The following is a 54,610-nucleotide window of genomic DNA, read 5'->3' on the forward strand; positions in this document are numbered from 1 at the left end:
ACCTAGCCAGTGGCCCGAGCGGCTCCGACATATTGCGATAATCAACCTCATGATCGAGGCGCGGCGGCTCCACATCCTCCGTGCGGTGGCCGACCACCGCACGGTGACGGCGGCTGCCGCCGCGCTGTATCTGACCCCCTCGGCCGTCTCCCAACAGCTGACAGCCCTTGAGCAGGAGACCGGCCACCGCCTGGTCGAGCGCAGCGCCAAGGGCGTACGGCTGACCCCGGCCGGCGAGATCCTGCTCGCCCACACCAACGCGGTCCTCGCCCAGCTGGAGCGGGCCGAGGCAGAGCTGGCCGCGTACGGTTCCGGCGAGGCCGGCACGGTCACCGTCGCCGCCTTCGCCACCGGCATCGCGCAGGTGGTCGCCCCGGCCGTGGCCCAGCTCGCCCGCACCGCCCCCGGCATCCGCATCCGCGTCCAGGACGCCGAGGGCGACGCCAGCCTCCCGATGGTCCTGGACCGGCAGGTCGACGTCGCGGTCGCGGTCGAGTACCGAGGGGCCCCGCCCGCCGACGACCCCCGGCTCACCCACGTATCCCTGTACGCCGAGCCGTTCGACGCAGTCGTCCCGCTCCACCACCGGCTGGCCGAGACCCCCGAGGTCCCCCTCGCCGAACTGGCCAAGGACACCTGGATCGGCCCGTACCCCGGCAACCCCTGCCACGACGTGGTCGTCCTGGCCTGCGAGAGCGCCGGGTTCCAGCCCCGCCTGGAGCACTCCTCCGACGACTTCCGCGCCGTGGTGGCCCTGGCCTCGGCCGACGCGGGCGTGGCCCTCGTCCCGCGCTCGGCGCTGCGCGGCATGGACCTGACCGGCGTGGTCGTACGCCCCGTCGACGGCGTCGCCCCGACCCGCCGCGTCTTCGCGGCCGTACGACGTGGAGCCGAGGGACATCCGCTGATCCGCCCGGTGCTGACGGCCCTGGGCGAGGCGGCACGGATGTGAGGCGTCCTTAACGCCGGCGTTTCACATCGGGGATATCGTCCCGGATGTGAAACGCGAGGAGACGGCCGTCCCGGACCCCGTCGCCCCCGACCCCGTCGACGCCCGCCTCGGCAGCCGCCTCGCCGAACTGCGGGCCGAACACGGCTGGTCCCTGGGCGAGTTGGCGGAGCGCAGCGGAGTGAGCAGGTCCACCCTGTCCCGGGCCGAACGGGCCGAGACCAGCCCCACGGCAGCCCTCCTCAACCGCCTCTGCAACGTCTACGGCCGGACCATGTCCCAGCTGCTCAGCGAGGTCGAGGCGGAACCCGCGCCCGTACTGCGCGCCGCCGAACAGCAGGTGTGGGAGGACCGCGCCGCCGGTTTCGTACGACGCTCCGTGTCGCCGCCGCACGGCGGACTGCGCGGCGAACTCGTCGAGGGCCGGCTCTCCGTAGGGGCGGACATCGCCTACGACCGTCCGCCGGTGCCCGGTCTGGAGCAGCACATCTGGGTGCTCGACGGGAGCCTCGCCGTGACGGCGGAGGGCACCGAGCAGCTCCTGGACGCCGGAGACTGCCTGCGGCTGCGGGTGTGGGGGCCGACGCGGTTCCGGTGCGCCGGATCCGGCGAGACGCGGTACGTGCTGGCGGTGGTGCGGCCGTGAGGACACTGCGCCTCGGGGCGGAGCAACTGCCGCAACGGGTCGGGGAGCTGGCCGAACTCCTTGCCGACACCGTGAACGGCGGGGCGTCCGTCGGCTTCCTCGCCCCCTTGGCGCGGGAGCCGGCCGTCGCCTGGTGGCGGGGGCGGGCGGCCGCCGTTGCCGCCGGGCAGCTCGCCGTCTGGGTCGCGCTGGACGACGGCGGCCGGGCCGTCGGCACGGTCGGCCTGGCCTTCCCCCACCCCGACAAGCCCAACAGCCCGCACCGCGCCGAGTTGGTGAAGCTCATGGTCCACCGCGACGCCCGCGGCCGGGGCGTCGGACGCGGGCTGCTGGCCGTCGCCGAGGAGGCCGCGGTCGCCGCCGGGATCACCCTGCTCCATCTGGACACCGAGACGGACAGCCCCGCCGAGCACCTCTACCGCTCGGCCGGCTGGACCCGCGCCGGGGTCATCCCCGACTACGCCCTCGACCCCCACGGGGTGCTGCGCCCGACGACCCTCTACTACAAGCACGTGGGCGCTCCGGCCGGATGACTGTCAGTGGCAGCGGCTACGGTTCGGGGCATGCCGGAAGCCGAAGACGTACGCCGCGTCGCCCTGTCCCTGCCGGACACCAGCGAGAAGATCGCCTGGAGCATGCCCACGTTCCGGGTCGCCGGGAAGATGTTCGCCACGCTGCCCGAGGACGAGACCTCCATCGCCGTGCGCTGTCCCAAGGAGGAGCGCGACGAACTGGTGCTCGCCGAGCCGGCCAAGTTCTGGATCGCCGACCACGAGGCCCAGTTCGCCTGGGTCCGGGTCCGGCTCGCCGCGCTGGAGGGCGAGGGCGAACTGCGCGACATCCTCGCCGACTCCTGGAGGCAGGCGGCCCCGACCCGACTCCTGGACTCCTACCCGGAGTTGGGGCTGCCGGGCGGGAGCTGAACACCCGCGCCGCACCGTCACGGCCGGCCGGGGCAAAAGGCGTGCGCGATCACCGAGCCGAGTGCGGTATTGTTTCCTTGCGCGTTTCGACCGGGGAAACCCCAGGTCAAACGGCACCGGGACGTGGCGCAGCTTGGTAGCGCACTTGACTGGGGGTCAAGGGGTCGCAGGTTCAAATCCTGTCGTCCCGACTTGCGAATGAGCAGGTCAGGGTGTGTGTCGGAGTCTTTGACTCCTGATGCACACCCTTGATTGTTTTCCGGCATCCGCGTGCGGCAGGCGCGCGGTGCGTCGTGGGCGACGGACCAAGTGGGTGTGATGCCGCACTGGTTGACGTCGGTGCCCCGGCTGCTTATGCCCTGCGGACATCCGGCCGGAGTACTCTGGCGACCGAAGGTTTGAATTCTCAAACAGTCGCTCATCGGAGAACGTCATGCGCGTCGCGATCACCGGGTCCACCGGACTCATCGGTTCCGCCCTCACCCGTTCCCTCCTCGCCGACGGCCACCGCGTGCTGCGGCTGACCCGCGGCCGGACCGCGGCCCGGGCGGCCGACGGGAGCGAATCCGCGCCCTGGGAGCCCGGCACCCGGCTGGACCCGGCCGTCCTGGACGGTGTGGACGCCGTGGTGCACCTGGCCGGAGCGGGAGTCGGCGACCGGCGCTGGAGCGCGGCGTACAAGCAGGAGATCGAGCTCAGCCGCCGCCAGGGGACGCGGACCGTCGCCGAGGCCTGTGCCGAGGCCGCCGAGCCGCCCCGGGTACTGATCTCGGCCTCGGCCACCGGCTACTACGGCGACACCGGCGACCGTGTCGTCACGGAGACCGACCCGGCCGGCAGCGACTTCCTGGCCTCCGTCTGCGTCGGCTGGGAGTCCGCCGCCGCGCCGGCCGAGCAGGCCGGCGTCCGGGTCGTGCACCCGCGAACAGGTCTCGTGGTCTCCGCGGAGGGCGGCGCCTGGGGCAGACTTTTCCCGCTCTTCCGGTTCGGCCTCGGCGGCCGGCTCGGCTCGGGCGACCAGTACTGGCCGTTCATCTCGCTGCCCGACCACATCGCCGCCCTGCGCCACGCGATCGACCACGACGACCTCGCCGGGCCGGTCAACTTCACGGCCCCCGAACCGCTGACCAACCGCGAGATCACCCGCGCGATGGGCCGGATCCTGCACCGGCCCACCCTCGCCGCCGTGCCCGCCTTCGCGCTGAGGATCGTCCTCGGCGAGTTCTCCGAGGGCATCACGGGCAGCTGCCGAGCCGTTCCGGCCGGTCTGCTGAAGACGGGTTTCACCTTCCGGCAGCCCGGCATCGACGACGCGCTGCGCGCCGCGCTGTCCCAGGGGTGACCGACCGGGTCCGCCGGCCCCGGTGGTCGCTCCGACCTGCCGCGTTAACCTGTCGTTATGTGCCCGAACCGTCCGGAAGGGGCCGAACCCGAGTCGTCCCCGGCCGCGGGGGCGCGGGCGAGGGCACTGGCGCTGGCCCTCCGGCAGGCGACGACGGGTGTCGGGGGACGGGGCGCCCTCCTGCACCGATGGGACCCCGGCACGGGCCGGCTGACCCTGGTGGCGGTGGACGGTGTCGACGCCGAGGCGGCGCGGCCCTGGGCGGAGCTGCGCGAGGAACAGGACGCGCCGCCGTCCTGTGCACTGCGCCGCGGCGTCCTCGTCCAGGCGGCCGGGGACGGCCTCGGGACCGGCGCGGCCGGTACGGTGGCGGTCCCCCTGATCGGGGCCGCCGGGCCCGTCGGCGCGCTCTCGGTACTGCTGGTGCCCGGAACCGGCGAGCCCGACGACATACAGCTGTCCTTCCTGCACGCGGTGGCGGCCTGGACCGCCGAGTGCCTGGACTTCGCCGCCGGGAAGCCGCCGCACCGGGAACCCCTGCCCGGGCACGGGCGCACGGCCCGGACGATGGCGCTGACCGCGACGCTCGCCGAGGCCGTGACCGTCCAGGACGTCGTACGGGCCGTGGCGCAGCACGTCCTGTCGCCGTTCGGCGCCGACGGGATGATCGTCTCCGTGTTCGAGGACGGCAGGCTGACCAGGGTCGGCGAGGTCGGCTACCCGGCGGACTACCTGCGGCGGTTCGAGGGCCCGCTCAACGCCGGCATGCCCGTCACCGACGTGCTGCGCACCCGCAGGGCGCAGTTCATGGAGTCGCCCGCCCAGATGTACGAGCGCTATCCCGCCGTCACGGACAAGATCCTGATGGGGACCTCGCCCAAGATGGCCTGGGCGTTCCTGCCGCTGATCGCCTCCGGGCGGGCCGTCGGGGTCTCGGTCCTGTCCTACAACCAGCCGCGCCTCTTCAGTGAGGAGGACCGCGCCCACCTGACCACGTTCAGCGCCCTGGTCGGCCAGGCGCTGGAGCGGGCCCGCCTGTACGACCTGGAGCACGCCCGCGCCCAGGAACTGCAGAGCGCCCTGCTGCCCCGGACACTGCCGCGGCTGCCCGGCGCCGTCGCGGCCGCGCGCTACCTGCCGGCGGGCCGGGGCGAACAGGTGGGCGGCGACTGGTTCGACGTGATCCCGCTCTCCGCCGACCGGGTCGCCCTGGTGGTCGGCGACGTGATGGGCCACGGCATCGCCGAGGCCGCCACCATGGGCCGGCTGCGCACCGCCGTACGCACCCTCGCCGACCTCGACATGGCCCCGGACGACCTGCTGGGCCACCTCAACGACCTGGTCAGCGAGCTGGGCGAGGACTTCTACGCCACCTGCCTGTACGCCGTCTACGACCCGGTCGGCCGCACCTGCTGCTACTCCCTCGCCGGGCATCCGCCGCCGGTGTTCGTGCATCCCGACGGCACCGTGCAGAGCCCCGTCGTGAGCCCCGATCCGCCGCTCGGCGCCGCCACCCCGCCGTTCGCCGTGCACGAACTCCCGCTCCCGGACGGGAGCCTGGTCGTGCTGTGCACCGACGGGCTCATCGAATCCGGGGCACGGGATGCCGAGGAGGGTCTGGCTGAGCTGCTGCGCGTGCTGGGCCGGGCCGCGGTCCGGCCGGCCCGTTTCACCGGCGCCGACCAGGAGGAGGACTTCCGGGGCGTGGCGGAGCTGTGCGACACGGTCGTCGCGGAGCTGCTGCCGGACCGGGAGCGGACCACCGACGACGCGGCCCTGCTCATCGCCCACACCCGGGCCCTGCCCCCCGGCGACATCGCCTCCTTCGGCCTGCCCGACGACCCCCGGGCGGCCGGCCGGGCCCGTGAACTCGTCCGCGACCAGCTCTCCCGGTGGGGCCTGGACGACCTGTCGACGACCACCGAACTCCTGGTCAGCGAGCTGGTCGGCAACGTGATCCGGCACGGCAAGGGCCCCATGCGGCTACGGCTGCTGCGCAGCCGCAACCTGACCTGCGAGGTCTACGACGGCAGTCTCAGCACCCCGCGCATCCGTCACGCCACCTACACCGACGAGGGCGGCCGCGGCCTGCAGCTGGTCGCCGCCCTGTCCCGGCGCTGGGGCGCCCGCTACCTCAGCGACGCCAAGTGCATCTGGACCGAGCAGGACATCCCGAACGGCTCCCGCTGCCGAGAGCCCAGAACCTGACATTCCAGTATCGACAGGTCGAAGCCAAGATGTCTTGCCGAATCTGTCACTACTGGATTTACGATGGAATCATGAGCCTTCGCCACGCACTCCTCGGACTCCTCGTCGACCGGCCCGCCAGCGGCTACGACCTGCTGAAGCTGTTCGACACCTCGCTGGCCCACGTCTGGCCGGCCACCCAGAGCCAGGTCTACGGGGAACTGAACCGGCTGGCGGAGGCCGGGCTGGTCGACGTGTCCGCCGAGGGCCCGCGCCGGCGCAAGGAGTACCGGGTCACGGACGAGGGGGTCAAGGAGCTGCGGGAGTGGCTGGTCGCCCCGACGCAGCAGCAGCCGCGCCGCAGCGAACTGCTGCTCAAGGTGTTCTTCTTCAACCTGGGGTCCGACGAGCAGGCCCGCGCGGTCCTCGCCGAGCGGGCGGAGCTGGCCACGGCCTACCATGAGCGGCTCGCGGAGCTGAGAACCGAACTGGAGCAGGACGAGGGGCCGTTGACCGCCAACGGCCGGATCGCCCTCGAATACGGCCTGCGCTGGGCCGAGATGGAGCGCGACTGGGCCCGCTGGGCCGCCGAACAGCTCGGCTGAACGCCGTCGGCGGCACACCGGCCGGGTGCCCGGGAGCGGCTCCCTAGCTCACGAACCCCACATGGGCCAGGGCCTGCTTCAGCAGCACCCCGTGGCCGCCGGGCATCTCGCTCTGCAAGGCCTCGGACACCGCCTCCTGCGGGCTGAACCACACCAGGTCCAGGGCGTCCTGCCGGGGCCGGCAGTCACCGGTGACCGGCACGATGTAGGCCAGCGACACCGCGTGCTGACGCGGGTCGTGATACGGGGTGACGCCCAGCGTCGGGAAGTACTCGGCCACCGTGAACGGCTGCAGCGAGGTCGGCACCCGGGGCAGGGCGACCGGGCCGAGGTCCTTCTCCAGATGGCGCAGCAGGGCGTCGCGGACCCGCTCGTGGTGCAGGACACGGCCGGAGACGAGGGTCCGGCTGACGGTTCCGTCCGGGCCGATACGGAGCAGCAGTCCGATGCTGGTGACTTCGCCGCTGTCGTCGACGCGTACCGGCACGGCCTCCACGTACAGGATCGGCATACGGGCGCGAGCCATCTCCAGCTCGTCGGAGGACAGCCAACCGGGCGTGGTTTCGGTCATGTCAGACATTGCTTGATCATACTTTCCGGGCGGGGCGCGCGGTCAGTCGCGGCCGGGGTCGGATGCGGGGAGTCCGTAGAGGCGACGGGCGTTGTCGCGTCCTGTCCAGGCGGCGATCCGCACCGCGTCGGTCGGGCTCAGTTCATCGGCGTCCACCCGGTCCTGGAGCATTCCGGCCAGCCCCTGCCGGAAGGACAGCGCGCCGAGGTGGTGGAACTCGGCCACACCATAGGCGTCCGAGCTGTACAGCAGTTTGCGGAACGGGGTGATCTCCATCGCCTCCGCCAGCACCGCCCCGGCCCGGGCCGGGCCCACGTGGTGCAGCGTGAGCCCGACGTCGAGGTGCACATGTTCGAACACCGCGGCCAGGTAGGCGGCTTGACGCTGGTAGGGCCAGCAGTGCAGCAGGAGCACCGGGACGGTGCCCACGGTCAGCCGCAGCCAGTCGGTGAGCAGGGCCGGGTCCGCCTGGTGCAGCCGCAGGTCCGAGTCCCCGAAACCGGCGTGGAGCTGGAGCGGCAGTCCGAGTCCGACGGCGGTCCACAGCAGATGACGTATCAGCACCGGGTCCGTGAGCCTGCCGCCCCGGGCGAACCACAGCGCGGCCGCGCGGGTCACCTCGGCGTACGTCGGCCGCGCCGGGTCCAGGGCGAAGCCGGTGCGGTAGGCGGCCACCGACTTGACCGCGACCACACCCGGCCGCCGTGCCGCCTCCTCGGCCGCCGCCCGGAAGGCGGCCGCGTACCCGGCCGCCTCGATGCCCTGTGCGGCCACCGCCTCGGCGATGCTCTCCAGGCGTACGACCTCGTAGGCACGCGCGCCGGCCGCCGCGGCGAGTTCGGCGGGGGAGGTGACCGGGTGCGGGGCGAAGCCGGTGTCCACGCAGAATGCCTCGGTGTGCGCGGCCGTCAGGAACCGGCGGTTGACCTCCTGCCAGCCCAGTTCGGCCCGGCGCGCCAGGTAGTCGGCGGCGGGCGCGTGCCGGTCCAGCCCGAGCAGGGGTGCGCAGTGCCGTCGTACGGCGATGCCCGCCGGGCTGTCGAACGGCGAGACGCCCGGCCAGGCCTCGCCCTCGGTCAGCAGCGACTCGAACTCCGGCCCGGTGAGGTCGGCGGTGACCGCGCCGTGGCAGTGGTGGTCGACGAGGGGGAGCGCGTCCAGGGCTTCCCGGATCGGTCCCGGCATCAGTACTTCCAGCGGTAGGCCGCCGCCACCCCGGCGTCGTCGAGTCCGGCGACGGCCCCCGTCTCGCCTTCGCGCACGGCGATCACCGCGTCGGCGAGGACCGGGCCGAGCGCGGTGCGCAGCACCTCGTCCGCGCGGAACTCCTCGACGGCCTGGGGGAGCGAGGTCGGCAGCCTGCGCACCCCCCGGGCCACCGCCTCGTCCGGGATCAGGCGGGCCGGGTCGTCGGTGACCTCCTCGGGCAGCGATGCGCCCGAGGCGAGCCCGTCGAGTCCGGCGGCGATGGCGCAGCCGAGGGCCAGATACGGGTTGGCGGCCAGGTCGACGGGCTTGAGCTCCAGGTTGGCGTCCTGGCTCTGGTGGCCGGCCGTGCCGGTGATGACCCGGACCCCGGTCTCGCGGGTCTCCCGGCCCCAGGCCGTGAACACGCCCGCCCACTGGGCGGGCTTCAGCCGCAGATAGCTGGCCGGGCTCGGCGCGATCACCGCCGTCAGCGCGGGCAGGTGCGTCAGCAGCCCGGCGATGAACGACTCCGCCGCGGCCGTCATGCCGTACCGGCGGTCGCCCCCGGCGTGCAGGTTGACGCCGTGGCGCCAGAGCGAGAGATGGAGATGGCCGCCGTTGCCGACGCCCCGCTCGGCGACGGCCGGGGCGAAGGAGGCACGCAGGCCGTGCTTCTGCGAGACGGCGCGGATGGTCTGCCGTACCAGCACGCTCTGGTCGGCCGCCGCCACCGGGTCCAGGGCGCCGGTGGAGAGCTCGAACTGGCCGGGCGCGTACTCGGGGTGGAACTGGGCGACCGGCACCTCCTGCTTCTCCAGGGCCCCGAGCAGGTCGGCGGCATAGTCGCTCAGCTCGATCTGCCGGGCGGCGCCGTACGCCGGGCCCGACGTGGCCGGTGCGAACTCGTCGGCCGGTGCCGCGGCCCGGCCGAGCGTCCACTCGATCTCGATGCCCGCCCTGAAGGTGATGCCGTGCCGGTCCTCGGCGTCGGTGACGATCCTGCGCAGGAAGGTGCGGCTGCACCCGGGGTGCGGCTCACCCTCCTGGGTGAGCCGGTCGACGGGGGCCCAGGCCCAGCCGGGCTGCCCGGCCAGCACCACCAGCCGGTCCAGGTCCGGGTAGAGGCGCAGGTCGCCGTCGGGCGAGCCGAGGACGTCGGTGCGCACGATCGCGTCGTTCGCCAGGAAGGTGTCGAACACCGGGGACATGCCGACACCCCAGGCCACCGCCGGCTGCAGCCTCTGCCAGGGAACGGTCTTCACCCTGCAGATCCCGGCGGTGTCCACATAGGCCAGCACGATCCCGCGCACACCCTGCGCGGACAGCTCGTGGGCGAGGGCGTGGGCCCGGGCGAGATCGCCGGGGCTCCCACCGGGTACCGGATCGACCAGGGGTGGCATACGACGTCCTCCTCGACGGGCTCGGATGCACGCGTCCCGGTCAGGGTTTCACGGCGACCGCGCCGAACTGCGCTACCGGCGCCGGGGAGTCGGCCCCGTCGGCCCGCCGCCGCTCACGGTGTGACGAGACGGTCCTGCTCCACCGGCGGCGTGCCCTCGTGCCAGGGCAGCGGCCTGCCGAAGCGGATCAGCTCGCCGTAGAGACCGGGGTCGACCTGTTCGGCGAAGACCAGGTCGAGCACCGCGCGGGCGGCCTCGGCGGGGGACTGGGCCCCGCTGTAGTCGCTGAACCAGGGGCGGGACGTGGCGGTGTCGACCATGCCGGGGCAGACGGAGGCGACCAGGGTGCCGGCGGCCAGGTCCTGCTCCCGGCGCTCGGCGGCGACCGCGCGGACGGCGGCGACCTGGGCCACCTTCGAGGGCACGTTCAGCCAGACCGGCCAGCCCGCCTCCGCGGCGGTGCGGTTGTGGATGGCGCTGCGCCAGGACTCGACGGCGTACTCGACCTGGTCGAGGCTCGCGCCGTCGAACAGGTGGTGCAGCCGCGGGTCGAGGTGGCCGAGGGTGCCCAGCGAACTGGCCACCACCAGCAGCCGGCCGCGCGGGCGCAGCACGGCGCCGAAGGAGCGCAGGACCGCCTGGGTGGCGGTGTTCGAGACGTCGATGAACTCGTCGGCCCGTTCGGACTGCGAGTCACCGGGCAGCACCCGGGCGACCGCGTTGGAGACGACGATGTCCACCCCGCCGTACCGGGCCCGGAGTTCTTCGGCGAGCCGGGCGATCGCGTCGGTGTCGGTGACGTCCAGGACCCGGCCCTCGACGCGGGCGCGGGTCCCGGGCCGCCGGGGGACCTCGACGGCGGCGTCCGTCACGCGCCCGGGGTCGCGTCCGGTGAGCAGGACCAGGTCGTCCGGGCCCAGCCGGGCGGCGAGTCCTTCGGCGAGGGCGCGGCCGAGACCTTGGTTCGCGCCGGTGACCAGGGCGATGCGGGAAGTGTTCATACATCCCACGCTAGGAACGACCGGCCCATGAGTCCAACGAAAGATAGGCACGGCTAGTATGCGCAAACATCATGGACTTCAATGATGTGTCACTGACCGCGCTGCGGGTCTTCCGCGCGGTCGCCGAACAGGGAACCTTCACCGCGGCCGCGGCCTCGCTGGGCTACACCCAGTCGGCGGTGTCCCGGCAGATCGCCGCGATCGAGCGGGCGGCGGGTGCGGAGCTGCTGGAGCGGCGCCGCGACGGAGTACGGCTCACCGCGGCCGGCCGCGTGGTCATGCGGCGCGCGACGACCGTGCTCGACGAGATCGAGGCGACCGCGAGGGAACTGTCCGGGCTGCCCGGAGAGGCCGGGACGGTCCGGCTCGGCTGGTTCCCCACCGCGGGCGCCGCACTGGTCCCCCGAGCCTTGACCGCGCTCCGCCGGACGGATCCCGGGCTCCGGGTCGTCGGCCGCGAGGGCACCACCCCCGCACTGGTGCGTGCCCTGCGCGCGGGCAGCATCGACCTGGCCCTGCTCGCCTCGGCGCCCCCGTTCCGGGCACCGGACGCCGAATCGCCCCCGCTGGTGCTCCAGACCCTCACCGAACGCGCCCTGTGTCTCGCACTGCCGGCCGGCCACCCGCTGGCCCGGGGCGACTACGTCGACGTGGCCGACCTGCGCGGGCAGCGCTGGATCGTCGGCTCCGCCTCCGGGGAGGACCGGCTGATGGGGGTGTGGCCCGGCCTGGACGAGCGGCCGGAGATCGCCCACATCGCGCGGGACTGGCTGGCCAAGCTCTATCTCGTCGCCGCCGGCTGCGGGCTGACCACCGTTCCGGCCGCCCTCGCCTCCGCCGTGCCGCCGGGTGTCCGGATCCTGCCCGTGCGCGGCGGACCTCAGGAGCAGCGCCGCCAGCTCCTGGCCCGGCTGCCGCACCCGCCGGCCGAGGCGGTCACCCGGGTGGCGGCCGCCCTGCGGGCGGCGGCGCTGGACACGGACGTACCGGACGGGCCCAAGTAAGTCCTCCGCGGGCTAGGTTGCTCCCGGCCGCGAAGGCGGTCGTCCGGCGGCACGGCCGGGACGGCGCCCGGCCCGGCGCCCGACTCGGCGTCCGGCCCGATGCCGGGACCGACCAGCGAGACGGTACTTACCCATCGGGTTGTCCGGACATAGCATCGGTCCCCGCATGAACACGATGACGCTCTGGCACATATCCGGCTGGGAGTTCGCCGCCCTGGCACTCGCCGCGCTGCTCGTCGGCTTCTCCAAGACCGCCGTCAGCGGGGCCAACACCGTAAGCCTCGCCATCTTCGCCGCGGTCCTCCCGGCCCGCGCCTCCACCGGTGTCCTGCTCCCGCTGCTCATCGCGGGCGACGTGCTGGCCGTGGCGACCTACCGCAGGCACGCCCACTGGCCCACGCTGTGGCGGCTGTTCCCGGCGGTCGCGGCCGGCGTGGTGATCGGCACGCTGTTCCTGGTCTGGGCCGACGACGGCGTCGTACGGACCTCGATCGGCGCGATCCTGCTGCTGATGGCCGGGGTCACGCTGTGGCGGCGCCGCACGGCCGACCGCCCCGACGACCCGGACGCGGTCACCACCCGGGCGGGCCGGGCGAAGGCCGGTTCGTACGGCGTGCTCGGCGGCTTCACCACGATGGTCGCCAACGCGGGCGGCCCGGTGATGTCGATGTACCTGCTGTCGGCCGGCTTCCGGAAACTCGGCTTCCTGGGCACCTCGGCGTTCTTCTTCCTGATCGTGAACCTCTCCAAGGTCCCCTTCAGCGCAGGACTCGGCCTGATCGACGCCCACTCGCTGCTCCTCGACGCCGCGCTCGTCGCGTTCGTCGTCCCCGGCGCGCTCATCGGCAAGTGGGCCGTGCACCGGATCAACCAGCGGCTGTTCGAGCAGCTGGTCATCGCGGCGACGATCGTCGGCGGCCTCCAGCTCCTCCTGCGCTGACCGGTCCGGCGACCCGGTCCGGCGACCCGGGAATGCGACGGCGGGGAGCGTTGTTGGACCGGTCGTGAATGACATGCTCGGATCAAAGATCCCGGGTGTGGGCGAAAGGAGGACCTCATGGCACGCAGCACCGCGCGTCCCGTCGTCAGGCTGAAGTCGACGGCCGGGACCGGTGTCACCTACGTGACCCGCAAGAACCGCCGGAACAACCCCGACCGGCTGGTCCTGCGCAAGTACGACCCGGTGGCCGGCTCGCACGTCGACTTCCGCGAAGAGCGCTGAAGCCGAACGCACCGCCGACCCAGAGAGGAAACCCCATGAAGGCCCGCATTCATCCCGCGTCCCGGCTCGTGGTCTTCCGGGACCGCGCCGCGGACACGGCGTTCCTGACCCGCTCGACCGCCGACTCGTCCCGGACGATCGAGTGGGAGGACGGCAACACCTACCCGCTGATCGACGTGGAGATCTCGTCCGCGTCGCACCCCTTCTACACCGGCAAGGCGCGGGTCCTGGACAGCGCCGGCCGAGTGGAGCGTTTCGAGCGCCGTTACGGCCGCACCGCCGCCGCCCGCGGCTGACCCGGCCCGGTGACCGACCCGAGGAGAACAGAACCATGAAGGTGCGCAAGTCCCTGCGCTCGCTCAAGGCCAAGCCCGGCGCCCAGGTGGTCCGCCGGCGCGGCGTGGTCTACGTGATCAACAAGAAGGACCCCCGCTTCAAGGCCCGCCAGGGCTGACGGAGGTCGCGTCCCACGACGGCCGCCCGGCGATCCAGCCGGGCGGCCGTCGCGCGTCACGGCATTCCTTGCGGCCGGTCCCGGTCTTCCGGTCGGTCCCGGCCTTGCGGTCGGTCCCGGTCCTGCGGTCGGTCCCGGCCGGTCCGATGGGCTTGGCGACTCCGATCCGGCGAGCCGGCGGCCACGACGAAACCTGGCCCTGCCTGTGCCGCCCGCGCCGCGTGTGCCGCCTGTGTCGGCCGGTCGCCGGGGCCCTTCGCCCCAGGCGCTGCCCCCTTGCTGCGGACCCCGTACGCTCGCCCCATGTCCCCGCACGTCCTGATCCTCGGCGGTACCGCCGAGGCCCGCCGTCTCGCCACCGAGTTGTCGGGGCGCCCCGGAGTCCGTGTCACGACCTCGCTCGCGGGCCGGGTCGCACGGCCGGGCTCGTTGGCCGGCGAGGTGCGGATCGGCGGGTTCGGCGGGGCGGCCGGCCTCGGCGACTGGCTTCGCGAACACCGCGTGGACGCGCTGGTGGACGCCACCCACCCCTTCGCCGAGACGATCACCGCCAACGCGGCGGGCGCCGCCCGGGCCACCGGAATCCCCTCCGTCGTCCTGCGCCGCCCCGGCTGGCAGCCGGGACCCGGCGACGACTGGCACCCGGTCCCGTCCCTGCCCGCGGCGGCCGCCGCCCTGCCCCGCTTCGGCCCCCGTGTCTTCCTCACCACCGGCCGCCTGGGTCTGTCCGCCTTCGCCCACCTGACCGACCGGCACTTCGTCGTACGGTCCGTGGAGCCCCCCGAACCCCCCATGCCCCGGCACACCGAAGTGCTGCTGGCGCGCGGGCCGTTCACCGTCGCCGACGAGACCGCGCTGCTGCACGGGAACCTGATCGACGTCCTGGTCACGAAGGACAGCGGGGGAGCGGCCACGGCCGCCAAACTCACGGCCGCACGGGAGCTGGCGCTGCCCGTGGTCGTCGTACGGCGGCCCCCGCTGCCGGACGGCGTGACGGCGGTACTGGATGTCGCCGGTGTACTGGAGTGGCTGGGGCCCGGCCCCGCGTGACCGCCTCGGGCGTCAGACCGTCCTGGCGGCAGGCGTCAGGTCGGCCGTCTGTTCGGACAGCCCGTCCGTCAGGTCCTCGACCAGCAGCCGTTTGCCGATGGTGTCGACGGCGGCCCGCAGGTCGGCGCCCGAGGGGCGGCCCAGGTCCTGCTGGACGCGGTCCTTCAGCGAGTCCGGCCCGTGCGGCGAGGCGAACTCCTCGCCCATGTCGGTGGAGCCGAGCCGGGCGCTGTCCCGCAGCTGGACCTGCTTGAGGAACAGGGCCACCACGAACCCGACGGCCGCGACCGGCACGGTCCACAGGAACACGGTGTGGATGGTGTCGGCGTACGCCTGGATGATCGGCTCGGCGGCGGCCGCGGGCAGCCGATGGACATGTTGGTGGCCAGACCGCACAGGAACGAGCCGGTGATGAAGACGATCGCCGAGACCTGGAAGACCCCCCTGCGGCCGAACAGATCGCCGAACTTGCCGACCAGGACGGTCGCCACGGTCTCCGCGAGGAGGTACGAGGTGACCACCCACGACATGTGCGCGGCGCCGCCCAGGTCCGACACGATCGTCGGCAGCGCGGTGCCCACGATCGTCTGGTCCAGGGCCGCGAGCAGCATCCCCAGCATGATCGTCACGAAGACGACGTTGCGCCGGCCGGTGTCCGGCACGGGCGGCTGGGACGCGTCGGGCAGGACGGTTTCCTCGGTCGCTGTCACGATGTCACCTTCACACCGGTGGGCTACCGTCGCATGCCCGATGGGTCCACCCGGGTACCGCTCAGCCCTCCTTCGGAGCCTCCGGGTGGCGGCGCAGCAGATACGTGTCCATGATCCAGCCCTTGCGCTCCCGCGCCTCGGCCCGCAGCCGCTCGATGCGCGGACCGGCCTCGGCGATCGGACCGGAGACCAGGATCTCGTCCGGGGTGCCCAGGTAGGCGCCCCAGTAGATGTCGATGTCCTGGTCCGCGTACCGGCGGAAGGCCTGGTGCGCGTCGAGCATCACCACCACGTCGTCCACCCCGTCCGGCAGTCCCTCGGCGAGCCGTCGGCCGGTGGTGATCTGCACCGGCCGGGCCACCCGGTTCAGCCCCGTGCGGTGCCGGGCCGCCAGCGCCGAGACACTGCTGATCCCGGGCACCACGTCGTACTCGAAGCGCACCGTGCCCCGGGCCAGCACCTCCTCCAGGATCGCCAACGTGCTGTCGTACAAGGACGGATCGCCCCACACCAGAAAGGCGCCGGTCTGCCCCTCGCCCAGCTCCTCGCGGATCAGCCGCTCGTAGATCTCCGCGCGGGCGCTGCGCCAGTCCCCGACGGCCGGCGAGTACGCCCCGCCGCCCGCGCCCCGGTCCCGCTCCGGGTCCCGCGCCTCGACCAGCCGGTAACCGCCGTCCGGTATGTGGGTGTCGAGCATGTCCCGGCGCAGCTGGGTCAGGTCGCTCTTGACCTCGCCCTTGTCGAGGAGGAAGAACACATGGGTGCTCCTCAGCGCCCGGACCGCCTGGAGGGTGAGCTGGTCGGGGTCGCCCGCGCCGATACCGATGACATGAATCTTTCGCACGCCCCCGAGTCTGCCGCATGCCACTGACAGCGGGGCGTCCCGGTTCTACGGGGCGCCCCGCAGCCGGGGCGCCTCGGCTCCCGCGTCGACGCTTTCGGCACCGCTCTCCACCCGCCCGGCCAGCTCCCGCGCCCACAGCACGAGCCCGTCGACATCGATCCCGTGCGCCTGCCGGCCCGCACCCCCGGCCGCCCACTCCTCGACCGCGCCCGCGCCGCGCCGCAGCAGCCGCGCCCCGCCGGTCACGTTCCCGCGGGCCGCGTGCGTGAGCCCCACCGCCAGCTGGGCCAGCCCCCGCCACAGCGTCCGCTCCGCCTCGGGCCCCGACTTCCAGGCGTCCTCGAACACCTCGTGCGCGTGGAACGGCTTCCCGGCGTCCAGCAGCGCCTGTGCCTCGGCGACCGTCTCCTGCGGAGTCCGTACGACGCCCTCGGGCTGCCGCTCGACGCCCGGTGCGCCGTACGGCAGCGGCCGCCCCAGCCCGTCGCGCGGCCGGGCGCTGCGCGCCCGCCCCTCGGCGTCCCGGTCCCGTGTCTCTGTCCACGCGTCTCGCATACGACCGATTGTCCTCCCTCGTCCGCCGCCTGCTTTCGGCCCGGCCAGGTACGTGGGGTAAGGTGCTGTTCGCGCGATCACGCGGGTCACCGCGCGACAGTGCACCGGGACGTGGCGCAGCTTGGTAGCGCACTTGACTGGGGGTCAAGGGGTCGCAGGTTCAAATCCTGTCGTCCCGACGGTGTTCACCAGCGGGTTTGCCGGAAACGGCAGGCCCGCTGGATGCGTTCGGGTGACACGTGATGGCGACGTGATGGCAGTGTGTGTCAGGGCCCTGTCGATGGCGGTGTCTCGGGCTGCGTAGGACCCCAGGTGGCCGTAGAGGTTGACGGTGGCGGACAGCGCCGAGTGCCGCAGCGTCTTGGAGACCACGGCCGACCCGGGCGAGGGCGGCCTGGCGCTCGAGTGCAGCGGCGACGCGCGGGGACAGGCTCACCCAATTGCGGCTGGCTTTCGTTTTGGGGTGGGCGAGGTAGAGCCGGTTGTTGTTGACGGCCGTGAGGTTCCACCGCACCAGCACCTGCCCGGTCATCGTTCCGGAGTTCGTGACGCCAGTGTTGAAACCAGCAGGCGTACGGCAGTTGAGGGCTGGCCGGAAGCAGGGGTGTATCTCCGGTTCGTTCTCGTACGGCTGGACGGGCCACTGGGAATCACCCGCGTAGACGACGCCGCCGCCCCGGCGCACTCCGAGGAACCCGATGCCGTACAGCGCTTCGATGACACCTCGGGCAGTGAGAGTGTCTCGACGAACGTGAGCCCTCCCCATCCGCCCGGCCCTTCATCTCCCCTTCACCTCAAAGGCGTTGCCGCGTCACGGCCACTCCTTTAGCTTCGGCCGGATCGTCCCGCTGACCTGGAGAGCAATGAGCCGTTCCCTCCCGAGCCGTCGTCTGTCCGGGCTCGGCGCCGTCGCGATCGGCATCACTGCGCTCGTGGTCTTCGTCCGGCTCTGGGCGGACGGGGCCGACAGCGCGGATGCCCAGCCGGGCCGAGGATGCGTCTCCTCCGTTCCGTACGTCTCGGGCGTGGGAGGCTATGCCAGTTACCGCATACCCGCCGTCGTCCGCACCCGCGGCGGGACCTTGCTCGCCTTCGCCGAAGGCCGGGTCGGTGGCAGGGCGGACCACGGCGACATCGACGTCGTGCTCAGGAGGTCGTGGGACGGCGGATGCACATGGGGGCGGTTACAGGTCGTCGCAGAGGGCGGGGGGAACACCCGGAGCAACCCGTCCCCGGTCGTCGATCCCCGGACCGGGAACATCGTGCTCGTCACCTCATACCACAGCGGTGACGTCACCGAAGCGCAGATTCTGCGCGGTGAGGCCACGGGCGCGCTGGGCCGGCGGGTCTTCGTGCAGACGAGCGAGGACGACGGACGCTCCTTCTCCGCCCCGCGGGAGATCACGTCGGCGGTGAAGCGGCCGGACTGGCGCTGGTACGCCACGGGGCCGGGGCACGCCGTCGCGCTGACCCGGGGTGACCACGCGGGGCGGCTGGTGGTCCCGGCGAACCACTCTTCCGGGCCGCCTCCGGGGGCGCCGGACACCGGTCAGGAGCCCAGGTACTACGGGGCGCACGCGATCTACAGCGACGACGGGGGGACGTCCTGGCACCTGGGCTTCGTCGATGACTCCTACGAGGGCGTGTACAACGCCAACGAGTCGACGGCGGCTCAACTGCCGCACGGACGGCTGTACTTCAATGCCCGGAACCAGAAGGGCACGAGCTCGGGGAAGCGTCTGGACGCCTACTCCAGTGACGGGGGTGCCAGCCTGGACCGCGGCTATACGGAGCAGCGTTCGCTGAACGACGTGCCCTTGGTGGAGGGGAGCGTGCTGCAACTGGCCGGGGAGAGAGGGAACCTGCTGTTCTCGGGGCCCTCTGTACCGACCGACCGTGCGGCGATGGCGTTGTGGAGCAGTACGGACGGGGGGCGGTCCTTCAGCAAGGCGCTGACCCTGTCCGCGCGGAAGGCCGGGTACTCGGACCTCGTTCAGGCCGACGGCGAGAGTGTGGGCATCCTGTACGAGACGGGTGTGCGGACGGCGTATGAATCGATCGAGTTCCGGCGGGTTCCCCTGAGCGAGTTGCCGGCCGACGGCCAATAGAAAGGTCTTCTCGTCCGCGCTGATCACGTACTCGTACCCCGCAGCCTGCCCTGCCCGTCACCGCCCCAGCCCCCGCAATGACCGGTGCAAGAGGCCACGTGGACAGGGAAAACGCAACTTCGACATGGCCCGCAGAGGCAGCTACCTTCACCTGGTCTTCGGCGATCGCCCACGGTCGCACAGGAGTTCCTTCAGGCTGAGCCACCCGCGACGGGATGAGTCGGTCACGCCCCACGAACGCTCGCCCCCATGCGTAGGCCACCGAACCGGGTCCGCACCAGGCACCCCCAACCAGGGAGAGACGCATGCCCCGTCTTGCGCTGTACACATTCGGCGTCCTGAAGTCACCTCTCGCCGATCCGGCACCTCTCACGCGCGAGTTCTACGACACTGGTGAGGCCGTCTACCGGAAGATCAGCCAGCACCCCGGGTACCTCGCGCGTGCTGAAGCGGCAGACGGTGACCGGGGCATGCTCTTCGAGGCGGACTGGGGTGCATGGGGAGAGTTCGCCGTACCGACCTGGTACGGCAAGGGCCGTACGGTGGAAACCACCGCCCTGGCCGCGACCCTCTCACTCTGGACCGACCTGCGCCCCGCCCTCGACGCCGTCTACACCGGTCTGCACCGTGAGGCGCTGAACAGGCGTTACGACTGGTTCGAGAGGACAGGACACCCGAATTACGTGCTCTGGTGGGTCTCCGACGGCGTGATACCCACCTGGCAGGACGGGGTTTCCAGGCTGGAACACCTCCACGACCACGGCTCCGCGCCGCACGCCTTCACCTTCCACCACTCGTACGCCCCCGAGGGAACTCCGACCAGGATCAAAGGCATCGGGCCGAAGAGCGACCAGGTTCCCTGACCGGGAAGCCTGGAGCACCAAGACGCCATCCTGCCCACCAGCACGCGTCGCGTGCTTGGCGCGGGGGGCGCCGGTCGCCGGGCAGACCGTGCAGGCCGGCGCGCTGCGTCAGCAACTCCACGGCGCCGCGGCTGACATGGATGCCCCAGGCCCAGACGGGGCTCGGCGTGCACCCGGCGGGAACCGTAGGTGCCGCGGGAGGCGGCGTGGATGCCCACGATGGCCTCGGTCAGCCAGGCGTTGCCTGGACCAGGCGCTTCGACGGCGGACGGTCCCTACGGGTGCAATACCCGGACTCTGAACATTGTTCAGGTGTCCGCCGAGTCCGGGGAGGGGTGGGCGGCCTGTGCGTCGTCCGTACCCGGGCCGCCCGACGCGGTCAGCTGAAGAACGGGTCGTCCACGAGGTGAACCCAGCCGCCGTCAGGCTGGCGGCGGAGGATCTCGGTGGTGGTGGAGACCACCGGCTCCGGTCCGACCCCGGTGAGGGTGGCGATGTTCGACACCAGGGCTACGTCGTCGGCCTGTCGGATCTCGCGCGGTTCGAGCCTGAGGCGGGCACCGCTGTCGACCATCTGCTGCATGGCTGTGCGGATGGCGTCCGTGCCCACCAGGTGGGTTCCGGGAGTGGGGACGAAGTGGGCGTTCGGCTCGTAGAGCGACACCAGACCCTCGACGTCACCGGCCTCCAGGTACTCCATGAACAAGGTCCCCACCTGCTGGGGCGTCTCGGCACGGCGCCGGGCGGTGACGCCGACCGGCTTGTCGCCCCAGCCGGCCGCGTCGATCAGGTCGTACCAGGTGGGGTAGGCGCCGTAGGGCAGGTGGCGGCGCAGCAGGTCGCCGATGAAGGTCGTCGGGGATGCCTTGTGGGGCTTGGCCACGGCCTGGGTGATGATGAGGTCACTGAACCCGTGGGCCAGGTTCTGACGCGGCAGCAGGGCGTGCACTTCGTCGGCGAGGCCGGCCGGAAGGCTCTCGCGCTGGATTCCGAGGATGTCGGTGGCGATACCCAAGTGGGCCAGCGCCACCTCCGTGCCCTTGCGCGGGGCGATGCCTTCCGTGGTGTGCAGAGCGATGGCGTCCCAGGCGACGGCGATACGGTCTTCCTCGACACCGTGCTCGCGCAGGAATGCCGCTGCGATGTCGGCGCCTTCGACTTCGAAACGCTCATCGCCGTTGCTGCCCTCCTCGCTCAGTCCCAGGTCGTGCAGGACGCAGCTGACGAACAGCAGTTCGTCGTCGTAGTCGGTACCGGCGCGCAGACCCTTGTTCTGGGCGTGGGCGCGGGCGAAGACGTAGCTGCGGACGCAGTGATCGTGAATGAAGGCAGGCGTGGCCTGTGCCGCGAAGGCGAATGTCTCCCGGGTGAGGCTCGTGTCGGGAAGGTCGAGCTGCTCGAAGACGGACAGGTGTGCGTCGGTGGTCATGATGTGTCTCCTTCTTTTGGGCCCCGGTCCGGGGCGGATCGGCACAGGGATGTGCGGTTGGAGTGCTGCGCTGACAGCTGGGCGAGGAACGCGTTGATGTGCGCGGCCACCTGGTCGGGCACCTTGAGGGGCGAGAGGTGGCCGGTGTCCTTGAGGACGGTCAGCGTGGCGGTCGGGATCAGCGGCAGCAGGTGGTCGGCGAGCACGGGAGCGGCCCACCACGTTCTGCGAAGTCATTGCCGGCTCCTCGTCCGCGGCCGGGGCTCTCGGACCACTCCACCGGTGTGTGGAGGCGGCTGCTCCGCGCTCGCTCTTCGATCCTGCTCCGGAACATCCCTTCCAGGCCACGGCTCATCTGCCAGCATCCGCATCTTTTGGGCCAGGCCGTGCAGATGAGCCCTTGCTTTCCGGTCACGCGACCAGCAGCCTGATCAGGGAATTTACCCAGAGAACATTCCTGGGTCGGGCCACAGAGGTTCCCTGGCCCTCCCCGCGACATTGGTATCGGACGTAATATTGCGGCCATGAAGAAGCACCGCGTCATGGTCCTGGCGGTCGACGGCGTGCTGCCCATGGATCTGGGGATCCCCACGCAGATCTTCAACGCCCGTCCGAACACGCCCTACGAGCTCACCGTGTGCGGCGACACCGAGGAGACCGTGACCACGAGCGCCGGCTTCACCCTCGGACTGACCGCGGGTCTCGAGGCGCTCGCCGAAGCGGACACGATCATCGTCCCGGGCTTCGAGGACTTCCGGCGCCCTCCGCGCCCACGGGTGAGGGCCGCTCTCAAGCTCGCCGGCCGTGCCGGGATACGCATCGCTTCCATCTGCACCGGCGCCTTCGCCGTCGCCTCGGCCGGACTGCTCGACGGCCGCATCGTCACCACCCACTGGGCCAAGGCGGATGACCTCGAAGAGCTCTACCCCCGGCTGCGCGTCGACCGCAACGTCCTCTACATCGACAACGACACCATCCTGACCTCCGCGGGCTTCACGGCCGGCATCGACCTGTGTCTGCACCTGGTCCGCAAAGACCTCGGCGCAGCCGTCGCGAACGACATCGCCAGGGACATCGTCGCCGCGCCACACCGTGACGGCGGACAGGCCCAGTACATCAACAGGACCCTCCCCACCCCCCAGGCCACCACGCTCGCCGACACCCGTGAATGGGCCCTGCTCCACCTCGAAGAAGATCTCACCATCCCCCACCTCGCCGACCATGCCGGCGTCTCCCCGCGCACCCTGACCCGCCTGTGGCGCCAGGAAACCGGCGTCAGCCCCCACCAATGGCTCCTGACCGCCCGCATCAACCGTGCGCGAGAACTCCTGGAGGCCACCGACCTCCAGGTGGAGCAGATCGCCGTCCGGTGCGGCCTCGGCAGCGGCGCCAACATGCGCGCCCGCTTCCGTGACACCGTCGGCAATACCCCCACGGCCTATCGCCGCACCTTCCAGCACCAGGCCGCTTGACGGCGAAGGCCGGACTACGCGCTCACGCAGTCCGTCGACCCAGGCGCGCGTCCGCCCCGGCAGTGTCCAGGGCAGGAAGACCGCCCCACGGCAGGGCGTCGAGAAAGCATCAGGCGGCGAAGGTGCGGCGGTAGTTCGATGGGCTGGTCCTGGTCATCGCGGTGAAGTGGATGCGCAGTGACTCCGCGGAGCCGAAGCCGCAACGGTGGGCGATGTCGTCGATGCCGAGGCGGGTGGTCTCGAGGAGTTCGCGGGCGCGGGCTACACGTTGCACGGCCACCCAGTTCATGACGCTCGTTCCGGTCACGGCCCGGAATCTGCGGCGCAGGGTTCGTGTGCTCATGTGGCTGTACCGGCTGACCGACTCCAGGGAGAGCGGCTCGTCGAGGTGTTCCAGGATCCAGGTGGTCACGTCGGTGATCTCCGAGTCGCCGCCGGGCGGGACGTGCTCGATGAACTGGGCCTGTCCTCCTTCGCGGTGGGGCGGACTGACCAGGAAGCGGGCCATCGTGTTCGCGGCGGCCTGACCATGGTCGAGCCGCAGGAGATGCAGGCACAGGTCGGTTCCGGCGAGGACACCCGCGGAGGTGAAGACGCCGGTGTCCTCGACGTAGAGCTCCGCTTCGCGGACCTGGACCGACGGGTGGCGGTCTCGCAGCAGGCCGGCCCAGCGCCAGTGGGTGGTGGCGCTGCGGCCGTCGAGAATCCCGGCCGCCGCCAGGGCGAAGGCGCCCGTGCAGATCGACACCATCCGGCTGCCCCGGTCGTACGCGTCACGCAGCCGTTCGACCAGCTCGGCGTCCGGGGACCCGGTGGGGTCCTGCACTCCGGCGACGATCACGGTGTCCGCCGTGTCCAGCCGGTCGAGCGGCTCGACCTCGCGGGGCACCAGCGAGTCTTCCGCGGGAACCGCACTCACCAGGGTCAGCTCGTAGGGGGCGCCGCCGGGCCAGCAGGCGGTCACCCAGTCCGGCCAGCGGCCGAACACCTGCTGGGGAACGGCCACGTCCAACAGGACGTAGCCCGGCTGCACCACCACTGCCACCTTGGCCGGATCCTTGGGATTAATGTCCATCTGGCCATCGTATCGGTGACCTCGGTCTTCCTAGGCTGGTCGCATCACGCCGATCGCGATTAGTGAGGAGATGTGCGACATGTACGTAGTCGTCGAGACGTGGACACCGAAGCCCGCGTTCTTCGCCGCCGACGAGAAGGCGCGCAACGACCTGTTCACGGGGATTCAGGAAGCCATGAAGCAGCTCGCGGACATCGGATTCGTGACGCTCGGCTGGGGCAGGGTGGAACCGGCCGCGCATTCCGCGTCCTATGAGTGGTTCGCGGTCTGGCAGGCCCCTTCGAGGGAAGTGGCCGACGTGTTCCTGAACGGTGTCCAGAGCTCCGGCTGGTACACCTACTTCGAGCAGACCAACGTCGTGGGCGAGCTGCGGCCGGCCGATGCGGTCATTGCCGAGCACCTGGCACTGGAGGCCGAGGCCAAGTGAACTCGCTCAAGCCGCTCGACAATCTGCCGGACGCCATCGGAGGGTGGCCGCGTACGGCGGCCACGGAGGCCGCCGTCGCCCTCGCCGCCGAGCACTCCCCGCAGTGGCTGCTCAACCACACTGTCCGCAGCTACTTCTACGCTCGCAGTATCGCCACCGCCAGGAACCTCGTCGCCGGGGCGGACTACGACGACGAGACACTCTTTCTCGCCACAGTGCTGCACGACATCGGTCTGACCGACGAGGGGCAGGGCCCGAACCGGTTCGAGGTGGACGGTGCGTTCCGGGCCGCTCGATTCGCCCGGGAGCACGGACTGTCCGATGCCGCCGCCGACCAGATCTGGGACGCGGTGGCGCTGCACACCTCGCCGGGGATCGCGCCCCACAAACATGTGGTCGGCGCGCTCGCGCATTTCGGCATCGGTGCCGACATGTTCGCCTTCGGTGTCGAGGAAGTGGACCGGGCGGTACTGGACGCGGCACACGAGGCGTTTCCCTATCTGGATCTGCGGAACAACATCCACGCGCAGCTGGTCCACCAGATCGACGAACAGCCGTCGAAGTGGGCACCCGTGTCGTTCGTCGACATCGTGTACCGCAAGCACCGGCCGGACAACCCGTTCCCCGGACTGGACGACCTGATCGCCGCCCCGGTACGCCCGGAGTAACGACATCTCGCGGTGGCTGCGGTCGCGGATACCGTGGCCGTTTACCGGCGGGCAGCTGTGACGAAGAAGATGCGGAGCCGGGCACCCCGTGTGCCCGGCTCCGCGCCTGTGTCGACATGGCATCGCGTCCCGGGCCATTGAGAGTTGGCATCCCGGCCTCAAGGCGCAGGAAGCTCGTCGCCGGTGTGGTCAGCCGCAACTGCGATCATTGGCGGATGGCTGGTATGGGAAGCCCGGATGTTGTCGACGTCAGCTATGACAACCCGGATCAGCCCCGGCTGGGGCTGGAGGTTCTGTCCTTCGCGACGCTGCGTGAGCGGCTGCTGCCGTCTGTCGCGGCGGCGCCCAGTCGTCCGGACTTCCATCAGCTGACCCTGGTCACCCGCGGCGAGGGTACCGCGTTGATCGACTTTGTGGACTACCCGTGCGCTCCGGGGACTCTGCTGCATTTGCGGCCTGGTCAGGTGCAGCGTTTCCCCGCGGATCCTCAGGGGAGCATGGCGGATCTCGATGCGACCTTGGTGGTGTTCACGCCTGCCTTTCCGCCGCCGGTGCCTGCCACCTCGGCCGTCATCGACGAGGGGCTCAGTCCTGCCGCTTTCTCACTGTCCGCGGTGGAGTACCGGGCCGTGTCGGTGGCGGTGGCCGAGATAGCGGCGGAATACGCCACGCTGGCCGGGCAGGACGCCTCGCAGGCGGAACTCACTGTGGAGCTGCTGCGGCAGCTTCTTGCTGCGCTGCTGGTACGCATGGCCCGGCTGCCGCATCCGGGTGAATGGAGTCCTGCGGCGGGGGGCGAGGTGTTCCGGGTCTTCCGTGGCGAGCTGGAACGCGCGTTCACTACGAGGCGCCGTGCTGCCGAGTATGCCGCGCACCTCGGTTACTCGCCGCGGACGCTTACGCGGGCCTGTCTGGCCGCTACGGGCCGTACCGCGAAGGATCTCATCGACGACCGTGTGGCCCTGGAGGCCAAGCGGCTGCTGGTGCATACCGGCCTTCCTGTCGCGTCCGTCGGGCGCATGCTGGGCTTCACGGAGCCCACCAACTTCGGGAAGTTCTTCGAGCGGACGGTGGGTGCCACTCCCGGGGCGTTCCGCGCCACGCAGCGCTGACAGCCCCGGCCGCTCGGACAGCCAGAGACAGCTGGACCGTGGAGCGGAGACTGCGCCGAGCCCGGGCTCTTTGAGGCGCACGCCTTGAGCGGATCGGCGAGTCCATTTCCGACCATGGCACGTCGCTTGCACACCTCGCCTGCGCAGCGCGCATCGCGCATTGTTTAAGCACGCAGTCAGCGCGTTATCCGCTTCCGGTCGAGTCTCTGACTGCCTGGTGAGGCCGGGAGGAAGGGAGAAAACAACCATGCCGTACGCAGACGTCAACGGGGCCCGCCTCTACTTCGAGGACAGTGGTGGTGAGGGTCCGGTCGTGGTCTTCAGCCACGGCAACCTCATGGACCGTGACATGTGGGTGCATCAGGTCGGGGTGCTGGCCGGGGACTTTCGGGTGGTCGTGTGGGACGAGCGGCTGCACGGCCGGACCGAGGACGACGGTAAGACCTACACCTACTGGGACTCGGCCGCCGACTTGATCGGGCTGCTGGATCACCTGGGCGTGCAACAGGCGGCGCTGGTGGGGCATTCGCAGGGCGGTTTCCTGTCGATGCGGGCCGCTTTGCTGGCACCTGAGCGGGTCAAGGCCCTGGTGCTGATCGACACGACGTCGGTCTCCTGGCCGTCTGAGGCGCTGGCGCAGATGCGTGGTGTGTCGGAGGGATTCCGCGGTGCGGGTCCGCAGGCGGTGGCCCCGGTATTGCTGGGGATGCTGCTGGGACAGCCCGCGATCCACGATCGGTGGCTGGCGAAGTGGAGGGCGCAGCCGCGTGAGCGGCTCGCCGACGCGGTGCAGGTGTTGATGGGGGCGGATGACATCACCGGCCGGCTCGGTGAGATCACGGTGCCCGCTCTGGTCGTCCATGGCGACGCGGACCAGCCGATCCCATACCCGTTGGGCCAGAAACTGGCCGGGGAGATCCCCGGTGCCCAGGAGCTGGTCACCGTGACCGGGGCCGGACACACGCCGAACCTCACTCATCCCGACCAGGTCAACCCGGCGTTGGCCGGCTTCCTTCGCCGGTACGCCTGACGGCCCCACACCCCCGTGCGTGGCACCTGCGGCAGCCGTCAGCACGGCGCTGCTGCCCGCGGAGCGTCCTGGCGGACCTACGCACGCGGGTCCCAGCACCCGCCGTTTCAACGATCTTGCGCAACATCCCATTCTGAAAGGAACGACCATGTCGACTCCCATCACCGACCCGGCGCAGCTCCCCCCGGCCTTCGAGAAGGCCATGAACTCCGGGAATCTCGACGAGGTCCTGAGCCTGCTCGCGCCCGGTGCCGTCATGCGTACCGTCACCGGTGAGACCGTCACCGGTCAGGCGCTGCGCGACTACACGGCCGGGTCGATCGCCGGCAAGGCCCAGCTGTCCAACGGCCCGTCGCGCATCATCGCCGGCGACGACATCGCGTTCATCAGCGAGGAGTGGACCCTCGAGATCACCGGTCCCGACGGCAACCGGAAGAAGGCCACCGGCACCACGGCCAATGTCGCCCGCCGTGGTCAGGACGGCACCTGGCGCATGGCCATCCTCAACCCCCTCGGCACCGCCGCCTAAGCGTCCGTGGAGGGCCGGGCTCCCCGGCCGCCCGGCCACCCCCTTGGTCTTCCTCCACCACCGGGGTGGCTCGGTGACACGGGTGTGACCCGTGCGCGACGGCCTTGCGGGCGGCAAGGTCCCGCCCTTCGTGTGTGCGGGCCCGGCTTGTGGTGGGCGGAGGCGGCAGGCGCCGGGTTCCGGGCCGGAGGGCGTTCGGGACGCGGGCGGCTCAGGGTCGTATCTGCGGCGGGTGGGTGCCTCCCACCACGGCCAGGTCCTCGAAGCGGATCTCCTCGCCGCAGGCCGCGCAGTCCGCTCGGGTGTGCAGGACGGCACCGCATCGGTGCTGGAACTCCGCTGTGGCGATGCCGTCCCGGCAGTACGTGTCGCCCCACTCCTTGAGGGCGGCGAGTACGGGCAGCAGGGCCCGGCCCGCCTCCGTGAGGACGTATTCGTCGCGCGGCGGATGCTCGCTGTAGCGCCGCCGTTCCAAGACGCCGGCCGTCTCCAGCCGACGCAGCCGTGTGGACAGCAGCGTCCGGGAGAGCCCGACGGCGTCGGCGATCTCGGAGAAGCGCCGGTTGCCGTACAGCAGCTCGCGCACGATCAGCAGCGAGTGGCGTTCACCGACGACGGCTACCGCGTCGGCCACGGAACAGACACGGGGTGTCGGTGCAGATTCAGTACTCACTGTGCTAGGTTAACGTCACCAGTGAGTACATTTTCTGTACCCACTCCTGTGTGACAGCCAAGCCCCGCTTATGAACGACAAGAGGCGAACGCCATGAGCAACGAAGCCAACAAGCAGGTCGTCCGCGCGGCCATCGACGACACCACCGGCCGCAAGAACCAGGTGCACCGGGTGCTGGCACAGGGCGACTTCGTCGTGACGCACGCCACGACCACGTTCCCCGACGGCGGCCAGGCCGCAGCCTTCGACCTCTGGCAGATCACGGAAGGGCAGATCACCGGCCACTGGGGTGGCCAGGAGCCGCTCGTGGAACGGACGGCCAACGGTCACACCCAGGTCGACGGCGTCGCCGTCATCGACACGGCGGCCGACACGGACGCCACACGCAGGGTGACGGAAGAGACGGTGCGCACGATTCTGGTCGACAACGACTTCTCCGACCTGGACCACTACCTGGCGGGCGAGTCCTACACCCAGCACAATCCCCGCTTCGCCGACGGCATCAGCGGACTGGCGGCCGCACTGGGGGAGTTGGCGAAGTCCGGCCAGTCCCTCAAGTACTCCGACGTCCTGGACGTCGTCGCGGAGGGGAACTTCGCCTACGTCCGTTCGGTGGGCGTCTTCGCGGGCGCCGACTTCTTGTTCCACGACCTGTTCCGGGTGGCGGACGGGCGAGCCGTCGAGCACTGGGACGTCATTGCCCCGAGGTGAGAGGGGCGGCCGGGCTGTCCGGCCCGATCAAGGTGCCACCAGGCAACCACCACACGGAAAAGAGCGTGGCAGAGATGGTCTCCCAGACCGATCTGGCGTACGAAGTCTTCATCTCCGACCCGATCCCCACCAGCGTCACGGATCCCATCCCCAACGGAGAGCTGTTCTCCTGGTCGCCGATGTCGACCACACTGATCTACGGGGAGAAGAACGCGGTGCTGGTCGATCCGCCGCTGACGATCGAGCAGGCCCGGAGGGTGGGTGACTGGGTCGAACAGTCGGGCAAGCACCTTGAACACATCTTCATCACGCACGGCCACGGTGACCATTGGTTCGGCTCCGGCCCTCTGGTCGAGCGCTTCCCCGGCGCCGTGGTACTCGCCGGCGAGGACAGCATCCGTCTCATGCGGCAGCAGAGCTCGGCGGAATTCAGAAAGGCCCAGTGGGACAACCTGTTCCCCGGTCAGATCCCGCCGACTCCCGTGCTCGCACAGCCCGTACCACCGCAAGGATTTCTTCTGGAGGGCAACGTTCTGCGCTCCGTCGAAGTCGGGCACAGCGATACCGACGGCACCACCGTGCTGCACGTTCCCTCGATCGGGCTCGTCGTCGCCGGCGATGTCGTTTACAACGGCGTGCACGCGTACCTCTCCGAATCTGCGGACGGCGGGCGTGCACAGTGGCTTCAGGCGCTCGACGCGGTCGGGCGTCTCGCGCCGCGCCACGTCGTCTGCGGGCACAAGAACAAGGCACTTCCGGACAGTCCGGCCACCATCGAGGAAACCCGGCAGTACATCCGTGACGCGGACCGGCTCCTGAAGGAGGCAACGAGCCGGATCGAATTCTTCGATGCCCTGTGCTCCCTCCATCCCGAACGCCTCAACCAGGCGGTCGTGTGGCTCACGGCCACCGCGCTCATGGACGCCCAGAGCTGAACCTGGGACCAGCTTCGGCCGCAGCGCGATGAGGGGTGCCCCGTAGCTGTGTTGCGCCACTGCCGTCAGTACGCCGACGCCAGGCGTCGGGCCTGAGACGTCGGGTGCTGAAGGGGATCTTCAGGACGTTCAGCGGATCTTCAGCGGGCAGGGTCGAGGGTTGCCTCGTTCTCGATCCCGGGGGGAACGGGGCCGGACATGTGCTGCCGGTATCCCTGCCTCCCCTCATCTGTGTAGGAGTTGATCGCATGAAGGTGCGTAGCAACAGCATCTTGCGTCGTCGGGGTGCCGTGATGGCCGGCGCACTGGCCGTACTGCTCGCCTCGGGCGGGGTTGCCGCTGCGGCCTCGACCGGCAGCGGTACCGCCGAGCATGACGGCGTCACGGTGTCCGAGGCGCCCGGCAACCCGCACCCGCACCACATCAAGCCGGGCACGGCCAAGAAGGTGCGCGACCTCACGGTCGTCGAGGGTGGCCCCGTCACGGGCGAGGAGCCGTCCCTCGTCGAGGTGCCCGGCGCGCAGCCGAAGGGCTGGGATCTCGGCGAGGCCACGCCGGTGAAGGACGCCCCGGTCGTCGTCGGCGGCGAAGGCAACACCACACTGCGCTAGGGCCTGTCTGACAATTCCCGTCGTCGCCCGGAGGGCGGCCTCGCGGCGTCAGGTGCGTGCTCTCGGCGTGCCGGGCGTAGGCCCTCGTACTGGACGTACTTGGGTCTGCGCCCGGTGCGGCGAGAGTGCGTGCATGGCGTCGCGAGGCAGACGGGCATTGTCAGACAGGCCCTAGCCGCACAGCGACGGGGCAGAGGTGGGGCTGCCGCGCCGCAACCACAAAACGCCCGGCCGGAGACGTCCGGCCGGGCGTTCGACGTGTCGCGACTCCGCTCGAAGGCCCCTCCTTCTCCCCGGAGTGGATCGCCGGGAAGTCGGATTCTGACCATGGAGAGTCGTCTGCGTACCCGGCAACGACGGGCTTCTGAACATAGTTTTGACGGCATCGGCCCGGCCGATGCAGGGGGCCGGGTGACGGATTTCGGAAAGGACGAAGCGCGATGAGTTCTGTGGAGCGCATTCGGCTGACCTATGCCTTCGACGCCTACTGCGGCTGGTGCTACGGCTTCGGACCCGCCTTGCACGAGTTCGCCACCGCCAACGCGGACCGGATCGAGCTGCGAGTGCTGTCCGGCGGTCTGTTCACCGGCTCGCGCGCACTTCCGGTGTCGTCCTACCCGCACATCCCCGGCGCCAACGAGCGCATCACGCAGCTGACCGGTGTCACTTTCGGCGACGGTTACCTGGCCGCGCTGGCGGACGGAAACGTGGTGATGGACTCCGCCGATGCCGCCGCCGGCCTGGTCGCGCTGCGCAGCCGGCCAGGTGTGAACGCCCTGGACGCGGCGGCCGCGATGCAGCGTGCTTGGTACCGTGACGGCCGCAGCCTGTCCGCTGCCGGAGTGTACCGGGAGCTCGCGGCCGAGCTGGGTGTGGACGCCGAGGCGGTGGCGGCCGCGTTCGCTTCGCCCGCCGCCCGTGCCGAGGCGGAGGCCGACTTCCTCAAGGTGCGCCGTCTGGGCGTCGATGCCTACCCGACGCTGCTGCTGCACACCGCCCACGGCATCGACCGTCTGGGCGGCCCGGTCGCCTCGGCCGGCGCGCTCACCCATGCCCTGGACCAGCACGTGGACGCCACCACGGCCGTCTGAAGCCACCTTCACACAACCCCTCGAAGGGCGTGCACCCATGTCCAGCCTGACGTATTGCGTTCACACGGCCGGCGACACCGGCCTGAACAAGTCGTCCGTCCTCGTCACGGGCGAGCGCGAAGCACTCCTGGTCGACGGCCAGTTCACGCTCGCCGAGCAGCACCGGGTCCTGGCGGACGTCATCGACAGCGGCAAGGAGCTGACCACCGTCGTGGTCACCACCGCCGACCCCGACTACTACTTCGGCCTCGAAGTGATCCGCCAGGCGTTCCCGCAGGTGCGGATCGTCGCCACCGCCACCACCGCGGCGCGGATCAGGAGCAGTTGGCAGGGCAAGCTCAAGACCTGGGCACACCTGGGCAGGAACCTGCCCACCGAGGTGATCGTCCCGGAGGTGCTGCAAGGAGACCACGTCAGCATCGAGGGCCACGACTTCGAACTGCGCGGCGGCCACCCCGACCTGGTCTGGCGCACCCAGTACCTGTGGCAGCCCGAGGACCGCGCGGTGGTGGGCGGGGTCCTGCTCTTCGCCGGTCTGCATGTGTGGACCGCCGACACCCCCACACCGCGTGAGCGGCACGCCTGGGCCGGGACGCTCGCCGAGATGGAGCTGCTCGCCCCGCGGCTCGTGGTCGCCGGCCACCGTTGCGCCGACTCCGCCACCGACGCTTCGGTGATCGGCTTCACCCGCAGCTACCTCGCCGGGTTCGAGGAGGAACTGGCCAAGCACCCCAACGACTCCGAGGCTCTGAAGTCCGCGATGCTCCGGCGTCACCCAGACCTGGGCCTGGCGGTGGCTCTGGACCTGGGCACCAAGGTCGCCACCGGCGAGATGAGCTGGGGCTGACCCGTACTCACGACGGGCCCGTGCGCCCGGTGGTGGGCCACCGTGACCACCACCCGGCGCACGACCGCCGCGGAGTCCGTCCTGACCGGCGTTTTCCCCAACCGCCGACGGCGTACATAGCCCGGATCTCTGTCTCTTGGTCACGCTCGCGGGAGCGGCGCTCATCGCCCAGGTCGCCTGACGTCGGGCGTTTCGCTTCCGGCGTCCTGCGAGGAGCGGCCGCGGACGGTCGCGCGGAAGGCGATCGGAGACTGGCCGGTGCGCTGGTGGAAGAACTTGCTGAAGTTGGTGGCGCTGCTGAAGCCCAGCTGCGCCGCGACACGGGCGGCCGATTGATCGCCGTGCGCCAGGAGGCGCTTGGCTTCCAGGACGACCCGCTGGTCGATGAACTCCTTCGCCCCCACTCCGGCTCCGGTCAGCGCGGCCCTGGACAGGGTGCGGGGTGAGTAGCCCAGGGCTCGGGCGTAGTCCTCCAGGCGGCGGGTGCGGGTGAAGTCGCGTTCGACCGCGTCACGGAAGTGCAGGAATGTCTCCCCCGGGTCCGGTGCCGGGCTGCCGACGGGCGCGGTGCGCTGCGAAAGGCGCAGCACGAGGACTGCCAGCAGGTGGCGCAACACCGCCACGTGCGCTTCCAGGGAGATGCCGCGCAACGCCTGGAACTCCAGCGCCAGATGGTCCACGGCCGTCTCCAGTGCGTGACGGTCCTCGGGCCCGGGGACCTGGAGCGCGGGGGCGTACGGATCGTCCATCCGCGCTGCGGCCACGGTGGCCGGATCCAGGAAGTCGCCCTCGAAGAGGACCAGTGTGCCCTCGGCGTCGTCCAGATCACCCCACTGCTGCACCTGACCGGGCCGGGTCCAGAGCCAGGAGCCCGGTTCGAGGGCGTAGCCGGTGAAATCCACCGTGTGCCACAACGAGCCGCTGGAGAGGGTGATCAGGTGGTGGAACGTGGGCCGCTGCGGTGCCTGCAGCCGTCCTTGGCCCATGTGGACGGAGGCCCGCTCCCGCAGGTCGGCCAGAGAGATGATTTCGATGCCGGCAGGTGTGCCGACGGCGGGAGCGAAGCTGATGTCCGTGATCTCCCGCGATGTGCCCTGTCGTTTTCTCACCGTCACCAGTAGCCACCATCACGCAGGGAACCTGGCCGACGCCAGCGTAACCGGAGTGGCCGCCACACCCAAGTGTCGGATTTTCACCATGATCTGTCAGCCTCCCACCCGGTTCACCTGCGAGGACGCCAATAAGTTGAATCTCGAAGCTTTCGTTTTCGAGCGTAGGAGGTACTTGTGACTTCGCCCATCGTGTCCATCGCCTATCACTCCGGCTACGGCCACACCGCCGTCATTGCCGAGGCCGTCCAGCGTGGCGCCAAGGAAGCCGGCGCCGTCGTGAACCTGATCGCCGTCGGTGAGATCACCGACGCCCAGTGGAGGCAGCTGGACGCCTCGGACGCGATCATCTTCGGTTCCCCCACCTACATGGGAACCGCTGCCACCGCCTTCCACGGCTTCGCGGAGGCCAGTTCCGAGCGTTGGTTCGGGCAGGCCTGGAAGGACAAGCTGGCGGCCGGATTCACCAACTCGGCCTCCAAGGCGGGCGACAAGCAGTCGACTCTCCAGTACTTCGCGACGCTGGCGTCGCAGCACGGTATGCACTGGATCGCGCTCGGTCTGCCGGGTGGCTGGAACTCGTCCAAGGGGAGCGAGAACGATCTCAACAGGCTGGGCTTCTTCCTCGGTGCCGCCGCTCAGTCCAACGCGGATCAGGGGACCGAGGGAGTGACGGCCAGCGACATCGCCACCGCCGAGGCGCTGGGGCGTCGCGTCGCGGATGCCGCCGCCACATGGGTGGCCGGCCGCGCCGCACGCGCCGCCTGATCGCGGGCCCTCGCCCCGGTTGCCGGGCGGGTTTCCGCACGGCGCCGGGGCGGGCGGCAGATCCTTGGCCGGGTTGCCGACCATGCGAGTCGAGGGGGTCTCCTGCAAAGCGGAGCCGACGGGCGGGGGCAGGTCATTTCCGGCCCCGCACCACGAGGAGCCCACACCTGAGACGCTTCCCTACCGGTGCGCTGACGACCGGAGCGTCGTTCGCCGCCGCTCTGCCCGTCACCGTCCCGCGTGCCTGGGCAGACGACCTACCGCGGCACGGTCCGCCGCTCTGACCCGCTGAACTCGCAAGACACCGGCTCTCCGCGACCCTCGCACTCTGTGGTTTCTTTCTCCGATGCCCCTCACCGGGGACTCAGCGCACGGCGTGGTCTGGGCCCGGCGTTCACGCCCGAGGCGATCGACACGAACATCGGGCTGTTCGCACGGCTCCAGGCAGAGTACGAGTTCGCCGCGCCGAGGATCCAGCGGGACATCGCCCACGGTCCCGCCCCCCGCCACCGTCTCGACGCCCACCGTGGATCCGACGGCACGACCGGCGCCCCCGTCCTGGTCTTCGTCCACGGCGGCGGCCTCACCGGCGGCGACAAGAAGCTCGACGGCATGCCGTTCCACGACAACGTGGGCGGCTGGGCGGCCCGCAGCCTCCCAGTACATCGACGCCGCGGTGGCGTGGGTGCGCGAGAACATCGAGTCGTACGGCGGTGACCCCGCCGGGATCGTCGTCATGAGCCAGTCCGCGGGCGCGGCACACGTCGGGTCGTACCTCGCCGGGCACGGCGGCACCCGTACCGACGGGCGGCCGGGGCGGTCCTGTTGTCCGGCATCTTCGAGCCGGCGAGCGCCGAGCAGAACCCGCTGCTGTTCGCCGACTGCACCGACATGGACGACGCGGCCTTCCGGGAGATGCTGGCGAGGTTCGTCGGCAGCTTGGACCCGGCGAGCTGACCAGGCCTCCGGCGCCGTTCAGGAGTAGGCGTCCTCGACGGCGACTCGTCGCACCGTACGCAACGTCGACCGGAGACTGTCCGGATCGGTGGAGCCCAGGGCGAGGCGGATCGCCTGCGGTGTGTGGATCGAGGTGCTGAAGGGTTCGGCCGTGGTGACCGAGATGCGCTGACGCGCGAGGGCGGCGGTCAGGCGATCGGCGCGTGCGTCGTCGGGCAGCGGCAGCCACGTGAAGTAGGACGAGGGGTGGCCGACGAGGGGCAGGCCTGCCAGCTCTTGCCGGGCGAGCGCTTGGCGGGCCTCGGCGTCGTCTCGTTTGCGCGCTTCCAAGTGGTCCACCGTGCCGTCGTCGAGCCAGCGGCAGGCGATCGCGGTGGTGAGGGCCGGGGTGTTCCAGGTGGTCGCCCGGATCGCGCGTTCGAGCGACGGCACCGCGGACGGCGGGGCGACGACGAAGCCGACCCGGAGGCCGGTGGCGATGCTCTTGGACAGTCCCGAGACGTAGACGGTGATGTCCGGCGCGGTCGCGGCCAGCGGCGGTGGCGGATCCTCGACCAGGTAGGCGTAGGAGGCGTCTTCGATGATGAACGGACTGTGCTGTCGGGCGATCTCGATCAGGCGGGTCCGGCCGGTCGCCGGCATGACCCAGCCCAGCGGGTTGTGCAAGGTGGGCATGGTGTAGATCGCGCGCACGGGGCGGGTCGCGCACAGCTTCTCGAGGACATCGAGATTCGGGCCGTCGGCGGTTGCGGGTATGGGCTCCAGGTCGAGATGGAAGGCGTGCGCGAGCACCTTGAAACCCGGGTAGGTGAGTGCGTCGACCGCGACGACGTCGCCGGCGTTGAGCGCGGCCATGACGGTGACGGCCAGACCGTGCTGCGCGCCGTTGGCGATGAGGATCCGATCCGCGTCCGTGGTGATTCCCCGACGCCTCAGGTGCCGTGCGATCGAGGCTCTGTCCTGGGGGCGCCCCCTATGTGGCTGGTAGCGCAGCAGGGAGTCGATGTCACCGGAGGTGGCCACCTCGCGCAGAGCCTGCCGGAGGAGGTCGGCCTGCCCGGGCAGCGACGGATAGTTGAAGTTGAGGTCGACCGCATCCGTGGCGACGACCTGCTGATCGATGCCGTGGCCGGCGGGAACCGCGATGTCACGCACGAACGTACCGCGGCCCTGTTCCCGGCTCACCAGACCCATCGTCTCCAGCTCGGCGTACACCCGGGTCGCGGTCACCACGGCGATGCCCTCACGGGCGGCGAGCCCGCGGTGTGTCGGCAGCCGCACGCCCGCGGCGAGCCGCCCGGACCGGATGTCGGACGCGAGCGCGTCGACCAGCGTCTTGTACCGCGAGGCTGCCATGCACCGGATTGTACGCATGACAATTCTTTGACTGTCCTGTTCGCGGCTCCTTACCGTCAGGACCCACCCACCCGGAAGGACAGCCGCCGTGCACATCGCCATCCTCACCTTCGAGGGCTACAACGAGCTCGACTCCCTGATCGCCCTCGGTGTGCTCAACCGCATCAAGAGCGACGACTGGCGCGTCACCATCGCCACCCCCAGCCCCAAGGTGACGTCGATGAACGGGGTGGTCATCGAGCAGATGTCCACTCTTGAGGAGGCGTGCGCCGCCGACGCCGTGATCGTCGGCAGTGGCATCGCCACCCGCGAGGTCGTCGAAGACCCGGCGATCATGAACATCCTGCGCAGCCTGGACCCCTCGCGCCAGCTCATCGCGGCACAGTGCTCCGGCGCGCTCGTGCTGGCCAGGCTCGGCCTGCTCGGCGACATCCCCGCCTGCACCGACCTGATCACCAAGCCCTGGGTCGTCGCCGCCGGCGTCGAGGTACTCGACCAGCCCTTCTACGCCAGGGACAACATCGCCACCGCCGGCGGCTGCCTGGCCTCGCACTACCTCGCCGCCTGGATCATCGCCCGCCTCGCGGGCAAGGAGGCCGCCGACGGTGCGCTGCACTATGTCGCCCCGGTGGGGGAGAAGGAGGAATACATGGAGCGCGCCTGGCGCAACATCACCCCGTACCTGCCCGCTCCCGCGCCGGCGCTCGTCTGAACACCGGCCGCGGCCCGAACACCTGCCGGCCCCTTGGACAGAGAGGTCTCACAGCGATGAACGACGCGGGGAAAGACACGGCACACGGCGGCGCGCAACCGGCGCCGAGCGACCACCGACCGGGCATGACCCGCGACGAGGCAACGGCTGCGATCGTTTCCAGCAGACTGGCCAAGGGGCTCACGTGGCAGCAGCTGGCTGACGCCATCGGCCGGCCGCTGGTGTGGACCACCGCGGCACTGCTCGGGCAGCACCCGCTCCCACCGGAGAGCGCACGTCAGGTCGCCGAACTGCTCGACCTGCCTGCGGAAGCCGTGCCGGTGCTCGCCGCCGTTCCGTATCGCGGCGGCCTTCCCACCGCGGTACCGACCGATCCGACGATCTACCGCCTCTACGAGGCACTGCAGGTCTACGGCCCGGCCTTGAAAGAGCTGATCCACGAGCAGTTCGGCGACGGGATCATGAGCGCGATCAACTTCAAACTGGACATCGGGCGCGCGACCCACGACGGGGCCGAGCATGTCGTCATCACCTTCGACGGGAAGTTTCTGCCCTACAACTGGCCCAGTGACTGACCCTGTTCGAGTGGCGCACGATGTTCAGATCGCGGCGTGGGCGCCCCTGTCGCGCTGTGAGACGGCCAGGTAGCCGACGAATCCGACGATCGCGACCGTCCACGCCGCGGTGACCGGCGCCAGGCCGAGACCGAGGCCGCCGCGGGTGTGGCCGAGGGCCATCCAGTCGGCGAGTGAGGCGCCGAGAGGGCGGGTGATGACGTACGCGGTCCAGAAGGCGGTGACCGCGTTCAGGGCGCCGAAGCGGTGGGCCAGGGCGGGCACGCAGATGGCGGCCGCGAACAGGACGGCCGAGCCCAGGTAGCCGAGGCCGGCGGTGGCGGAGAGGTCGCCGGCGGCGGTGCCGAGGGCGAAGGTGGCGAGTACGGCCGCCCAGTAGAACGCTTCGCGGCGGCGGGTCTGGATGGTGTGGACGGAGAGGGTCCGCTCGCTGGCGTACCAGAGCATGAAGACCGCGGCCAGGACGATGAGGAAGGCCGGCGTCGACACCGTGTACGGCACGCCGAGGCCGACGTGCAGGACGTCCGCGGCCATGGTGCCGAACACGCTGACCATGACGACGGCGGTCCAGTAGGCCCAGGCGACATAGCGGCGCAGGGCGAACTGGACGGTCAGGGAAGCCGCCAGGGCGAGGCCGCCGAGCGCGACCGCCGGTACCGGGCCGAGCGTTCGGGCCAGGAGGTCCGATGCCGTCTCGCCCATGCCGGTGGTCAGAACCTTGATGATCCAGAAGTAGACGGTCACCTCCGGCACCTTGTTCGCCAACTGGCGTACGGGGGCGAGGGGTCGGTCGTCGAGGAGGTGCCTTGCGGTCATGATCCACACGATGGCACGCCGAGCCTGAACGCGACCTGAACGGCGAGACCGAGGGCGTAGTGGCGCGTAGCACCGCGGTACGACCCGACGGGTGTGGATCGGTCCCCGGTACCACCGAACCGGGGCGTTTCGGCTCCTAGCGTTGCCGGTGAGGCGTCGAGGGCGACAGACGGGCGCCGGTTCCGACAGGAAGAGACGCGCATGATCGACGCACAGCGGCTGACCAAGAGGTACGGCGAGAAGACGGCTGTTGACGGGCTCGACTTCGCCGTGAAGCCGGGCACGGTGACCGGCTTTCTCGGGCCCAACGGCGCGGGTAAGTCGACGACCATGCGCATGATCGTCGGGCTCGACGCGCCGACGAGCGGGTCGGTGACGGTCAACGGGCGGCCCTATGCCCGCCACGAGGCGCCGCTCCAGGAGGTCGGTGCCCTGCTGGAGGCGAAGTCGATCCACCCGGGCCGCTCGGCCTACAACCACCTGCGGGCGCTCGCGCTGACCCACGGTATTCCGCGTCGCCGGGTGGACGAGGTGATCGAACTGGCCGGTCTCGGCAGCGTGGCGAAGAAGCGGGCCGGTGCGTTCTCTCTCGGTATGGGGCAGCGGCTGGGCATAGCGGCGGCGCTGCTGGGCGATCCGCAGACGGTGATGCTGGACGAGCCGGTCAACGGTCTGGACCCGGAGGGCGTCCTCTGGATCCGTAACCTGCTGAAGGCGCTCGCCGACGAGGGCCGGACCGTGTTCGTGTCCTCGCACCTGATGAGCGAGATGGCCGCGACGTCTGAGCTCTGCCTGACGGACCTGCTGCCCTGAAGCACGCCGGTGCCGGCACCCCGGTGACCCTGTCGGGGGTCGTCGGGGACGAACGGCTCGCCATCCGGGTCCGCGACAACGGGCCCCGACCTGACACCTCAGGGAGGTACCCGGTGACCACGGTGCTCGTCGACGACCAGCAGCTGCAGCGCTACGGCTTTCGGGTGTTGCTCGACTCCATGCCTGAGACGGAGGTGGTCGCCTCCCTCACCGAACGCGAGCGCGAGATCCTCGTGGCCATCGGCAAGGGCTGGACCAACAGCGAGGTCGCCGCCCGCTTCGTCGTGGCCGAGTCCACCGTGAAGACGCACGTCGGTCGTGTCCTGGCCAAGATCGGCGCCCGCGACCGCGTCCAGGCCGTGATCTTCGCCTACGACCAGGGAATCGCCCGCCCCGGTGCCGGCTGAACAGAAGGCGTCTCACACCGGCCGCCGCCGCCCGCCATGCCGGGCACCTCACGGCGGGGCGTCCTGCTGGACAACGCCCGGGTGCACGGGCGCGGAACGGGCATCGGCGGCACGTTGTGCGTGGTGCTGGGCCGCTCGGGTGGCAGTCACCTGAGCGGCCCAGCGTCCGGTGTTCGTCAGCCGGTCGGTCCTGCCGGGGTCGTGGTGGTCTTGAAGCCCTCGGTCTTGTTGGCCTGGAGGGCGAACTCGTTGGTGAACGTCTTGCTGAGATCCACCGATCCCTTCACGTTCCCGACCAGTTGCTCCGTCGCCAGGGAGGTCTTCGGACCGCCGGCCGGCATGATGCCGTCCGGGAGGAACTGGCCCTTGTCCTCGGTCAGGGCGGTGACGTAGTCGGCCTTGGTCACCAGCTGGTTCGACACGAACGACGCGGGCAGCTTGTTCGCGATGTCGGCCGCGCTGTGCGTGTTGATCCAGTGCATGGTGGCGACGAGCGCGTCGACGACCCTCTGCACCGTGTCCTTGTGCGAGTTCACCCAGTCGGTGCGGGCGAGCACGCTGGCCGCAGGGTAGGCGCCGCCCATCGCCGCCGTGGCGCCCTGCGTGGTGGCCAGGTCGATCGCGGAGGTGCCGACACCCTTCTTCTGGATCGCGGCGACCGTCGGCTGCGTCGTCATCACGCAGTCGACCTTGCCGTTCTGCAGCGCGGCGATGGCCGTGGAGCCCGCGCCGACCCCGATCCGGTGGAACTGACCGGTCTTGACGCCCTTCTTGGCGGCCAGGAACTGGGTGAGCGTGTCGGTGCCCGATCCCAGGTCGGTGACGCCCAGGGTCTTGCCCTTGAAGTCGGCGCCCGAGGTGACGCCCGACTTCTTGGTGCACATCTCCCGTTCGCCCGGCGCGCCGGAGAGCTGGACGACGTCCTCCACCGCCTTGCCCTTGGCCTGGAACTCGATCGTGTGGTTGTACCAGGCACCCGCCATGTCCACCTGCCCGGATGCCATGGCCTCCTCCGCTCCGACACCACCGTCCTGCTCGGTGCTGAGCTGTACGTCGACGCCGTACTTCTTGTAGAAGCCGAGGTTCTGGGCGAGCTGGTAGGGCAGGTAGATCTGCTTGTCTATGCCGCCCACCATGACCTTCACGGTCGGCGTGCCGCCGGAGCCGCTGCCGGCGGTGCTGCTGCTGGAGTTGCCGGAACAGGCGCTGGCAGCGCCGAGGGCGAGAACGGCGAGGACGGACGCGGCGACGGTGGCGGGTCGTCTGGACATGGCTGGCCACATTCCTTTTCTGAGGTGGAACAGGGAAGAGGGGGGGCGGGGAGGGGCTGGGTCAGAGGGCGTTCGACGCCTCGGACGGGGCCGGCGGTCGCCAGGACAGCAGCCGGTGTTCGAGCTTGCCGATCACCCACTCGGCGCCGAGCACGATGACCGAGATGACGAGCATCGTCGCGAACACGCCGTTGGGGTCGAAGTTGTTCTGCGCGGTCTTGATGACCAGGCCCAGGCCGCTCTGCGCGCCGAGCACCTCGCCGACCAGCGCGCCGACGATGGCGAAGCCGAAGGCGCTGTGCAGGCTCGCGATGATCCACGTCAGCGCGGAGGGCACGGTGACGTGCCGGATGATCTGCAGCTGGGAGGCGCCGAGCACCCTGGCGTTGGCGAGGATGTTGCGGTCGACCTCGCGCACGCCCTGGAAGGCGTTGAAGAAGACGATGAAGAACACCAGCACCGCGGCGAGCAGGATCTTCGGCAGCACACCGATGCCGAACGCGACGATGAAGATCGAGCCGAGGACGATCCGCGGGATCGCGTTGACCATCTTGATGTAGGGGCCGAGGACGTCGGCGAGGAAGCGGCTCTGGCCCAGCGCGATACCGAAGACCACTCCGGTGACGGCCCCGAGGGCGAAGCCGATGAGTGCCTCCTGGATCGTCGTCCAGATGTTCGCGTAGAAGGACCCGAACTCGGTGCCGTGCTGGAAGAGGTCGGCCAGCCGCTTGGCGATGCCGGACGGCTGCCCGAAGAAGAACGGGTCGACGATCCCCCAGGTGGTGAACGCCTGCCAGCCGCCGATGACGAGAACCGCGAGGCCGATGCGGCCCGCCCACACCAGGGCGACGCGGCGCCGGCGGGCGCGTTTGGCGGCCGCCCCGGGTGAGAGCTGTGCGCCGTCCTTGACGGGGACGGGGGAAACCGCGGACGTCGTGCTCATGCCGTACCTCCTGCGGTGCGTGCGTAGGCGCGCTCCACCTCCTCGCGCAGCGAGTCCCAGATCTGGTGCTGGAGTTCGATGAAGCGGGGCTGGAAGCGGATCTCCTGGACCGAGCCGCGCGGGCGGGGCAGGTCGATGTCGAAGACCGCCTTGACCGACCCCGGGCCGGACGTCATGACGACGACCCGGTCGGCGAGCGCCACGGCCTCGTCGAGGTCGTGGGTGATGAAGATGACCGAAGGCCGGATCTGCTCCCACAGACCGAGCAGTTCGGTCGACATGATCGCCTTGGTCTGCACGTCCAGGGCACCGAACGGCTCGTCCATGATCAGGATCCGGGGTTCGTTGATCAGTGCCGCGGCCATCGCCACGCGCTTGCGCATACCGCCGGAGAGCTGGTGCGGGTAGCGGTCCTCGAATCCCGACAGGCCGACCCGGCGCAGCCAGTCGCGCGCCGAGACCTGGGCCTGCTGCTTGGGTACCCCGCGGAAGACGGGGCCCATCAGGACGTTGCCGAGCACGGTCTTCCAGGGCAGCAGGGCGTCGGCCTGGAACATGAAGCTGACGCCGTCGGTGACGCCGTCGACCTCACGGCCGCCGACCTTGACCGAGCCCTCGCTGGGCCGGTCGAGCCCGGACACCATGCTCAGCGTCGTCGACTTGCCGCAGCCGGTCGGGCCCACCACCGCGCAGAACTGGCCGGGCTCCACGGTGAACGAAACGTCCTGCAGCGCCGTGAACACCTCACCGGCAGGAGTCAGAAATCGTTTGGTGAGCCCGGAGATCTCGACTCGCGCGCTGTCCTGGCCGGCTCTCTCGGCGACCGGACTCACCGCGGCATCGTTTCGCGAAGCCATCTGAGGCCGTCTCCTTCCTAACCTCGGGGGTCGAACCTCGGGGGTCGAGGAAGGCAGACGCTAGAGGCCGCCGGGTGTTACGTCGCTGTTTCATCCGTATCCCGCGTTAGCCGTGTTAGCCGGGCTTCTGCTCGTTCTGCTCAGCGAGCCGGGGGTGGGCAGAAGGCCGATGGCGGGGGCACAATCACGCCACCACGGGTACGGCGAAGGGGCCGAGCCCGGCAGCCGTACGACGGGCGAGAGACACTGGTGAAACCCATCCGGATCCCGGTCGGCCGTAGCGGGAAGGGCAGGCTCTCCGCGCGGATCCTGGCCAACCAGCTGGTCATCCTGGCGCTGACCGGGCTGATCGGCTTCGTGCTGTTCGCCTTCGCGCAGCGGGGCGAGATCGACCGTGCCTACGAGCAGCGGGCGCTCGACATCGCGCAGACCACGGCCGCCGAACCGCAGATCCGGCAGGCCATGCAGTACGGGGGCGGCGGCGACGTGGTGCAGACCGTGGCCGAACGGATCCGCAAGGCGTCCGGGGCGTCGTACGTGGTCGTACTCGACCTGCGCGGCATCCGGCACTCCCACCCCGACCCGGCGCTGATCGGCGAACCGACGGGCGATCCGATCGTGGTGCTGGACGGCAGGCCCCGCGTCGGTACCGACCAGGGCGCGACCGGGCGATCCGCCAACGGCAAGGCTCCGCTGTACGGGCCCACCGGCGAGCTGGCCGGCGAGGTGTCCGCGGGCATTCCCGAGCACTATGTGCTGGGCGAACTGTGGCGCGAACTGCCGACCTTCGGCCTGTACAGCGCCATCGCCGTCGCGCTCGGCTCGGCGGCCGCGTTCCTGCTCGCCGGACGGCTCAAGCGGACGACGTTCGGGCTGGAACTGGAGGAGATCGCCGGGCTGCTCCAGGACCGGGAGGCGATGCTGCACGGCATCCGTGAGGGAGTCATCGCCTTCGGCCCCGACGGAAGGATCACGGTGGTCAACGACGAGGCCCGCGACCTGCTCGGCCTCGGCACCGGGCTCGGCAGCATGCTGGAGGACGTGTTGCCGGACGGGCGGTTGCGCCGCGCCCTGGACGGCACCCTGACGGGCAGCGACATCAGCGTGCTCACCGACGACCACTGCCTGGTCGTCAACCGGATGCCGGTGGCCCTGCACGGCCGTGAACTGGGCGCCGTGGTCACCGTGCGCGACCGCACCGAGCTCATCGGGCTGCTGCGCGAACTGGATTCGGTGCGCGGGCTCACCGACGCGCTCCGCGCCCAACAGCATGAGTTCACCAACCGGATGCACACGGTGGCCGGGCTGCTGGACATCGGCGACCACGACGCCGCCTACGAGTTCGCCGTCGAGACGGCCGGCGCCGAGCAGGCGCTGACAGAGTCCGTACGGGAACGGATCGGCAACCCGCTGCTCGTGGGACTGATCGTCGCCAAGATCACGGTGGCCGCGGAACGCGGGGTGCGGATCGTCCTCAGCGACGACTCCGCCCTGGGCGAGGACCCGCCGCATCTGCGTCGACTGCTGACCATCGTCGGCAACCTGCTGGACAACGCGATCGACGCGGCCACGACCGGACCGGCGCGGCCGGACGGTTCCCAGGTGCGGTTGTCGTTGATCGAGGCCGTCGACGTGGTGCGGGTCGAGGTGGCCGACACCGGGCCGGGCATCCCGCCGGGCACCACCGAGTCGATCTTCGAGGACGGCTGGTCGACCCGTCCGGACCGGGGCACCGCCCGGCGCGGCCTCGGACTCGCCCTCGTCCACCGGCTGGTGCAGCGGCACGGCGGCACGATCACCGTCAGCGAGGGGTCGGGCGCGGTCTTCACCGTGACGTTGCCCGCACCCGACACCGCCCCGGCCCCGGAGGGCGCCCTGTTCACGACGGCTCCGCCGGTGCCGGTCGGCGCGCCGGACGGCAGCACGGGAGGTGACCGCTGGTGATCCGGACCCTGGTGGTGGACGACGACTTCCGGGTCAGCCGTATCCACTGCGACTACGCGTCCCGCGTCAAGGGCTTCGAGGTGGTCGGCCAGGCGGCGACCGTGGACGCGGCGCTCGACGCGGTGCGCACCCTCCACCCGGACCTGCTGCTGCTCGACGTCTTCCTGCCCGACGGCAGCGGACTCGACGTGCTGCGCCGGCTGAGCGGAGACGAGGGCGGCGACCGCCCGGACGCCATCATGATCACCGCCGACCGGGACATCACCTCGGTGCGGACCGCGATGAAACTCGGCGCCGTCGGCTACCTGGTCAAACCCTTCGGCGCGCCCGACCTCGCGGGGCGGCTCACCGCCTACCGCGAGCTCCAGCACCGTATGGACGCCCTCGGTACGGTCCCGGAGACCGACCAGGCCGATGTGGACGCCCTGTTCAGCGCCGCCCGCCCGCCGGCCGTGCCCCGCGTCCCGGCCAAGGGCCACTCCGCGCCGACGCTCGCCCTGCTGCACCAGACCCTGCGCACCGCACATGACGCCCTGTCGGCCGCGCAGGCCGCCGAACGCACCGGGGTATCCCGTGCCACGGCCCAGCGCTATCTCTCCTACCTGGTCAAGGAGGGCACGGTCCGGCTCGAACTGCGCTACGGAGCCACCGGACGCCCCGAGCACCGTTACCGCGTCACGCACTGACCGGGAGACGGGCGCCGTCTCGCGCGGTCGCTCGAACCCGCCGGATCCTCGCCGCGGACGGACCGCAAGCCTGTCTGTATCGGGCGCCGGCGCAGGACAGGACGACGGCTCGGCCCAGGCGCCGCCCTACGCGCTGCCGTTCGAACGGTTCGACGGCGCGGTGCTGTTCTGGGAGGAGACAGGCGGCCAGGCATCGTCTGTGTGGAGCTGTCTACAGGTACTGCGGCACTCCGGCATCCTCGATCGGATCTCCGGCAAGGTCGTGGGCATACCGGAGGCGATCGACGGACTCGACTCGCGCGGATCACCGAGCCGAGCGGTCATCCGGCAGGCAGGCTGACCGTGAAGCGTGCACCCGGGTTGTGCGCGGGGTCGTGGGAGACCTCGCCGCCGACGGCGCGGGCGAGGCGTCGCGCGAGCGGCAGCCCGAGGCCCGCGCCGTCGTGGCCGTCGCCGTCGTCGGCGCGTCGGCCGGGCTGGAACAGCTCGCAGGTGAACCCTTCCGGCACGCCGGGACCGTCGTCGACGACGTCGATCCGCACGGCACCGTGGATCCGGCGCGCGGACACGGTCACGGTGGAGCGGGCGTAGCGGACGGCGTTGGCCAGGAGAGGGCTGACGATGCGTTCGAGGAGAGCGGGGGCCACCCCTGCCTGCAGTGCCTCGGCTTCGCTCTCGACCATGGCCTTCACCCGGCCCGGGGTGTCGAGACCCTGGATCATGCGGTCCAGAACGGGGACGACGTCGGTCGTGCCGGGGGCCGTGGGCGGGTTCAGCGCGTTGTCGCGGGCGTCGGTCAGGAGCGTGTCGCAGATCGTGCGCATGGACCGGGTGGCCTCGGCGATCACTTCGTGGGTGGCGCGGGTCTCGGCTTCCGAGCGGGAGCGGCTCCGCCACCAGTCGAGTTCGATGACGATCCGGGTGAGGGGGGTGCGCAGTTCGTGGGACAGTTCGCCGGTGAGTTGCCGTTCGTGGCGCAGCACGGTGCGGATGCGGTCCAACAGGGCGTCCAGGGAGGCGCCGAGGCGGGCCAGTTCGGCCGGGTGTTCCGCGGCGCCGAAGCGCTCGTCGGAGCCCACCGCACTCCACTGGGTGGCCTGGTCGGTCATCGTCCGCACCGGGCGCAGTGCCCGGCCGACCGCGAGACGCGTGAGCACGTAGGTGCACGCCAGCATGACCGTGTCCAGCATCAGTGATGCCAGCAGCAGGGTCTTGGCCGAACTGCGGTAGGGGCCGAGGTCCAGGGCGGTGACGACGGTCGCTGTGGCGTGGCGGCCGGTCAGGGGCCGGGAGCAGAGCCGGACGGGCCGGCCGTGGGCGTGGCTGGTCGTGCAGGTCGGCTTGCGCTGTGCGGCCAGCCGGTCGGCGGTCAGTGTCAGCCGGCTGCCGACCGTGGCCGATGGAGGGTTTTCGAGCAGTCGTGTGCCGGAGTAGATCCACACGTTCGCGTCGAGGAGACCGTCGTTGGAGGTCTCCAGGACGCGCACCCGGGAGCCGCTCGTGTCGACGGTCGTGGCCACGGCGGCGGCCCTGTTGCGCAGCTCGTCGTCGGCCTGATGCTGCAGATGCCGGTCCATCACCACGTTGAACGCCACGGTCAGGACGGTCATCAACAGGGCGGCGGTGGTCAGCGCCACGAGCGAGAGCCGGCCGCGCAGGGTGCGGGGCGCCGGACGGCGAAGGACACGGTCGAGTGTCATGACAGGTGGTGTCCGATCCCTCGTGCCGTGCCGATCGTCACCGTGCTGCCGGCCTCGCGCAGCTTGCGACGCAGTCGCGTCAGATACTGGTCCAGGGTGTTGTCACTCACGTGCGCGCCTTCGGGCCAGGCCGCTCTGACCAGCTCGCGGCGGGGCACGGTGGAGCCTGCCGCGGTCACGAGCGGCGCGAGCAGCCGGAACTCGGTCGGAGTCAGCGTGACGCGGTCACCGTGCACGGTGACGGTGTGCCCGACCGGGTCCAGGACGAGGTCCCCGGCCGTGGCCGTCGGAGTGGGCGCGGCTCGTTTGAGAGCGGCTCTCAGGCGTGCGGTGAGCTCGGCGAGGTGGAAGGGCTTGGGCAGGTAGTCGTCGCCGCCGGCGGAGAAGCCGGACAGCCGGTCGGTGAGCCCGTGCCGGGCGGTCAGGAAGATCACGGGAGCGACGAAGCCGTTGGCGCGCATCGCCTGGCACACGTCCCGTCCGTCGGCGTCGGGCAGACCGATGTCCAGAACGGCCGCCGCGCAGTCGGCGCCGGCCAGCCGCAGGGCCGTTGCGCCGTCGGTGGCCAGGACGGGGTCGAAGCCGTCCTCGGCCAGGCCACGACGCAACACGTCGCGCAGAGCGTTGTCGTCCTCGACGACCAGGATCTTCTGACGCATGATCTTCCGGTGACTCCTCGGCCACGCGGCGGGCTGTGCCGGCGACGGTCGATTGGTTCAGGGGCAACGGGCAGCGGACGCGGCGGCCCGGACGTGATCCGCCGGGCCAGGCCTTTCGACCGTCTGCGCACCACATTCATCAGGCCGGGGTCATCCGCGTTCCTGCGGCGCACCGGCGGCACGGCGGGAGCGGAGGACCTCGGCCAGCAGAGGGATCAGCGACACGACGACGATCAACGCGACCAGTGGTAGCAGGTAGCGGTCGACGTTCGGGATCGAGGAGCCGAGTGCGTAACCGGCGAGCGTCAGGCCGAGGCTCCACACCAGCCCGCCGGTCACCTGCCACACGGTGAACGTCCGTACCGGCACGCCGAGCGTACCCGCCATCGGGTTGAGCACCGTGCGCACCACCGGCACGAAGCGGGCCAGGACGACGGCCTTCGCGTATCCGTAGCGCTCCAGCAGTTCCTCCGCCCGTTGCGCCCCCTCCCGCAGCCGCGTCGAGCGGCTGCGCGCGAGGAGCGCCGGGCCGGCCTTCCGGCCGAGCAGGTATCCGCACTGCGCACCGGCCACTGCTCCGAAGGCCGCCGCGACCAGCAACGGCCCGAGCGAGAGGTGGACGGCCTGGTCTGCCGAGCCCGTGCACAGCAGACCCGCCGTGAACAGCAGGGAGTCCCCGGGAAGGAAGAAACCGACCAGCAGCCCTGTCTCCGCGAACATCACCACGCCCACACCCAGGACACCGAACGCGCCCAGCAGCGACCGGGCGTCCAGGACGTTGACGGCCAGTTGCGAGGCGAGGTGCAGCGGTGCGGTCATAGGCCCCGGGTCCCTTCTGGAGTGACTACAGTCTTGTAGACGGTTTGTGAACTGTAGACGAACGACGAGCGAGGAGCGTTCCCGTGGCCTAACGGGCGATCAGTGATCTGAGGCACTGCCACCGGCAGGGTGAATGTCCTGCTCGCAGGTGTCGTGGGAGCGGGCGTCGTCCAGGTGGGTGAAGCGTTCACAGACGGCAGTCAGGATGCGTTCAGGTGCCCGGTGGCATGGTCGGGCAGTGTGATCTACGAAGCGTCTGAGAGTCCGGTGGTTCCGGAGGCAGGCCGGGCCCCGGGTTCGCGGGACCGGCTGCGTCGGAGCAAGGTGCCCGAGGTCACCGTCCACTTCTGGATCATCAAGGTGCTGTGCACGACGGTCGGCGAGACCGCGGCGGACCTGCTGAACGAGAGGGCGGGTCTCGGGCTGACCGGTGTGTCGGTGCTGATGAGTGCCCTGCTGGCCGTGGTCCTGGTGGTCCAGTTCCGCTCCAGCGCCTACCGGCCGGGCGTGTACTGGCCGGCGGTGGTGCTGATCAGTGTCGTCGGCACGCTGGTCAGCGACAACCTCACCGACAACATGGGCGTGCCGCTGGAGACGAGCACCACGGTCTTCGCGATCGTCCTCGCGCTCGTGTTCTTCGCCTGGTACCGGCGCGAGCGAATCCTGTCCCTCCACCACATCGACACCACCAGCCGTGAGTCCTTCTACTGGCTGGCCGTCCTGTCCACCTTCGCCCTGGGCACCGCGGCCGGTGACCTGGTGTCCGAGCGTATCGGCCTCGGCTACTGGCTGTCCGCCGTCCTCTTCGCGGCGGTCATCGCCGCGGTGGCCATCGCGCACTTCGCGCTGGACCTGGACGCGCTGTGGAGTTTCTGGAGCGCCTACATCCTGACCCGCCCGCTGGGCGCCTCGATCGGCGACTACCTCTCGCAGCCCACCGGCGACGGCGGCCTTGGCCTCGGCGCCGTCGTGACCAGCGCCCTGTTCCTGTCGGTCATCCTCGGACTGGTCGTCCACCTCTCCGTCACCCGCAGGGACGTCGCCCGACCGGAGCACGCGTAGGGACGTACGGCCTGAGCTACGAGCCAGGCCGGTGGTTCCTCCTGTCAGTCCCGGCCGCGCCCGACTGCGGGTCTCGGCCCGCGCCCCGGCGACGTCCGTGGTGACGTCGTGGCGGGGAGAGGGGCGGACGGCCGTTGTGGAGAAGCGGCGCGTGTGCGCATCGGGCCATGCCGCTCGTGATGCCCGAGTGGGGCGGGAGTTGCACACGGTGGCAGTCAGGATGTGTTCAGGTTCCAGCTGGCACAGTCGGGGACCATGACCGATGAAACGTCCGATGGTCCGGTGGTTCCAGAGGCGTGCGCCCACCAGCGAGAGCGGCAGCGAGCCGGCGAACAACCGGTCGAGGCGGGCTCGCACCCCTTTTCCGGCACTGAATGGCGAGGTGCCGGGAGAGCCTTTGTACGGCCGGGAGGGGAGGCCGCACGCGGGGATCGGGCGATGGGAATTCACGGGCTACCCAGGTTGAATTCCGGGACGGAGGTCCCGGAGTTCCGGTCAGCTCCGTCGGTCAGCACTCGAATTGGCTCCATGAATTCTTTAGGCCGGCCAGGGAAATAGGGGCCTTCCGGCCGTCCGGCATGGGCGCGGTCTGACCCGAGAAGCCGAATGCTTCCGAGCCGGCCAATGCTTGCGAACCGACGACCATGGCGCCGACTCTCGCTACCTCGGCGGCTCCCGTCAGCGGCATCAACGCCTTCCCTGCGCCTCAGAAGGTCCTCGCGCGGGCCGCGGAAATAACAAAAGCGGAGGCCATTCCAAGAACGCGGGCCCTGTTCCGGATAATGCCCCCGGTGACGCGGCCCGAACAGGTTTGGCGAGCAATCGAAGTCGTACCGCAGCCCTGCGAATCCGAGACTGCGCTTGTTCGTGCATTACTAGACAATTACCGTTCCGCAGACGTGAGGGAAATCCCTCCGCGCTGCCACTCGTTCCATGCGAGGGTTACATGACAACTGCGACGACGCCCGAGAGTCTTCGGACGCCTGCCAGGCAGATGCTGAACAAGGTTCCCGAGGTCACGATCTGGTTCTGGGTCATCAAGATCCTGTGCACCACGGTCGGCGAAAGCTTCGCGGACTGGATCAACATGAACCTCGGCGTTGGCCTGATCAACACGGCATTGATCTTTACCGTCGTTTTCGCCGGCGCCTTGGGCTGGCAACTCACCACCAAGCGCTACGTCCCGTTCGTGTACTGGCTCACCGTCGTCGTGGTGAGCGTGACCGGCACCCTCTACACCGACATCCTCACCGACAGCCAGGGCGTTCCCCTCGCGCTGAGCAGCAGCGTGTTCGCCGTCGTCCTGGCCGTTGTCTTCGGCATCTGGTACGCCCGCGAGCGGACCCTGTCGGTCCACACCATCACCACCCGTCCCCGTGAACTCTTCTACTGGCTCGCGGTCCTGGTCACCTTCGCCCTCGGCACCGCGACCGGCGACTGGACCCTGGAGCTGACCGGCTGGACCGCAGGCGTCTCCGTGTTCCTGCCCCTCGGGCTGATCGTCGCGATCGTTCTCGGATGGCGCCTCGGCGCCAACGCGGTGCTCTCCTTCTGGCTGGCCTACATCCTCACGCGCCCGCTCGGTGCCAACCTCGGCGACTGGCTCGGCTCGCCCAGCGGTGACGGCGGCCTGGGCCTCGGCACCGCGGTGACCAGCGTGATCTTCCTGGGCGCGATCCTCGCTACGGTCGTGTACCTCACGCTCAGCCGCAGCGATGTCATCGAGACCCACGATTCCTCGCACGCCCCGCAGGCGCTGAACCCGGCGCGTGAGCGGATCATGCTCGGTTACTACGCCGTCGTAGCGGTCGCAACCGCGGCGCTTCTCGTCTGGGCACACCACCAGCCCCACGCGGCCGCGGCCAGCGAGGAGGACAGCCCCGCGCCCGTGACCGCCCATCTCACCCCGAAGCAGGCGACGTCGCCGTTCCCTCCGGCTGAGATCGCGAAGTTCCGCACGATCGCTGCCGACACCCTGGCGAAGCTCAATGCGGGCAACCAGTCAGCCGCGACCACCCGAGTGACCGACCTCGAAACCGCTTGGGACAAGGACCAGTCCACCCTTGAGCCCAAGAGCGAGCAGTCCTGGCACTTCCTCGACGGTGAGATCGACCAGGTCCTGACGGCGCTGCGCGCCCCGAGCCCCGACAAGGCCACCGAGGTCAAGGCGCTCAACACCTTCCTCACCTCACTCGGCTAGCCGACCGCCATGACGGATCGCCCCGACGCATCCCCCGCGCCGGGGCGGTCGACGGGCTGAGGAACGGGTGGCCGAATCGTTTCCCCGCCGCCTGTGCCCTGGGCGGCCGCTCCGGCGCGCGGGGTCTGATGCCGGGCTGCGGCTCGTTCTTGTTCGGGCGGTTGCATATGTAATGCGAGCACGACTTACTCTTACGACTTGTAGGAGTTGCCGGGAGGGCGCCAGAGCGCCCTGGTCAGGCCCTCATGGGGCACCCGGCGGGCGGTCTCGCGGCGATGGCGGGGGCGTGTCCTTGGCTGAGGAGTGGCGAGAATGAGCGAACACCGGCGCCGATCGTCGGGGAGGACCGTACCGTCTGGTTCTGACGGTATGCCGGGTGGCGGCCGGGCCGCGGCGCGGAGGGCCGCCCAGGCCCGGGGCGGACGTACCCGTCGCGCGGGGGGCACGCGACGTACGGACACCGGACGTTCCGGCCGGCGCGGTCTGATCGACTACCCGCGGGCGGGCAGGCGCGGCCTCCGGCGGTGGGTGCCTTCCTGGAAGCTGGTGTCCGGCACCTTCCTGGTGTTCGTCGGCGGCCTGCTGGGCCTGTTCAGTTACGCCTACGCCACGACGACGATCCCCGGCGCGAACCCCAGTACGCAGGCGCAGAGCAACACCTACTACTGGTCGGACGGCTCGGTGATGGCCACCCAGGGGTCGACCAACCGGCAGAACGTCGATCTCGCGCAGGTCCCGAAACTGGTCCAGTGGGACTTCCTCGCCGCGGAGAACGCAACCTTCTACTCCGATCCGGGCGTCGACACCCAGGGCATGCTCCGCGCCGTCTACCACATGGCCACGGGCGGTGAGGTGCAGTCGGGGTCCACCATCACCCAGCAGTTCGTGAAGAACACCTACCTCAGCCAGGACCAGTCGGTCACCCGCAAGCTCAGGGAGATCATGATCTCCCTGAAAATCGGCGGCCAGATGTCCAAGCAGCAGATACTGCAGGGCTACCTCAACACCTGCTACTACGGCCGGGACGCCTACGGGATCGAGGCCGCGGCCCGTACCTACTACCACGTGCACGCCTTCCAGCTGAACGTCAGCCAGGGGGCCTTCATCGCCGCCACGGTCAACGAGCCGAGCCTGCTGATGCACGCCGACACCGATCCGCAGGCCAAGGCCCAGGCCAAGGCGCGCTGGAAGTACGTGCTGGACCGGATGGCCAAGATCCACCAGATAACCGACGCCCAGGAACAGCACTACCTGGCGTCAGGGTTCCCCACGCCCAAGCCGTACTCGCCGTCGGCGGGAATGTCCGGGCAGACCGGTTACCTGGTGCAGGCCGCGGAGAAGTACGTCGAAGCCCACGCCTCCCTCACGGACCAGCAGCTGGCGCGCGGCGGCTACCAGATCTACACGACCTTCGAGAAGAAGAAGGTGAACGCGCTGTCGGCGTCCGTCGCGGCGATGGAGCACCGGCACCTCGACCCGCAGCACCGCTCGGCCGACAAGGACGTCCAGGTCGGCGCGGCGTCGATCAGCCCGTCCACCGGCGCGATCGTGGCGCTGTACGGCGGAGCCGGCTGGAACAAGGGGCACTGGACGGACAACGCGGACGCGACCGGTGTGCCGGTCGGCTCCACCTTCAAACCCGTCGACCTGGCCGCCGCCCTCGACCACGGCGCCGTCCTCTCTCCCGGGCAGCCGGCCGCACCGATCACCCCGGCCTCGAAGTTCGACGGCGACGACGGCATCACCATCAAGAACCAGCAGGGCCAGGAACTGCCGGACTCGAACGACCCCACGGGGCTCCTGCACCAGCGCAACGACGTGTCCACCAAGTGGGGTTACATCACCCTGCGCAAGGCGATGGAGCAGTCGGTCAACACCCCCTACGTCCAGCTCGGCGAGTACGTCGGCTACGACAACGTGGAGAGCGAGGCCCTGAAGGCGGGACTCCTGCGCACGAGCCTGCAGTACGACACCCCGGGCTTCTACATCGGTACCTCCACACCGTCGGCGATCCGGATGGCAGACGCGTACGCCACCTTCGACGACGGCGGGATCCAGCACGAGCCGTACTCGGTGACCAAGGTCGTCGCCGACGGCCGGCAGCTGACCGGCTTCGACAAGCCCAAGGGCACCACGGCCATGCCCGCCTCGACCGCCGGCACCGTCACCGACGTCCTGCGAGACGTGGTCAAGAACGGCACCGGTACCAACGCCCAGGCGCTGGGCCGCCCGGCGGCAGGCAAGACCGGTACGACCGACGACTACAAGTCCGCCTGGTTCATCGGCTACACCCCGCAACTGACCACGGCCGTGAGCATGTTCAAGGAGGACCCGAAGAACGCCGGCCTGCAGTCCATGCAGGGTGTCGGCGGCTACGCCAAGGTCTTCGGTGCCGACATGCCCACCGAGGTGTGGACCGGCTACATGACCGCCGCCCTCCAGGGACAACCCGTCCAGCAGTTCCCGCCCGCACCCCAACTGGGCCAGAGCACGGACGAATACGGCGCACCCTCGCCCACCCCCTCCGCGACCGCGGTCCAGAGCACACCCACGGCCACCCCGACCGCACCGGCCGCCCCGACCCCCACCACGGCACCATGCCACGGGCATGGGAGGCACTGCGTCAGCCCGAGTCCGACCGACACCGCCGGAACCACGGCCGGCACCGGCGGCGGGCTGCTCGGCGGCACAACCGGCGGTAACACCTCACCCTCACCGACGACC

General features: G+C 70.5%; 57 protein-coding genes, 2 tRNA genes and 3 pseudogenes (1 of these 62 cut by a window edge). 41 read left to right on the forward strand and 21 right to left on the reverse strand.

The features are described 5' to 3' along the window. The first annotated feature begins 49 nt into the window (after positions 1-49). The 8 genes from SSP29_RS49100 (at position 50) to SSP29_RS49135 (ending at position 6,652) form a co-directional block, all read left to right on the forward strand. Positions 50-952: a LysR family transcriptional regulator gene (locus tag SSP29_RS49100; RefSeq protein ID WP_089107532.1), complete on the forward strand. Its 903-nt coding sequence runs from the start codon at positions 50-52 to the stop codon at positions 950-952. Between the two features lie 46 nt (positions 953-998). Then, complete coding sequence (locus tag SSP29_RS49105; protein WP_089107533.1) at positions 999-1,595, forward strand: helix-turn-helix domain-containing protein; 597 nt, start codon at positions 999-1,001, stop codon at positions 1,593-1,595. Beyond that, positions 1,592-2,128 (forward strand): GNAT family N-acetyltransferase, encoded by a 537-nt coding sequence (locus SSP29_RS58055; RefSeq protein WP_089107534.1) that lies wholly within the window; start codon positions 1,592-1,594, stop codon positions 2,126-2,128. Before SSP29_RS49105 ends, SSP29_RS58055 begins: the two co-directional genes overlap by 4 nt. 30 nt (positions 2,129-2,158) lie before the next feature. Beyond that, positions 2,159-2,518: an MmcQ/YjbR family DNA-binding protein gene (locus SSP29_RS49115; RefSeq protein WP_150136445.1), complete on the forward strand. Its 360-nt coding sequence runs from the start codon at positions 2,159-2,161 to the stop codon at positions 2,516-2,518. 117 nt (positions 2,519-2,635) lie between these two features. Beyond that, positions 2,636-2,709 (forward strand) — tRNA-Pro (locus SSP29_RS49120). A gap of 242 nt (positions 2,710-2,951) precedes the next feature. Then, entirely contained in the window at positions 2,952-3,860 is a 909-nt protein-coding gene (locus tag SSP29_RS49125; protein WP_089107536.1) for a TIGR01777 family oxidoreductase, read from the forward strand. A gap of 57 nt (positions 3,861-3,917) precedes the next feature. Next, positions 3,918-6,068, forward strand: coding sequence for an ATP-binding SpoIIE family protein phosphatase (locus SSP29_RS49130; RefSeq protein ID WP_089107537.1), 2,151 nt, complete (start codon positions 3,918-3,920; stop codon positions 6,066-6,068). A 71-nt stretch (positions 6,069-6,139) separates the two neighbouring features. Next, the gene (locus SSP29_RS49135) at positions 6,140-6,652 is read left to right on the forward strand and encodes a PadR family transcriptional regulator (protein WP_089107538.1); all 513 of its coding nucleotides are present in this window, start codon (positions 6,140-6,142) and stop codon (positions 6,650-6,652) included. Between the two features lie 43 nt (positions 6,653-6,695). On the opposite strand, the gene SSP29_RS49140 is transcribed toward SSP29_RS49135, so the two are convergent. The 4 genes from SSP29_RS49140 to SSP29_RS49155 form a co-directional block, all read right to left on the reverse strand. Further along, entirely contained in the window at positions 6,696-7,223 is a 528-nt protein-coding gene (locus SSP29_RS49140) for an NUDIX hydrolase family protein (RefSeq protein WP_167450201.1), read from the reverse strand. A 42-nt stretch (positions 7,224-7,265) separates the two neighbouring features. Next, on the reverse strand, positions 7,266-8,408 hold the full coding sequence (locus tag SSP29_RS49145) for an amidohydrolase family protein (protein ID WP_150136447.1): 1,143 nt from the start codon (positions 8,406-8,408) through the stop codon (positions 7,266-7,268). Further along, entirely contained in the window at positions 8,408-9,811 is a 1,404-nt protein-coding gene (locus tag SSP29_RS49150) for a type I glutamate--ammonia ligase (protein WP_089107540.1), read from the reverse strand. The genes SSP29_RS49145 and SSP29_RS49150 overlap by 1 nt, the downstream gene beginning before the upstream one ends. Positions 9,812-9,924: 113 nt before the next feature. Continuing rightward, positions 9,925-10,812 carry an SDR family NAD(P)-dependent oxidoreductase gene (locus SSP29_RS49155; protein ID WP_089107541.1) on the reverse strand — a complete coding sequence of 296 codons (888 nt, stop codon included), beginning with the start codon at positions 10,810-10,812 and terminating at the stop codon, positions 9,925-9,927. Positions 10,813-10,883: 71 nt separating this feature from the next. Here SSP29_RS49155 and SSP29_RS49160 point away from each other — a divergent pair, with 71 nt between their 5' ends. From SSP29_RS49160 to SSP29_RS49185, 6 genes are all read left to right on the forward strand, one after another. After that, complete coding sequence (locus tag SSP29_RS49160) at positions 10,884-11,816, forward strand: LysR family transcriptional regulator (protein ID WP_089107542.1); 933 nt, start codon at positions 10,884-10,886, stop codon at positions 11,814-11,816. Positions 11,817-11,982: 166 nt separating this feature from the next. After that, positions 11,983-12,756 carry a sulfite exporter TauE/SafE family protein gene (locus SSP29_RS49165; RefSeq protein ID WP_089107543.1) on the forward strand — a complete coding sequence of 258 codons (774 nt, stop codon included), beginning with the start codon at positions 11,983-11,985 and terminating at the stop codon, positions 12,754-12,756. Between the two features lie 117 nt (positions 12,757-12,873). After that, a complete protein-coding gene (rpmG, locus tag SSP29_RS49170; protein WP_089107544.1) occupies positions 12,874-13,038 on the forward strand; it encodes a 50S ribosomal protein L33 in 165 nt (54 codons plus the stop codon). Positions 13,039-13,073: 35 nt separating this feature from the next. Further along, positions 13,074-13,334 (forward strand): type B 50S ribosomal protein L31, encoded by a 261-nt coding sequence (locus tag SSP29_RS49175; RefSeq protein WP_089107545.1) that lies wholly within the window; start codon positions 13,074-13,076, stop codon positions 13,332-13,334. 35 nt (positions 13,335-13,369) lie between these two features. Further along, positions 13,370-13,492 (forward strand): type B 50S ribosomal protein L36, encoded by a 123-nt coding sequence (gene ykgO / locus SSP29_RS49180; protein WP_046728129.1) that lies wholly within the window; start codon positions 13,370-13,372, stop codon positions 13,490-13,492. Between the two features lie 303 nt (positions 13,493-13,795). Then, complete coding sequence (locus tag SSP29_RS49185; RefSeq protein WP_089107546.1) at positions 13,796-14,542, forward strand: cobalt-precorrin-6A reductase; 747 nt, start codon at positions 13,796-13,798, stop codon at positions 14,540-14,542. Between the two features lie 12 nt (positions 14,543-14,554). On the opposite strand, the gene SSP29_RS58060 is transcribed toward SSP29_RS49185, so the two are convergent. The 4 genes and pseudogenes from SSP29_RS58060 to SSP29_RS49205 all read right to left on the reverse strand — a co-directional run bounded on the left by SSP29_RS58060 (position 14,555) and on the right by SSP29_RS49205 (position 16,651). Further along, positions 14,555-14,938 (reverse strand): hypothetical protein, encoded by a 384-nt coding sequence (locus tag SSP29_RS58060; RefSeq protein ID WP_167450197.1) that lies wholly within the window; start codon positions 14,936-14,938, stop codon positions 14,555-14,557. After that, positions 14,917-15,252: pseudogene (locus tag SSP29_RS58065) on the reverse strand (MFS transporter); the annotation flags it as partial. The gene SSP29_RS58060 and the pseudogene SSP29_RS58065, both read right to left, overlap by 22 nt. A 61-nt stretch (positions 15,253-15,313) precedes the next feature. Continuing rightward, positions 15,314-16,096, reverse strand: coding sequence for a precorrin-6A synthase (deacetylating) (gene cobF / locus SSP29_RS49200; RefSeq protein ID WP_089107548.1), 783 nt, complete (start codon positions 16,094-16,096; stop codon positions 15,314-15,316). Positions 16,097-16,141: 45 nt separating this feature from the next. After that, positions 16,142-16,651 carry a DUF309 domain-containing protein gene (locus tag SSP29_RS49205; protein ID WP_089107549.1) on the reverse strand — a complete coding sequence of 170 codons (510 nt, stop codon included), beginning with the start codon at positions 16,649-16,651 and terminating at the stop codon, positions 16,142-16,144. A 105-nt stretch (positions 16,652-16,756) separates the two neighbouring features. Between SSP29_RS49205 and SSP29_RS49210 the strand changes: the two genes are divergently transcribed. From SSP29_RS49210 to SSP29_RS49220, 3 genes are all read left to right on the forward strand, one after another. Further along, positions 16,757-16,830, forward strand: a tRNA-Pro gene (locus SSP29_RS49210). A gap of 684 nt (positions 16,831-17,514) precedes the next feature. After that, positions 17,515-18,759 (forward strand): sialidase family protein, encoded by a 1,245-nt coding sequence (locus tag SSP29_RS49215; protein ID WP_089107550.1) that lies wholly within the window; start codon positions 17,515-17,517, stop codon positions 18,757-18,759. Positions 18,760-19,064: 305 nt separating this feature from the next. Further along, positions 19,065-19,622: a DUF3291 domain-containing protein gene (locus tag SSP29_RS49220; RefSeq protein WP_089107551.1), complete on the forward strand. Its 558-nt coding sequence runs from the start codon at positions 19,065-19,067 to the stop codon at positions 19,620-19,622. Between the two features lie 379 nt (positions 19,623-20,001). Here SSP29_RS49220 and SSP29_RS49225 read toward each other — a convergent pair whose 3' ends face one another. Together SSP29_RS49225 and SSP29_RS60770 are read right to left on the reverse strand one after the other, a co-directional pair. Beyond that, positions 20,002-21,051 carry an SgcJ/EcaC family oxidoreductase gene (locus SSP29_RS49225; RefSeq protein WP_089107552.1) on the reverse strand — a complete coding sequence of 350 codons (1,050 nt, stop codon included), beginning with the start codon at positions 21,049-21,051 and terminating at the stop codon, positions 20,002-20,004. After that, on the reverse strand, positions 21,048-21,257 hold the full coding sequence (locus SSP29_RS60770) for an alpha/beta fold hydrolase (protein ID WP_089107553.1): 210 nt from the start codon (positions 21,255-21,257) through the stop codon (positions 21,048-21,050). Before SSP29_RS60770 ends, SSP29_RS49225 begins: the two co-directional genes overlap by 4 nt. Before the next feature lie 318 nt (positions 21,258-21,575). Between SSP29_RS60770 and SSP29_RS49235 the strand changes: the two genes are divergently transcribed. Continuing rightward, complete coding sequence (locus SSP29_RS49235; protein ID WP_089107554.1) at positions 21,576-22,523, forward strand: GlxA family transcriptional regulator; 948 nt, start codon at positions 21,576-21,578, stop codon at positions 22,521-22,523. Between the two features lie 109 nt (positions 22,524-22,632). On the opposite strand, the gene SSP29_RS49240 is transcribed toward SSP29_RS49235, so the two are convergent. Beyond that, a complete protein-coding gene (locus tag SSP29_RS49240) occupies positions 22,633-23,598 on the reverse strand; it encodes a GlxA family transcriptional regulator (RefSeq protein WP_089107555.1) in 966 nt (321 codons plus the stop codon). 79 nt (positions 23,599-23,677) lie between these two features. Here SSP29_RS49240 and SSP29_RS59015 point away from each other — a divergent pair, with 79 nt between their 5' ends. The 5 genes from SSP29_RS59015 (at position 23,678) to SSP29_RS49260 (ending at position 27,364) form a co-directional block, all read left to right on the forward strand. After that, positions 23,678-24,025 carry a DUF6616 family protein gene (locus SSP29_RS59015; RefSeq protein WP_167450198.1) on the forward strand — a complete coding sequence of 116 codons (348 nt, stop codon included), beginning with the start codon at positions 23,678-23,680 and terminating at the stop codon, positions 24,023-24,025. Continuing rightward, on the forward strand, positions 24,022-24,693 hold the full coding sequence (locus SSP29_RS49245; RefSeq protein WP_167450199.1) for an HD domain-containing protein: 672 nt from the start codon (positions 24,022-24,024) through the stop codon (positions 24,691-24,693). The genes SSP29_RS59015 and SSP29_RS49245 overlap by 4 nt, the downstream gene beginning before the upstream one ends. Before the next feature lie 215 nt (positions 24,694-24,908). After that, on the forward strand, positions 24,909-25,805 hold the full coding sequence (locus SSP29_RS49250) for a helix-turn-helix transcriptional regulator (protein WP_145969076.1): 897 nt from the start codon (positions 24,909-24,911) through the stop codon (positions 25,803-25,805). Positions 25,806-26,118: 313 nt separating this feature from the next. Further along, on the forward strand, positions 26,119-26,835 hold the full coding sequence (locus SSP29_RS49255) for an alpha/beta fold hydrolase (protein ID WP_167450200.1): 717 nt from the start codon (positions 26,119-26,121) through the stop codon (positions 26,833-26,835). Positions 26,836-26,983: 148 nt separating this feature from the next. Beyond that, the gene (locus tag SSP29_RS49260; RefSeq protein ID WP_089107559.1) at positions 26,984-27,364 is read left to right on the forward strand and encodes a YybH family protein; all 381 of its coding nucleotides are present in this window, start codon (positions 26,984-26,986) and stop codon (positions 27,362-27,364) included. A gap of 211 nt (positions 27,365-27,575) precedes the next feature. Here the strand turns inward: SSP29_RS49260 and SSP29_RS49265 are convergent, their stop codons facing one another. Continuing rightward, a complete protein-coding gene (locus SSP29_RS49265) occupies positions 27,576-27,998 on the reverse strand; it encodes a winged helix-turn-helix transcriptional regulator (RefSeq protein ID WP_245883580.1) in 423 nt (140 codons plus the stop codon). 132 nt (positions 27,999-28,130) lie between these two features. Between SSP29_RS49265 and SSP29_RS49270 the strand changes: the two genes are divergently transcribed. From SSP29_RS49270 to SSP29_RS49290, 5 genes are all read left to right on the forward strand, one after another. After that, the gene (locus tag SSP29_RS49270; RefSeq protein WP_089107561.1) at positions 28,131-28,748 is read left to right on the forward strand and encodes a nuclear transport factor 2 family protein; all 618 of its coding nucleotides are present in this window, start codon (positions 28,131-28,133) and stop codon (positions 28,746-28,748) included. Between the two features lie 74 nt (positions 28,749-28,822). Beyond that, entirely contained in the window at positions 28,823-29,683 is an 861-nt protein-coding gene (locus SSP29_RS49275) for an MBL fold metallo-hydrolase (RefSeq protein WP_245883585.1), read from the forward strand. 248 nt (positions 29,684-29,931) lie between these two features. Next, the gene (locus SSP29_RS52780; protein WP_145969077.1) at positions 29,932-30,294 is read left to right on the forward strand and encodes a hypothetical protein; all 363 of its coding nucleotides are present in this window, start codon (positions 29,932-29,934) and stop codon (positions 30,292-30,294) included. A 440-nt stretch (positions 30,295-30,734) separates the two neighbouring features. After that, positions 30,735-31,385, forward strand: a complete 651-nt coding sequence (locus SSP29_RS49285; RefSeq protein WP_150136452.1) for a DsbA family protein — start codon at positions 30,735-30,737, stop codon at positions 31,383-31,385. A gap of 37 nt (positions 31,386-31,422) precedes the next feature. Further along, entirely contained in the window at positions 31,423-32,232 is an 810-nt protein-coding gene (locus SSP29_RS49290; protein WP_089107563.1) for an MBL fold metallo-hydrolase, read from the forward strand. Positions 32,233-32,393: 161 nt separating this feature from the next. Here SSP29_RS49290 and SSP29_RS49295 read toward each other — a convergent pair whose 3' ends face one another. Continuing rightward, positions 32,394-33,347, reverse strand: coding sequence for a helix-turn-helix domain-containing protein (locus tag SSP29_RS49295; protein WP_089107564.1), 954 nt, complete (start codon positions 33,345-33,347; stop codon positions 32,394-32,396). A 171-nt stretch (positions 33,348-33,518) separates the two neighbouring features. On the opposite strand from SSP29_RS49295, the gene SSP29_RS49300 reads away from it, so the two are divergent. The 3 genes from SSP29_RS49300 (at position 33,519) to SSP29_RS61065 (ending at position 35,066) form a co-directional block, all read left to right on the forward strand. Then, positions 33,519-34,109, forward strand: a complete 591-nt coding sequence (locus SSP29_RS49300) for a flavodoxin family protein (RefSeq protein ID WP_089107565.1) — start codon at positions 33,519-33,521, stop codon at positions 34,107-34,109. A 330-nt stretch (positions 34,110-34,439) separates the two neighbouring features. Further along, positions 34,440-34,826, forward strand: a complete 387-nt coding sequence (locus SSP29_RS59475) for a hypothetical protein (RefSeq protein ID WP_089107566.1) — start codon at positions 34,440-34,442, stop codon at positions 34,824-34,826. 108 nt (positions 34,827-34,934) lie between these two features. Then, on the forward strand, positions 34,935-35,066 hold the full coding sequence (locus SSP29_RS61065; RefSeq protein WP_275539795.1) for a hypothetical protein: 132 nt from the start codon (positions 34,935-34,937) through the stop codon (positions 35,064-35,066). A gap of 18 nt (positions 35,067-35,084) precedes the next feature. Here the strand turns inward: SSP29_RS61065 and SSP29_RS49310 are convergent, their stop codons facing one another. Next, complete coding sequence (locus SSP29_RS49310; RefSeq protein ID WP_089107567.1) at positions 35,085-36,422, reverse strand: aminotransferase-like domain-containing protein; 1,338 nt, start codon at positions 36,420-36,422, stop codon at positions 35,085-35,087. Positions 36,423-36,510: 88 nt separating this feature from the next. On the opposite strand from SSP29_RS49310, the gene SSP29_RS49315 reads away from it, so the two are divergent. Together SSP29_RS49315 and cynS are read left to right on the forward strand one after the other, a co-directional pair. Beyond that, positions 36,511-37,134: a DJ-1/PfpI family protein gene (locus tag SSP29_RS49315; protein ID WP_089107568.1), complete on the forward strand. Its 624-nt coding sequence runs from the start codon at positions 36,511-36,513 to the stop codon at positions 37,132-37,134. 125 nt (positions 37,135-37,259) lie between these two features. Then, the gene (cynS, locus tag SSP29_RS49320; protein ID WP_089107569.1) at positions 37,260-37,709 is read left to right on the forward strand and encodes a cyanase; all 450 of its coding nucleotides are present in this window, start codon (positions 37,260-37,262) and stop codon (positions 37,707-37,709) included. A 24-nt stretch (positions 37,710-37,733) separates the two neighbouring features. Here the strand turns inward: cynS and SSP29_RS49325 are convergent, their stop codons facing one another. Continuing rightward, on the reverse strand, positions 37,734-38,525 hold the full coding sequence (locus SSP29_RS49325) for a COG4705 family protein (protein WP_089107570.1): 792 nt from the start codon (positions 38,523-38,525) through the stop codon (positions 37,734-37,736). A 201-nt stretch (positions 38,526-38,726) separates the two neighbouring features. Here SSP29_RS49325 and SSP29_RS49330 point away from each other — a divergent pair. Both SSP29_RS49330 and SSP29_RS49335 read left to right on the forward strand, forming a co-directional pair. Beyond that, positions 38,727-39,311 (forward strand): annotated as a pseudogene (locus SSP29_RS49330) (ABC transporter ATP-binding protein); the annotation flags it as partial. A 224-nt stretch (positions 39,312-39,535) separates the two neighbouring features. Beyond that, positions 39,536-39,745 (forward strand): annotated as a pseudogene (locus SSP29_RS49335) (response regulator transcription factor); the annotation flags it as partial. Between the two features lie 176 nt (positions 39,746-39,921). Here SSP29_RS49335 and SSP29_RS49340 read toward each other — a convergent pair. From SSP29_RS49340 to SSP29_RS49350, 3 genes are all read right to left on the reverse strand, one after another. Further along, positions 39,922-41,016, reverse strand: coding sequence for an ABC transporter substrate-binding protein (locus SSP29_RS49340; RefSeq protein WP_218036979.1), 1,095 nt, complete (start codon positions 41,014-41,016; stop codon positions 39,922-39,924). A 61-nt stretch (positions 41,017-41,077) separates the two neighbouring features. Next, a complete protein-coding gene (locus SSP29_RS49345) occupies positions 41,078-41,959 on the reverse strand; it encodes an ABC transporter permease (protein ID WP_089107572.1) in 882 nt (293 codons plus the stop codon). Continuing rightward, positions 41,956-42,816: an ABC transporter ATP-binding protein gene (locus SSP29_RS49350; RefSeq protein WP_089107573.1), complete on the reverse strand. Its 861-nt coding sequence runs from the start codon at positions 42,814-42,816 to the stop codon at positions 41,956-41,958. The genes SSP29_RS49345 and SSP29_RS49350 overlap by 4 nt, the downstream gene beginning before the upstream one ends. 249 nt (positions 42,817-43,065) lie before the next feature. On the opposite strand from SSP29_RS49350, the gene SSP29_RS49355 reads away from it, so the two are divergent. From SSP29_RS49355 to SSP29_RS61070, 3 genes are read left to right on the forward strand one after another with little or no spacing between them, the layout of a single operon-like run. Beyond that, the gene (locus SSP29_RS49355) at positions 43,066-44,760 is read left to right on the forward strand and encodes an ATP-binding protein (protein WP_150136460.1); all 1,695 of its coding nucleotides are present in this window, start codon (positions 43,066-43,068) and stop codon (positions 44,758-44,760) included. Further along, positions 44,757-45,446 carry a response regulator gene (locus SSP29_RS49360; RefSeq protein ID WP_089107575.1) on the forward strand — a complete coding sequence of 230 codons (690 nt, stop codon included), beginning with the start codon at positions 44,757-44,759 and terminating at the stop codon, positions 45,444-45,446. Before SSP29_RS49355 ends, SSP29_RS49360 begins: the two co-directional genes overlap by 4 nt. Beyond that, on the forward strand, positions 45,334-45,786 hold the full coding sequence (locus SSP29_RS61070; protein WP_275539796.1) for a hypothetical protein: 453 nt from the start codon (positions 45,334-45,336) through the stop codon (positions 45,784-45,786). Before SSP29_RS49360 ends, SSP29_RS61070 begins: the two co-directional genes overlap by 113 nt. On the opposite strand, the gene SSP29_RS49370 is transcribed toward SSP29_RS61070, so the two are convergent. The 3 genes from SSP29_RS49370 to SSP29_RS49380 all read right to left on the reverse strand — a co-directional run bounded on the left by SSP29_RS49370 (position 45,767) and on the right by SSP29_RS49380 (position 48,624). Next, a complete protein-coding gene (locus tag SSP29_RS49370; RefSeq protein ID WP_089107576.1) occupies positions 45,767-47,146 on the reverse strand; it encodes a sensor histidine kinase in 1,380 nt (459 codons plus the stop codon). The genes SSP29_RS61070 and SSP29_RS49370 overlap by 20 nt on opposite strands. Further along, positions 47,143-47,805 (reverse strand): response regulator transcription factor, encoded by a 663-nt coding sequence (locus SSP29_RS49375; RefSeq protein ID WP_089107577.1) that lies wholly within the window; start codon positions 47,803-47,805, stop codon positions 47,143-47,145. The genes SSP29_RS49370 and SSP29_RS49375 overlap by 4 nt, the downstream gene beginning before the upstream one ends. A 150-nt stretch (positions 47,806-47,955) precedes the next feature. Then, complete coding sequence (locus SSP29_RS49380) at positions 47,956-48,624, reverse strand: DedA family protein (protein WP_089107578.1); 669 nt, start codon at positions 48,622-48,624, stop codon at positions 47,956-47,958. A 240-nt stretch (positions 48,625-48,864) separates the two neighbouring features. Here SSP29_RS49380 and SSP29_RS49385 point away from each other — a divergent pair, with 240 nt between their 5' ends. The 3 genes from SSP29_RS49385 to SSP29_RS49395 form a co-directional block, all read left to right on the forward strand. Continuing rightward, complete coding sequence (locus SSP29_RS49385) at positions 48,865-49,686, forward strand: COG4705 family protein (protein ID WP_089107579.1); 822 nt, start codon at positions 48,865-48,867, stop codon at positions 49,684-49,686. Between the two features lie 994 nt (positions 49,687-50,680). After that, complete coding sequence (locus SSP29_RS49390) at positions 50,681-51,886, forward strand: COG4705 family protein (RefSeq protein WP_245883583.1); 1,206 nt, start codon at positions 50,681-50,683, stop codon at positions 51,884-51,886. 546 nt (positions 51,887-52,432) lie between these two features. After that, positions 52,433-54,610 carry the 5' portion of a transglycosylase domain-containing protein gene (locus SSP29_RS49395; protein ID WP_245883584.1) on the forward strand. Its footprint extends 39 nt past the window's final position, so only the first 2,178 of its 2,217 coding nucleotides appear in the window; it begins with the start codon at positions 52,433-52,435; its stop codon lies off the right edge, out of view.

The organism is Streptomyces hyaluromycini (assembly GCF_002217755.1).
Taxonomy (GTDB): domain Bacteria; phylum Actinomycetota; class Actinomycetes; order Streptomycetales; family Streptomycetaceae; genus Streptomyces; species Streptomyces hyaluromycini.

What these genes read in the sequence shown, in the direction of transcription:
- SSP29_RS49100 (WP_089107532.1), top strand. Translation starts at nt 50, where the DNA reads ATGATCGAGGCGCGGCGGCTCCACATCCTCCGTGCGGTGGCCGACCAC.
- SSP29_RS49115 (WP_150136445.1), top strand. Translation starts at nt 2,159, where the DNA reads ATGCCGGAAGCCGAAGACGTACGCCGCGTCGCCCTGTCCCTGCCGGAC.
- SSP29_RS49125 (WP_089107536.1), top strand. Translation starts at nt 2,952, where the DNA reads ATGCGCGTCGCGATCACCGGGTCCACCGGACTCATCGGTTCCGCCCTC.
- SSP29_RS49130 (WP_089107537.1), top strand. Translation starts at nt 3,918, where the DNA reads ATGTGCCCGAACCGTCCGGAAGGGGCCGAACCCGAGTCGTCCCCGGCC.
- SSP29_RS49135 (WP_089107538.1), top strand. Translation starts at nt 6,140, where the DNA reads ATGAGCCTTCGCCACGCACTCCTCGGACTCCTCGTCGACCGGCCCGCC.
- SSP29_RS49140 (WP_167450201.1), bottom strand. Translation starts at nt 7,223, where the DNA reads ATGACCGAAACCACGCCCGGTTGGCTGTCCTCCGACGAGCTGGAGATG.
- SSP29_RS49145 (WP_150136447.1), bottom strand. Translation starts at nt 8,408, where the DNA reads ATGCCGGGACCGATCCGGGAAGCCCTGGACGCGCTCCCCCTCGTCGAC.
- SSP29_RS49150 (WP_089107540.1), bottom strand. Translation starts at nt 9,811, where the DNA reads ATGCCACCCCTGGTCGATCCGGTACCCGGTGGGAGCCCCGGCGATCTC.
- SSP29_RS49155 (WP_089107541.1), bottom strand. Translation starts at nt 10,812, where the DNA reads ATGAACACTTCCCGCATCGCCCTGGTCACCGGCGCGAACCAAGGTCTC.
- SSP29_RS49160 (WP_089107542.1), top strand. Translation starts at nt 10,884, where the DNA reads ATGGACTTCAATGATGTGTCACTGACCGCGCTGCGGGTCTTCCGCGCG.
- SSP29_RS49165 (WP_089107543.1), top strand. Translation starts at nt 11,983, where the DNA reads ATGAACACGATGACGCTCTGGCACATATCCGGCTGGGAGTTCGCCGCC.
- rpmG (WP_089107544.1), top strand. Translation starts at nt 12,874, where the DNA reads ATGGCACGCAGCACCGCGCGTCCCGTCGTCAGGCTGAAGTCGACGGCC.
- SSP29_RS49175 (WP_089107545.1), top strand. Translation starts at nt 13,074, where the DNA reads ATGAAGGCCCGCATTCATCCCGCGTCCCGGCTCGTGGTCTTCCGGGAC.
- ykgO (WP_046728129.1), top strand. Translation starts at nt 13,370, where the DNA reads ATGAAGGTGCGCAAGTCCCTGCGCTCGCTCAAGGCCAAGCCCGGCGCC.
- SSP29_RS49185 (WP_089107546.1), top strand. Translation starts at nt 13,796, where the DNA reads ATGTCCCCGCACGTCCTGATCCTCGGCGGTACCGCCGAGGCCCGCCGT.
- SSP29_RS49205 (WP_089107549.1), bottom strand. Translation starts at nt 16,651, where the DNA reads ATGCGAGACGCGTGGACAGAGACACGGGACCGGGACGCCGAGGGGCGG.
- SSP29_RS49215 (WP_089107550.1), top strand. Translation starts at nt 17,515, where the DNA reads ATGAGCCGTTCCCTCCCGAGCCGTCGTCTGTCCGGGCTCGGCGCCGTC.
- SSP29_RS49220 (WP_089107551.1), top strand. Translation starts at nt 19,065, where the DNA reads ATGCCCCGTCTTGCGCTGTACACATTCGGCGTCCTGAAGTCACCTCTC.
- SSP29_RS49225 (WP_089107552.1), bottom strand. Translation starts at nt 21,051, where the DNA reads ATGACCACCGACGCACACCTGTCCGTCTTCGAGCAGCTCGACCTTCCC.
- SSP29_RS49235 (WP_089107554.1), top strand. Translation starts at nt 21,576, where the DNA reads ATGAAGAAGCACCGCGTCATGGTCCTGGCGGTCGACGGCGTGCTGCCC.
- SSP29_RS49240 (WP_089107555.1), bottom strand. Translation starts at nt 23,598, where the DNA reads ATGGACATTAATCCCAAGGATCCGGCCAAGGTGGCAGTGGTGGTGCAG.
- SSP29_RS59015 (WP_167450198.1), top strand. Translation starts at nt 23,678, where the DNA reads ATGTACGTAGTCGTCGAGACGTGGACACCGAAGCCCGCGTTCTTCGCC.
- SSP29_RS49250 (WP_145969076.1), top strand. Translation starts at nt 24,909, where the DNA reads ATGGCTGGTATGGGAAGCCCGGATGTTGTCGACGTCAGCTATGACAAC.
- SSP29_RS49260 (WP_089107559.1), top strand. Translation starts at nt 26,984, where the DNA reads ATGTCGACTCCCATCACCGACCCGGCGCAGCTCCCCCCGGCCTTCGAG.
- SSP29_RS49270 (WP_089107561.1), top strand. Translation starts at nt 28,131, where the DNA reads ATGAGCAACGAAGCCAACAAGCAGGTCGTCCGCGCGGCCATCGACGAC.
- SSP29_RS49275 (WP_245883585.1), top strand. Translation starts at nt 28,823, where the DNA reads ATGGTCTCCCAGACCGATCTGGCGTACGAAGTCTTCATCTCCGACCCG.
- SSP29_RS52780 (WP_145969077.1), top strand. Translation starts at nt 29,932, where the DNA reads ATGAAGGTGCGTAGCAACAGCATCTTGCGTCGTCGGGGTGCCGTGATG.
- SSP29_RS49285 (WP_150136452.1), top strand. Translation starts at nt 30,735, where the DNA reads ATGAGTTCTGTGGAGCGCATTCGGCTGACCTATGCCTTCGACGCCTAC.
- SSP29_RS49290 (WP_089107563.1), top strand. Translation starts at nt 31,423, where the DNA reads ATGTCCAGCCTGACGTATTGCGTTCACACGGCCGGCGACACCGGCCTG.
- SSP29_RS49310 (WP_089107567.1), bottom strand. Translation starts at nt 36,422, where the DNA reads ATGGCAGCCTCGCGGTACAAGACGCTGGTCGACGCGCTCGCGTCCGAC.
- cynS (WP_089107569.1), top strand. Translation starts at nt 37,260, where the DNA reads ATGACCCGCGACGAGGCAACGGCTGCGATCGTTTCCAGCAGACTGGCC.
- SSP29_RS49325 (WP_089107570.1), bottom strand. Translation starts at nt 38,525, where the DNA reads ATGACCGCAAGGCACCTCCTCGACGACCGACCCCTCGCCCCCGTACGC.
- SSP29_RS49340 (WP_218036979.1), bottom strand. Translation starts at nt 41,016, where the DNA reads ATGTCCAGACGACCCGCCACCGTCGCCGCGTCCGTCCTCGCCGTTCTC.
- SSP29_RS49345 (WP_089107572.1), bottom strand. Translation starts at nt 41,959, where the DNA reads ATGAGCACGACGTCCGCGGTTTCCCCCGTCCCCGTCAAGGACGGCGCA.
- SSP29_RS49350 (WP_089107573.1), bottom strand. Translation starts at nt 42,816, where the DNA reads ATGGCTTCGCGAAACGATGCCGCGGTGAGTCCGGTCGCCGAGAGAGCC.
- SSP29_RS49370 (WP_089107576.1), bottom strand. Translation starts at nt 47,146, where the DNA reads ATGACACTCGACCGTGTCCTTCGCCGTCCGGCGCCCCGCACCCTGCGC.
- SSP29_RS49375 (WP_089107577.1), bottom strand. Translation starts at nt 47,805, where the DNA reads ATGCGTCAGAAGATCCTGGTCGTCGAGGACGACAACGCTCTGCGCGAC.
- SSP29_RS49380 (WP_089107578.1), bottom strand. Translation starts at nt 48,624, where the DNA reads ATGACCGCACCGCTGCACCTCGCCTCGCAACTGGCCGTCAACGTCCTG.
- SSP29_RS49390 (WP_245883583.1), top strand. Translation starts at nt 50,681, where the DNA reads ATGCTGAACAAGGTTCCCGAGGTCACGATCTGGTTCTGGGTCATCAAG.